We start from the raw sequence: 56,053 nt of genomic DNA, 5'->3' as shown, positions 1-56,053 counted from the left end.
CGGCTTGCCAGTGAAGAGGCTGTTGGGCCTGGCGCAGTCCTTGCGGATGCGTTCGCTGGCAATCCAGTTCCTACACAGGCCGGCTCTGCACCTGCATCGGGTTACAGCGGCGCTGGCTGGATGATCTCGACCCAGTAGCCATCGGGGTCCTTGATGAAGGCCAGGCTCTTCATGCGGCCATCATTCAGGCGCTTCTGAAAGTCGCAGCCCAGGGTCTCGAAACGTTCGCAGGCAGCGACAATATCCGGTACCGAGATGCAGATATGGCCGAAGCCACGCGGGTCGGTGTTGCCGTTGTGGTAGGCGAAATCCGGATCGTTCTCGGTGCCGTGGTTGTGGGTCAGCTCGAGAATCCCGGGGATCGACTTCATCCATTCGGTACGGGCCGCAGCGTCGGCCGGAATCTGCGACTTGTCCACCAGTGCGAGGAAGTACAGGCTGAATTCGGCTTCGGGGAAATCACGTTTTTCCACCAGGGAAAAGCCCAGGACCCGAGTGTAGAAGTCCAGGGAGCGAGTGATGTCCTTGACCCGCAGCATGGTGTGGTTGAAGACGAAACGAGCAGTGGCTGCGTCCGGTTGGGCGGTCACGCCAGGGAAAGTGTTGAGTTCGTTGAGGCTCATGGGCCCTCCAGAAGAAAGTGCGGCAAAGGCTGCCCGCGAGGGCGGGGAAGTCCTTGTCTGGCAATGGTTCGGACATCCTTGGAAGCGGGCAATGATACGCAACTGGACAGGATGGCGCCAAACCCAAAGCTCCTGATCTATTGCCCATTCCTGGCGCCGGGCTCAGACTTCAAGGCCCGTTTCTTTAGTGTGCCAATCCATGATCGAGTCGCTTAGAGCCCAGGCTGTGGCCGTTTTACTGTTGATGTTTGCGGGCGTTGTCCAGGCGCAACCGGAGGTTGCCTGGCCCGAGGGCTGGACTGTGGAGCCAGTGCCGGTCCAGGAGGCGGATCAGGCTGCGCAGGTTTCCCGGCAGCGGGCGGTGAAGAATGATGCCGCGGGCAATCCGCAACTGGTCATGGAGTTGACCATGACCCAGGTGGAACGCGGGCATGTAGTCAATCTTCAAGGGGTATTGCTGGAGATGCGCAAGTCAGTGCAGAAAGACTTTGCCCGCAGTGGATATCAGAGTGTCTGTAACAAGATTCATGCTGCACAGTTGAGTCGTCTGGACGCTCTGGAGACCACTTGTACCATTACCCAGAATGGGCGACATGTGTTGTCGCAAACACTGGTGGCGGCACTGGATGAGGATAAGGCTTATGTACTTTCATACGCCGGTCAGGCGGCGGCTTATGCCGATAGTCAGGATCAGATACTGGCTGTACGAAATAGCCTCAAACTTTAAGGAAAAATCTGAAACAGTCGGTTTGCTTTTCGCGTGTAGCGAGTTCGTTTTCGAGAAAGGCATTAAGCGACTAGTTGCTTTGGGGGCTGGCTTTATAGCAAAGCCTATCGCGAGATGGCTGATTGCCATCGGTTGGGCTGGATCTTCCCTTAGATTCAAGTCGTAATAAGAATACTCTTGTCAATGTAAAAGGCCCTGCATATGCAGGGCCTTTTTCAGGTGGCGGCTTTGTTCAAGCGCGCAGCCAGGAATCCACAGTGGCAGCACCGTACTGTTCTTTCCAGGCTTTCAGGCCGCGATGATTGCCGCCCTTGGTTTCAATCAGTTCACCGGTGTGCGGGTTCTGATAGACCTTCACCACACGTGCGCGGCGCTGTTTAGGGGCGTTGGCTTGTGGCAGGCCGCTTTTGCCCAGGTTGGGATCAAGGATTGCGATAATGTCACGCAAACTCTTGTCGTAGGATTTCATCAGGGCCTGAAGTTTCTCTTCGAACTCGATTTCCTTTTTGAGTCCGGCGTCGTTCTTCAGGGATTCAAGCTGCGCGAGCTGTTCTTGAAGTGCTTTTTCTGCAGCACGAAATTCAGCAAGTCTGGACAATATCTTCACTCCAATAGTCTATTTTGGCTGATACAAACCACAAACAAAGCTATAAGCCATAAGCCGGTTAAGGCTCGATTAAGTGGCCTACCTGTGAATCTTGTACAGGCGGGAAAAATTGTAGTAGTTAATGGCGCGAGAGTAAATCAGGTTGTTCTTGTTCAAGCCTGTATTTGCCAATTGAATCAAATTGGTGCGTATCCCGAGTTACCGTAGTCGAGCACTTAATGTTCTGGTATGGCTATTTAATGGCGCGCCAGGGCCGCAACAAATTCCGCACTGGGCATGGGGCGCCCAAATAAATAACCTTGCAGGAAATCCACGCCTTGAGCCGCCAGGTAATCCCGCTGCTCGGCAGTTTCAATACCTTCGGCGACGATGCCCAGATCGAGTTTGGTCGAGAGTTGAATAATGCTGTCGAGTATATGCAGCGACAGTGCGTCGGCACCGATCATGGCGACAAAGCTTTGATCGATCTTCAAGTAATCGACATTGAACTGACGCAGATAACCCAGGCTGGAATGCCCGGTGCCGAAGTCGTCGATGGCGATCATTACCCCGAGTTCGTGCAGAGCGGCAAACAGCTGCTGGGTGGTGGCTGTGGGCTCGATCAGTTCGCGTTCGGTCAACTCCAGCACCAGGATCACCTTGCCGGGAGGGAAGGCGGCGAGAAACTCCCGGCAGTCCTCCAGCAACTGCAAGTCATGGCAGTGACTGGCAGTGATGTTGATGCCGATATGAAAACCGTCGGTGAAGCCAGCGGCGTGGGGGGCCAGCACCTGCATCGTCTGCTGCATCAGCGAACGGGTCATGGGCACGATCAGCCCGGAATGTTCGGCGAAAGGGATGAACAGGTCCGGACGCACGAGTCCCTCTCGCGGATGTTGCCAGCGCATCAGCACTTCAATGCCGGCCCATTGCAGCGTGTCACCGCGCACCACCGGCTGAAAGTATGGGATGAACTCCCGGGCTTCCAGTGCCCGGCGCAATTCATGGCTGGGAGAGGCGGAGCGCTTCTGCAACCAGTGGGCCAGGACACCGGCGCCGGCACCGAGAAAGACCAGCAGGCTGAACAACGCCGGGTACTGGCTTTTCATGTATTTCCAGATGTCCCCCTCGGGAAATCCTGTACTGACGCTGTAGGGATAACGCGATGAACTCAGATGCAGGGGGGCCACTGCTGCCAGTGGCGGTGCGCCGTCGTGGACCCCGCCATCACTGGACAGCCAATGCTCGCCCACCTGCAGCCGCAAATGAGCGAAGCGGCTGATCAGGCGCAGGGCGTTGGTCAGGTGATAACCGTCGATGGTCGCCAGGGCCGAGCGCTCCCCCTCACTCAAGCGGTAGATCAGCAGCGCGGTGTTGGGGGTGACGGGATTGCCACTCATGAGCCAGAGCCGGCCGTCAACGTAATCCCGGGGATCGAGGGGCACCGGATAGCTGCCCAGCAATGAACTGCAATAGTTGTTGTTGCGCCACACCAGGTTGGTCGAGCGCACGAATGGTCGGCGAGTCACTTGGTTCCTCAGGGCCAGTTGCCGTACCTCGTCGCACTCCAGACCTGCCTGGGGCAGCAGCGCCCTGGCGGCAATATCGGTGTTGTCCAGCATCAGGTCGAACTGGCGGATGGCTTCCTCGGCGGTTTCCAGGCTGCTGCGCACCAGCGCTCGTTCGGCCTGGGCGTAGTAAATGACGGCCCCCAGTCCGATGGGAAGCACAATCGCCAACACTGTCCAGAGTCTGCGGGTAGAACGCTTGAGCGGACCTTTGGCGGTCAGGGGCATGGATCGAACCTGTGGCGGAGGAGGGGCGGGCCAGCGTCTGGCTGCCGCAGCGGTGGCGGCAGCCTCCTGACATTGTCTGGATCATCGCAGGATAGACGGCTTTGGATGACGATACAGACGTTGCGCATGCTGGATGAAGGCCAGTGTCGCCGGCGATGCCTGGCGCCGATCGAGCACGGCGATCCCCACTTGGCGCCGCACCGGCGGCGACAGGGGCTTGCTCCCATAGCGGGCGTCCGCAGTCGGGGGCAAGGACAGCTCGGCCAGAATGCTCAAGGCGTCACCCCGGGCCACGGTTTCCAGGGTGCTGAGCAGTTGCGAACTGCGGTAGCGGATGTTGGGGCTCAGGCCGGCGCCGATGAACAAGCGCGTAACCAGCTCGGCCGAGCCGGCTTCGGTCAGCACGAAGGGATCGTGACACAGCTGTTCGAGGCGGATCTCTTGCTCCCGGGCCAGGGCATGGCCTGCGGGAATCAGCGCCATCAACTGGTCCTCGATCAGGGCGAAGGTATCGAAACGCTCCTCGGGCAACACCACGAAGCCGACGTCGACCCGTCGCTCCTCCAGCCATTGCAGCACCTGGCGATCCGGCCCCTCGTCGATATGCACCTCGATCCCCGGATGCTCGCGCCGGTACTCCTCGAGGATGGATGGCAACAGGCGCATGGAGGAGGTGGGGCCAAAGGAGCCGATGCGCAAGGTGCCGCGCTTCATGCCCCGAGCATCGGCGGCCTCCTGTTCCAAGGTCGCCGCCAGCCCCAGCATGGCCCGGGCCCGCAGCAACAGTTGGCCACCAATATCGGTGAGCTCGACCTGGGCCTGATGGCGGCGGAACAGTTCGACCCCCAGTTCCTGTTCCAGGGACTTGATGGCGTGGGACACGGCCGACTGGGTGATGCCCAGGCGCGTGGCGGCGCTGGTAAAACCCGCCAGTTCGGCCACCCGGGAGAAGATCTCCAATTGGGTCAGGGTCATGAGTAAAAGCTCATTTTACGATGATGAGCCATTAGACAAAGAATGACCTCAGAGCACAAATCCACGACCACAGAGCAGCATGATCATGAGTGAAAGCAGTATTAGCGGCGCCCTGGCGGCCGATCACGCAGGCCTGTCGGTCTATTGCAAACTGGTGGCAGTGACCATGATCTGGGGCGGCACCTTCGTCGCCGGGCGTTACCTGGCCGGCGGGCTTTCCCCCTGGCTGGCTGCCAGTCTGCGCTTCTTGCTCGCCAGCCTGGCCCTGCTTGGCTTCATGGCGGTGGCGCGCATTGCCCTGGTCAGACCCAGCCTCAAGCAGCTCAGCCAACTGGCGCTCCTGGGGTTCTTCGGCATCTTCTTCTACAACCTGTGCTTCTTCCTCGGCCTGCAACAGGTCAACGCCTCGCGGGCGTCCCTGATCGTGGCGCTCAATCCTGCGGTGATTGCCCTGGCGTCCTGGGCACTGTTCAAGGAACGCCTGAGCCGGCGCAAGTTGTTGGGCATCCTGTCGTGCCTGAGTGGCGCGGCCCTGGTGATCTGCAGTCGCGATCCTTCGGCCCTGGCTGCCGGGGCAGGGGGCTGGTATGGCGACCTGCTGATACTCGGCTGCGTCCTGGGTTGGGGGGTGTACTCGCTGTGTTCCAAAGGTCTCAATCAGCACCTTGGCCCGTTGCAGACCGTTACCTATTCGATCCTGATGGGAACCCTGATGCTGTGGGCTGCAACCCTGGCCCGGGGTGAGTTTGACCTGCATGCCATTGTCCGCCTGGACCTGAGCCAGGGCTTGAGCCTGCTGTACCTGGGCGTCCTGGGTTCCGCGCTGGCCTATATCTGGTACTACGACGGCCTGCGACGCATCGGTGCCACCCGCTCCGGAGTATTCATTGCCCTCAACCCGCTGACGGCAGTCCTGCTGGGCGCACTGTTGCTGGGAGAGCAACTGAGCCTGGTGATGGGAATGGGCGGGGTGTTGATTCTCGGCGGCATCTACCAGTGCAACAAACCCCTTGCGGGCCAGGCGAAAAAGGCGATTTTATAGAGAATGCGGACAAAGGCTTTTACGCTGTGTAGAATCCGGTTACGCATACAATAATAAAGTCTTCTGGCAGCAGAAGCCTCGCCCCCCAGCCTGTAAGACAGGGTCGAAATGAAGATTCTCGGGTTTCAACTGATCTACGGTGACTTCCTCGCCCGCAGCGTGCGGGGCATCTCCTGCGCACCGCCTTCTTTCCTCAGCATTGATAGCAACTAACGATCCGTTAATTCTAAAAATATGATGAGGCGCCAACCATGGCAGATATCTTCGAAAACCCAATGGGCCTGATGGGCTTTGAATTCATCGAATTCGCATCGCCTACCCCCAATACCCTCGAACCGATCTTCGAGATCATGGGTTTCACCAAAGTCGCGACCCATCGTTCAAAAGACGTGCATCTGTACCGCCAGGGTGCGATCAACCTGATCCTCAACAACGAACCCCACAGTGTTGCCTCGTACTTCGCCGCTGAACACGGCCCGTCGGTATGCGGCATGGCGTTCCGGGTCAAGGATTCGCAAAAGGCCTACAAGCGTGCCCTGGAACTGGGCGCCCAGCCGATCCACATTGAAACCGGGCCGATGGAGTTGAACCTGCCGGCAATCAAGGGCATCGGCGGCGCGCCGTTGTACCTGATCGACCGTTTCGGTGAAGGCAGCTCGATCTATGACATCGACTTTGTGTTCCTCGAAGGCGTGGACCGCAACCCACCGGGTGCCGGCCTGAAGATCATCGACCACCTGACCCACAACGTGTATCGCGGGCGCATGGCCTATTGGGCCGGCTTCTACGAGAAGCTGTTCAACTTCCGCGAGATCCGTTACTTCGACATCAAGGGCGAATACACCGGCCTGACCTCCAAGGCCATGACCGCTCCGGATGGCATGATCCGTATCCCGTTGAACGAGGAATCGTCCAAGGGCGCCGGGCAGATCGAAGAGTTCCTGATGCAGTTCAATGGCGAGGGCATCCAGCACGTGGCCTTCCTCACCGACGATCTGGTGAAGACCTGGGACGCGCTGAAGAAGATCGGCATGCGCTTCATGACCGCGCCGCCGGCAACCTACTACGAGATGCTCGAAGGCCGCCTGCCGAACCACGGCGAGCCGGTCAATGAGTTGCAGTCCCGCGGCATCCTGCTGGACGGCTCCTCGGAAGCCGGTGACAAGCGCCTGCTGCTGCAGATCTTCTCGGAAACCCTGATGGGGCCGGTATTCTTCGAATTCATCCAGCGTAAAGGCGACGATGGTTTCGGCGAGGGCAACTTCAAGGCACTGTTCGAATCGATCGAACGCGACCAGGTGCGTCGCGGGGTACTGGCCACCGAGTAACCCTCGGCAGGCTTGAACACAGAGCCCGATCAGGCCATGCCTGATCGGGCTTTATATTGCCTGTCGGTTGGCGATAGTGAATGTGTTAATGTTTCCGCCTTTGTTTCCCAGCCCTTGACCGATGCCTCGATGAACACACCCAGACCGTCCCTGACCTTGACCCTGTTGCAGGCCCGTGAGGCCGCCATGGCCTTTTTCCGCCCCTCGCTGAACCAGCACGACCTGACCGAACAGCAGTGGCGGGTGATCCGCATCCTGCGCCAGAACGGCGAGCTGGAGAGCCACCAACTGGCAAAGATGGCCTGCATCCTGCCACCGAGCATGACCGGCGTGCTGACCCGCCTGGAGCGTGACGAGTACGTCAGCCGTCGCAAATCCCCAGAGGACCAGCGCCGCCTGTTCATCACCCTGACCGACAAGGGCCAGGCCTGTTTCGAATCCATGAGCGGCGACATGGAAATCAACTACCAGAAAATCCAGCAGCAATTTGGCGAGGACAAGATGCAGGCCTTGCTGGCCCTGCTCAATGAGCTCAAGCAGATCAAACCCTGATCCCCAACGGCGCCCGAACCTGGGCTGCCCAGGCCCATGCGGGCGCGTCGATCAGTTGCGGCGCTGGCGCAGCAGGTGCCTGACCCCTTCGAGCACCAGCACCAGCACCGCCAGCCAGACCGGGATGTAAGTCAGCCATTCCCCGGCCTTGATGCTTTCCCCCAGCAGCAGGGCGACAAACAGCAGCAACACTGGCTCCACATAGCTGAGCAGGCCGAACAGGCTGAAGGCCAGCAAGCGACTGGCGATGACGTAGCACGCCAGCGCCGAGGCGCTGATCACCCCCAGCAGAGGAATCAGCAGGTACAGGCCGGGATGGCTGTCCACCACGGCAAATCCCTGTTCGCCGCCTTGCACAAACCACAGTGCCACCGGGATCAACAGCGCCATGTCCAGCCACAGGCCACCCAGATGATCGGTGCCCAGGCGCCGCCGCAGGACGAAATACACCGGGTAGCCCACGGCCACCACCAGGGTCGCCCAGGAAAAACTGCCCACTTGATACAACTCGTTGAGCACCCCGAGGCAGGCCAGCAGCGTGGCCACTTTCTGCAGGCGCGACAGACGCTCGCCATACACGATGCGTCCGGTCAGGACCATGGTCAGCGGCAGCAGGAAGTACCCCAGTGACACATCCAGGCTGTAGCCGTTGAGCGGCGCCCACATGAACAGCCAGAGCTGCACCCCCACCAGGGCCGACGACAGCAGCAACACCAGGCTCAGCAGCGGTTTGCCTGCCACCTGGCGCAGCACTTGGCCGACCCGGTGCCACTCGCCGCTGAAGATCATGAACAGGGTCATGCAGGGCAGGGTCAGCAGCATCCGCCAGCCGAAAATCTCCACCCCGGTCAGGGGCGTCAGCAGGGAGGTGTAGAAATACATGACGGCAAACAGCACCGACGCCAGGACCGATAAGGCAATTCCTTTAGACACACTGTCCTCGTAATACCCGAACGCTCGGGACACATAGAAATAGGGGGGAGAAGCGAGGGGGAATATAGAGGGTCAGGCGCGAGTTTTTTGCTCTGATTGCGCCATCGTGGCGGGATTTTTTCTCGTTTATGGCCACAGTGCCGCCGAGCCTGCTGAGCCCAAGGCCGGTGGCGCGCGCCTTTGCGCCGCCACCGGCAGCGTTCAGCCCAGGTGCGGAAAACGACCGGAGACGAAATGACTCACATCGTTGAAGCCCGGCGTCGAGGCGTGCCCCGGGGTCACCAGGGCGTCGATGAAGGCTTCATCCTCTGGGCTGATCTTCACCTCAAGGGCCCGGGTGTAGGCGTCCCACTGGGCTTCGGTACGCGGACCGACAATCGCTGAACTCACCGCCTGGTTGTTCAGCACCCAGGCGATGGCGAACTCGACGATACCGACCCCGCGGTCCTGGGTGTATGCCTGGATCTGCTGGGCGATGCGCAGGGATTCCACCCGCCACTCGGTTTCCAGGATGCGCTTGTCCTGGCGTCCGGCGCGGCTGCTGCTGTCCGGGGCCGTGTCCGGCGCGTACTTGCCACTGAGCACGCCACGGGCCAGCGGGCTGTAAGGCACCACGCCCAGGCCATAGGCCTTGGCCGCGGTGATCTGCTCGGTCTCGGCCTGGCGGTTGACGATGTTGTACAGCGGCTGGCTGATGACCGGGCGGTCCACCCCCAACTGGTCGGCCACGCGAATGGCCTCGGCAATCCGCCAGCCTCGGTAGTTGGACAGGCCCCAGTAGCGGATCTTGCCCTGGCGCAGCAGGTCGCCGATGGCCGAGAGGCTCACCTCCAGCGGGGTGTTGTGGTCCTCGCGGTGCAGGTAGTAGATGTCCAGGTAGTCGGTGCCCAGGCGGGTCAGGCTGGCCTCGATGCAGTTGAAGATGTGCTTGCGGCTCAGGCCGCTGCGGTTGGGCACGCCATCCGCCGGGCCGAAGCCGACCTTGGACGCCAGCACCCACTCATGGCGGTGGCGGGCGATGGCTTCACCGACGATTTCCTCGGAGCGGCCCTGGGTGTAGACGTCCGCGGTGTCGATGAAGTTGATCCCCTGGTCCCAAGCCTTGTCGATGATGCGCAGCGAGTCTTCGGTGCTGGTCTGCTCGCCGAACATCATGGTGCCCAGGGTCAGGCTGGAAACCTTGAGACCGGAATGGCCGAGGGTGCGATAGCTCATGGGCGAAATCCTTGTGCTAGAAGGGTGGCCGGGGCATCTCCGGCCATGGGGGCGACCATCAAATACCACAACGCCGGGCTAGCGCAATGCCTGAATGGCGCCTCCTCGCCGGGGCCGGCCTTTCGGCAAAGAGGCCCGTGAGATCGCCTGCAAGGACATTGCGCAGGAGCCGGCTTGCCGGCCAGCCGCCCCCGGACCGGCGCTCAACACGGGCACAGCGCCCGACAGCGCTGCAACACAAAGCTGTGCAGCAGGCGCACCCGCTCGGAAACCTGCAGGCGATGGGGGCACAGCAGATTGAACGGCGCCCGTTCCCCTTGCCAGTCGTCGAGCAGCGGCACCAGGCGCCCGGCGCGGATATCCTCGGCCACATCCAGCCGGGCCTTGTAGACAATGCCGTGGCCGGCCAGGGCCCAGCGCCGGGCCACTTCGCCGTCGTCGCACAGGTAGTCGCCGCGCACGGGCACCTCGCGAGTCTCGGCGCCACGGCTGAAACGCCAGCTGTCATAGGGTTGGCCGTTACGCAGGTAGAGCAGGGCACTGTGGTGCGACAGGTCTTCGGGGGACTGCGGGGTGCCGCAACGGGCCAGGTAAGCCGGGCTGGCGCACACCAGGCGACGATGTTCGGGGAGGATCGGCAGGGCCACCAGGCTCGAGTCCGCCGGCACGCCAAAGCGCAGGGCCACATCCACGGTGTCGCGGAACAGGTCGGCGTGGCGGTCATTGAGCCGCAGTTGCAGGCGCAGTTGCGGGTGCTCGGCCTTGAATTCGTCAAGCCAGGGCAGCAGCGCGTTGCGTCCGAAATCCGAGGGCGCCGACAGTTGCAGCACACCGGCCAGGCCCTGGCTCTGCTGCTTGAGCGCCTGCTCACCGTCCTCCAGGGTGGCCAGGGCCAGACGCACGCTTTCCAGGTAGCGGCGCCCCTCTTCGGTCAGGCGCATGCTGCGGGTGGAGCGCGCCAGCAGGCGGCTGCCCAGGCGGGTTTCCAGGCGCTTGAGGGCGATGCTGGCCGCAGCGGCCGTCATGCCCAGGGAGCGGGCGGCGGCGGAAATGCTCCCGGAATCGGCCGTGCGCACGAAAATTTCCAGGTCGAGGATTGAGCTCATTAGTAAAAATCCTTTAAAGATCTTTGCGTTTTAGCGGGATTTTTCCTCGATTGGCAAGCTGTGAAGATGCAATCACCTTTACATGACCCAGGGGATCGCAATGACTCTTTCCAATCCAAGCTTGCAGCACAAGACCGTGGTGGTGATTGGCGCCGGCAGCGGCATCGGTGCTGCCGTGGCCCGTCAGGCGGCCGCACGCGGGGCCAAGGTGGTACTCGCCGGGCGCAGCCTCGAAGCCTTGCAACGGCAGCAGGCGCAGTTGCCGCCCTCGGCCCGCAGCCTCGCCGTGGACATCACCGACGCCGCCAGCCTCGGTGATCTGTTCAGCGCCGTGGGCGCCTTTGACCATCTGGTGATCAGTGCCGGTCCGGCGATCACCGCCAAGCCCCTGGCCGACACCGATCTGCTGGATGCCCAGCGGGCGTTCGAGGTGAAGTTCTGGGGCGTGTGGCACGCGGTCCAGGCGGCGCTGCCCCATCTGGCGGCTCAAGGCAGCATCAGCCTGACCTCAGGTTTGCTGTCACGCAAAATGGTTCCCGGACAAGTGCTCAAGACCACCCTCAATGCCGCTCTCGAAGCCCTGGGCAAGCACCTGGCCAAGGAACTGGCGCCACGCCGGGTGAATGTCATCAGCCCTGGGGTCACTGCCACCGAAGCCTATGCTGGTCTGACGGCGGAGGCCCGGGCAGCAATGTTTACCCGCACCGCCGCCAGCCTGCCGGTGGGTCGTGTCGGCCAGCCGGATGACATCGCCGCGGCCTTTATCCTGGCCATGGAGAACGGCTTTATCAGCGGCAGCCTGATCGACGTCGATGGCGGTGGCCTGTTATGAGCTGGCGCTTCGATCACCTGGCGTTCAACTGTGCCCAGGGCCAGGCGTTGCAGCAGGCATTCGCCGATCTGTTGGGCCTGCAAGCGGGACGGCGTCCCCCGTTTCCCTTTCCCGGGCGCTGGCTGTATCAGGACCGGCAGGCGCTGGTCCACGTCATCGAACAGGCCGATAGCCCCGAGCCGCAACTGAGCCACATCGCCTTCAGCACCCAGGAGGCGGCCGACGCCGTGTTACGGCGAGTGCAAGCCAGTGGCCTGGAGCATCAGGTGGCGCAGGTCCCGGAAGACGGCATCTGGCAGATCTTCGTCCGCTTGCCCGGCGGCCTGGTGCTGGAGCTGGATGCCCCGGCGGCGGGGGAATTGAGCATCAGCCACGACTACGCCCGGCACGGTGGCGCCCCGAGCTGAGGCCGGCCATGAAAAAGCCCGTTGGAGCAGAGGCTCGAACGGGCTTTTTTCGTTGTTGTGCGGTGTGTTGCCGGGGTTCAGCGGTTCAGGGTGCGGGTCATGCGCAGGGCCAGCAGGCTACCGCCGACAATCACCCCGGCCAGCAGGTACAGCGCGGCATCGGTGGAGCCGGTGCTGTCCTTGACCCAACCGACCAGGTAGGGGCTGAGGAAGCCGGCCATCTGGCCCATGGAGTTGATCAGCGCCAGGCCACCGGCCGCGGCTCCGGCACTGAGCAGGGCGGTGGGCACCGGCCAGAACATCGGCAGGCCGGTGAGGGCGCCCATGGTGGCGAGGGTCAGGCCGAGGATGGCCAGGGCCGGGGTGCTGGCGAAGTTCACCGCGATCAGCAGGCCCACGGCGCCCATCAGCATCGGCACCACAAGGTGCCAGCGGCGCTCCTTGCGCAGGTCCGCCGAACGGCCCACCAGCAGCATGAACACCGCCGCCAGCAGGTAGGGAATCGCACTCAGCCAGCCGATCACCAGATTGTCGGCAAAGCCCAGGTTCTTGATGATCGACGGCAGCCAGAAGTTGATCGCGTAGACCCCGCTCTGGATGCAGAAATAGATCAGGCCGAAGGCCCAGATCGCCGGGTTCTTGAACACGGCTGCCAGGGAATCGCTGGCGGTTTTCGGCTGGTTGGCGGCGTCCGCGGCCTGGTCGGCCTCCAGCACCGCGCGTTCAGCCGGCGTCAGCCACTTGGCGTGGGCGAAGCTGTCGCTGAGCAGGAAGAACGCCACGGCGCCGAGTACCACCGTGGGAATGCCCTGCAGCAGGAACATCCACTGCCAGCCGGCGAGGCCGCCTTGTCCGGCCGCGAAGTGATTGAGAATCCAGCCGGAAAACGGGCTGCCCAACAACCCTGAGACCGGGATCGCCGACATGAACAGGGCCATGATCCGGCCCCGGCGGAAGGTCGGGAACCACTGCGAAAGGTACAGCACCACCCCGGGGAAGAAGCCGGCTTCGGCGGCTCCGGTGAACAGGCGCAAGGTATAGAACTGGGTCGGCGTGGTGACGAACAGCAGGCAGGTGGACAGGGTGCCCCAGGTGATCATCATCAGCGCGATCCAGCGCCGTGGGCTGAACCGGTTCAGCGCCAGGTTGCTCGGTACGCCGCACAGCACGTAACCGATAAAGAAGATCCCGGCGCCCAGGCCGTAGACCGTTTCACTGAATTTCAGGGCATCGAGCATCTGCAACTTGGCGAAGCCAACGTTGACCCGGTCGAGGTAGTTGAACAGATAGCAAACGAAGATGAAGGGGATCAGGCGCAGGGTGATGCGCTTGTAGACGGCGTGCTTGTCGTCAGCCTGGGCCAGTGGGGCAGCGGCGCTCTGTGACATGGAGTGTCTCTCTTTATTATGATTTTTTGCGGTGCAAGGGTAACGTTGACCGCCCCGAGAGTCTCAGTCACACCGAGGTCGCTGTCTTTGTGCCGGCGCACAGCGATTGGCCGCCGACCCTGTGCCACTGAACAACGTCCAAGGACCTTCCCTCTATGTTCGAACTCGATCATGACCTGGCACAGGACATCGTCGACCGCACGATGGCCATCCTGCCCTACAACGTCAACGTCATGGACAGCCAGGGTCTGATCCTGGGCAGTGGCGAGCCGGAGCGCATCAACACCCGCCACGAAGGCGCGCAACTGGTGCTGGCCAACGGCCGGGTGGTGGAGATCGACGAGCCCACCGCGCGCCAGCTCAAGGGGGTGCAGCCGGGGATCAACCTGCCGTTGCTGCACGACCAGCGGCTAATCGGCGTGCTGGGCATCACCGGCGATCCGGCGTTGCTGCGCACCTACGCCGAACTGGTGCGCATGACCGCCGAGATGCTGGTGAGCCAGCGCCACCAACAGGCCGAACAGCAATGGCGGCGCCAGCGTTGTGACGATCTGCTGGCCCTGCTGTTGAGCGACAGCGGCGACTCGCCACGGCTGGTGGATGAAGCTCGGCAGATGGGCCTCAAACCGCAATTGGCGCGCACCCCTTACCTGTTCGAACTGGCACCGGAGCAGCCCGTGGGGCAGGGTGTCGAGACCCTCAGCACCTGGCTGATGAGCCGCTACCCGGACAGCTGGTGCGTCAGTTCGTCAAAGACCTCCCTGCTCTGGTGTCGCCCGGCGAACTTCAGCCTGGACAACCCGCGCCTGCTGGAAAAACTCGACGGCCAGGGCTGGAACATCCTGCGGGTTGCCGTGGGCGGGCAGGCCGATGGCCTGGCCGGATTGCGCCGTTGCTATCGTCGGGTCGGCGACCTGCTGGCCTACGGCCGCGACCTGCTGCCGGACTCGCGCCTGCTGACCCTCAACCGCTACCGTCTGCCGGTGATGCTCTGGCGCCACCGCAACGACGACGCCCTGGACGAGTTGCTGACCCCGTTGCGCAAGGTGCTGGCCAAGGACAGCAACGGCCAGTTGCTGGCGACCTTGCGCAGCTGGTGCGACCACGATGGCCAGAGCCAGGCCTGCGCCGACGCCCTGGGCATCCACCGCAACAGCCTGCGCTACCGCATGGAGCGGATTGCAGAACTCAGCGGCGTCGACCCCTTGCGCCTGGACGGCATGCTGGCCCTGTACCTGGGGGTGCAATTGCTGCCCCCCAACACGGCTCAACACAATCCCCTGTAGCCGCTGCCGAGCTCCAGCGAGGCTGCGCAAAGGCCCGCAGGGCCTTGCTTGGCAATCTCCCGTCAAACCTGCATCGCCTTCAAGCCCCTCGCGAGCGCTCCGCGCCCGTTCGCAGCCTGCGGCAGCGGCTACAGAGTCCAGGAGGATTTAACTGGTGTAGCCGCTGCCGAGCCATGGCGAGGCTGCGCAAAGGCCCGCAGGGCCTTGCCTGGCAATTTCCCGTCAAACCTGCATCGCCTTCAAGCCCCTCGCGAGCGCTACGCGCCCGTTCGCAGCCTGCGGCAGCGGTTTCAACGCTAGGCGAGGCTGCGCCGTTGTAGCAATGAACAATAAAGCGCCCCCGGACTTGTGCAGCGGACCGGGGCCAGCGCCTGCGCCAAGTGGCAGCATGGCGGCACAAGAACCGGAGAACACCCCATGAAGATCATCATCGCCCCCGACTCGTTCAAGGACAGCCTGAGTGCCGCAGGCGTGGCCCAGGCCATTGCCCAGGGGCTGGCCGAGGTCTGGCCCGACGCCGAGCTACGTCAATGCCCGATGGCCGACGGCGGCGAGGGCACGGTGGAGTCGATTCTCGCCGCTTGTGACGGGCAGCTGCGCAGCCATCGGGTCCAGGGACCGCTGGGGACGCTGGTCGAAGCCCGTTGGGGCTGGCTGCCCCAGAGCCACACGGCAATCATTGAAATGGCCGAGGCCAGCGGCCTGCAATTACTGGCGCTGGACCAGCGCGATGCCTGCAACAGCAGCACCTTCGGTACAGGGGAACTGATCCTGGCCGCGCTGGAGGCCGGGGCCCAGCGCATCATCCTGGCCATCGGCGGCAGCGCCACCAACGACGGTGGCGCCGGTGCCCTGCAAGCCCTGGGTCTCAAATTGCTGGATCGCCAGGGTCAGGTACTGCCCCGGGGTGGTCTGGCCCTGGCTGATCTGGCCGGTATCGAGCTCGATGGCATGGACCCGCGTCTGGCCCAGGTACGTTTTGAAATCGCCGCCGACGTCAACAACCCGCTGTGTGGCGAGCACGGTGCCTCGGCGATCTTCGGCCCGCAGAAAGGTGCCTCGCCGCAACAGGTGCAAGCGCTGGACCGGGCCCTGGGGCACTTCGCCGACCTGTGTGCCCAGGTGTTGCCCAAGGACCTGCGTGACGAACCCGGCAGCGGCGCGGCGGGCGGCCTGGGGTTTGCCGCCAAGGCGTTCCTCGGCGCGCAATTTCGCCCGGGGGTGGAAGTGGTGGCGGAGCTGGTGGGCCTGGAACAGGCCGTGCGCGGTGCCGATCTGGTGATTACCGGTGAGGGCCGCTTTGACGCCCAGACCTTGCGCGGCAAGACCCCCTTTGGCGTAGCGCGCATTGCCCGGGAGCAGGGCGTTCCGGTGATCGTGATTGCCGGCACCCTGGGCGAGGGTTACCAGCAGATGTATGCCCACGGCGTGGATGCAGCCTTCGCCCTGACCAGCGGCCCTATGAGCCTGGAACAGGCCTGCCGCGAGGCCCCGCGCCTGCTGCGTGAACGCGCCGCCGACATCGCCCGCGTCTGGCGCCTGGCCCGCAACGCCCGCTAGAGACTCGCTGGAGCTGGCTGGCCAGCGAAGTTCGTTAACCTGTGCGGGTGGTGGGCATATTCGTTGCTGCGGTAATGGCCGCTCAGGGTTTCGCTCTCACAGTGGCGGTTTGGGGTACATATCCATTTCCGCGGGTGCGGCGGCTGGCGGTTTCGCCCTTACGGCGAGTCACTTTGGGGCCCCAAAGTAACCAAAGGGCTTTGCCCCTCCACTCGGTGCCTCGCATAGCTCGGCATGCCCGAACTCCGGCATTGATCCGTGGGCCGCCGCCACCGGCCATCCATGGCCGGGTGGCGGCTAACCCGGCATCCTTGCCGGGTTACCCACGGCTCAATGCCTGCGTTCGGCCATCGTGGTTAACGGGGCGTTCAGATCAAGATCAAGATCAAGAGCCAGACGGCGGCCTTGCGGCCGGCCTGAAGCAGGGGGGCAGTGAGCTGGCTGGCCAGCGAAGAGGCTGCCAGCCAACGTTCGTCAGTAAACCCCGCCTTCGCTCGTGGGGGCGTCCAGGTTCTTGTACTGGCCGACCAGGTTCTGCAAGCCCTTCATCAACACCGTGGTATCCACCCCCACGGCCACGAAGTTGGCCCCCAGTTCGATGCAGCGCCGGGCCAGACGCTGATCGGCACTGAGAATCCCCGCGGCCTTGCCCGCCTGACGAATCCGCACGATGGCGTCTTCAATCGCGGCCACCACCTCGGGGTGCCCGGGGTTACCCCGCTGGCCCATGGCCGCCGACAGATCCGCCGGGCCGATAAACACGCCGTCGACTCCGTCCACCGCGAGAATCTCATCCAGGTTGCGCAGGCCTTCGAGGTTCTCGATCTGCACCAGCAGGCACATCTGCTCGTCCGCCTGATCCAGGTAGCCGGCGATGCTGTTCCAGCGCGATGCCCGGGCCAGGGCGCTGCCGACCCCGCGCACCCCCAGCGGCGGATAGTGCATGGCGCGCACCAGCTGACGCGCCTGTTCGGCGCTTTCCACCATGGGAATCAGCAGGGTCTGGGCGCCGATGTCCAGCAGTTGCTTGATCAGCGCGGTATCGCCAATGGGCGGGCGGATGATGCCCTGGGCTGCGTAGGGCGCGATGGCCTGCAGCTGCGCCAGCAGGCTGCGCAGATCGTTGGGCGCGTGTTCGCCGTCCAGCACCAGCCAGTCGAAACCGGCGTTGGCCGCCAGCTCGGCGCAGTAGCCGTCGGCCAACCCCAGCCACAGGCCGATCTGTGGTTCGCTGTGTTGCAGGCGTTGTTTGAACAGGTTCAGAGGCATGTCCATGGCTGTCTCCTCAGACAAAGCGGCAGGCAATGCTGCCCAACTGATCGTAGTCCACGTGGAAGACATCCCCGGGACGGGCGGCCACCGGGCGCGTGAAGGAGCCGCCGAGAATGATCTGCCCGGCCTCCAGGCCGACGTCGTAGGCCGCCAGCTTGTTGGCCAGCCAGGCCACGCCCTTGGCCGGGTGGTTGAGTACCGCGGCAGACACCCCGGACTCCTCGATCACGCCATTGCGGTAGAGCACCGCCGGCACCTTGCGCAGGTCCACATCCCCTGGGCGCACGGCGCGGCCGCCCATTACCACCCCGGCGTTGGCGGCGTTGTCGGAAATGGTGTCGAACACCTTGCGCGTGGCCTGGGTCTGCGGGTCCACTTGCTGGATGCGCGCGTCGATGATCTCCAGGGCCGGGATCACCCAGTCGGTGGCGTCCAGCACATCGAACAGCGTGCAGTGGGGGCCTTTCAGGGGTTTGCCGAGGATGAACGCCAGCTCCACCTCGACCCGCGGCACGATAAAGCGCTGGAAGGGAATGTCCGTGCCTTCATCGAACAGCATGTCGTCCAGCAAGGCGCCGAAATCCGGCTCGGTGATGTTCGACGATACCTGCATCGCCCGGGACGTCAGGCCGATCTTGTGGCCCACCAGCTTGCGGCCGTCGCGGATCTTCTGCTCCACCCAGCTGCGCTGGATGGCGTAGGCATCCTCGATGCTGATGTCGGGGTATTGCAGGGACAACTGGCCGATCTGTTCGCGGCTGCGTTCGGCGGCATTGAGGCGCGCGGCGGCTTCTTGGATATCCGAAGGGCTGAGCATGGTTATTTCTCCCGAGGGTTGACGATATGGGCTGGCACCCGCAGCACCAGCCAGGCGCCCAGGGCGATCAGCAGGGCCAGGGCATAGAGGGCGAGGCTGGCGCTTTGGGTGGCGTCGCGCACCACGCCGATCAGGTAGGGCGCGAGGAAGGCGGCCACACTGCCGAAGGAACTGATCAGGGCAATACCCGCGGCCTGGGTGCTGCTGGCGAGAAAGGCCGGCGGCAACTGCCAGAACATCGGCAGCGCGGCGCTGGCGCCCATGCCCGCCACCAACAGGCCGAACATCACCAGCCACGGGTCGCCCGGGGCCAGCCCGGTGAGAGTCAGGCCGAGGCTGGACATCAATAGCGGTATCGCCAAATGCCAGCGGCGCTCGCGCAGGCGGTCCGAAGAACGGCCAACGCCGAGCATGAACAGGCAACCGGCCAGATAGGGCAGGGCGCTGAGCAGGCCGACGTTGCTGTCCCGGGCGATGCCGGCGTGGTGGATCAGGGTCGGCATCCAGAAGGCGATGGTGTTCACCGCCAGCATCACCGCGAAGTAGATGCACACCAGCAGCCAGACATGGCGCTCCGTGAGGATGTCGCTGAAGCGGTTGATGGACTTGCGCTGTTCTTCCTGTTGCAGCGCCTGCAACAGCTGGGCTTTCTGCGCCGGGGTCAGCCAGTTCACCTGCTCGATGCTTTCCGGCAGGGCCTTGAGCACCACTAGACCCAGCAACACCACGGGCAAGCCTTCGATGAGGAACATCCATTGCCAGCCGCGTAGGCCGCCGAAGTCGTGGAAGCTTTCCAGAATCCACCCCGACAAGGGCCCGCCAATCACTCCGGCCATGGGCACGGCGATGGCGAACAGCGCGGTGACCTGACCGCGGCGACTGGCCGGGAACCAGCGGTTGAGCAGCACCAGGATGCCGGGGAAGAAACCCGCCTCGGCGACCCCCAGCAGAAAGCGCAGCACATAGAAGCCCCAGGCGCTCTCCACCAGCATCAGGGCACTGGACAGCAGGCCCCAGACCAGCATCAGCAAGGCGATCCAGCGCCGTGGTCCGACCCGCTCCAGGGCCAGGTTGCTGGGCACCCCGAACAGCGCATAGGCCACGAAGAACAGCCCGGCGCCGAGGCCGTAGACGCTGTCGCTGAAGCCCAGGTCCTGGGTCATCTGCAACTTGGCGAAGCCGATATTGATACGGTCCAGGTGGGCGAAGATGTAGCAGACGAACAACAGCGGCATCAGCCGCCAGGTGATCTTGCGATAGCAGTCGTTGACCTCGGCCACAGGAGCCTCGGCGATTGCGGGATGGGACATGGGGAGATCTCGTTATTGTTCTTGTGTGGGTCGGCTTGCCAGCGAAGTCTGCCTCGGGGCTGGCGCCTGGCTTGCGGGCCTGTTCGCTGGCAAGCCAGCTCCTACGGGTGGCATGGGCGTTGTGCAGGAGCCGGCTTGCCGGCGAAAGGGCCGGCACAATGCTCAGGCCTGTCCGCGCAGGAACTCATGCACGTTGTTGTGCTTGAAGTTCAGCTCGGCCTCCAGCTCGCTCATCTCGAACGACAGGGCCAGCAGGCGCTGCGCCTGCAGCTCGGCGAAGTGCGCCTTGATGATCTCGAACAGCCCCTCGGCCACTTGGCGCCGGGTGGCCAGGTCACGACCGGCACCCACTTGCAGGCGCATATGGACAAAGGCGTAGTCGTGCTTGCCATCGGCCATGCGCCAGGTGTCCAGGCGTACCCCGCGGCTGCGAATGCCCCCAAGGGGAAACACGCCCGTGGCGCCCAGGTAGTCATGAACCTTGGTGAACAGCCCTGGCAGATCGGCGGCCTGTTCGATGTTGTCGGTGTACTCAGCGATGAAATGCGGCACGGGAAGCCTCCTTGGGAGGCAGCGGCAAGCGTCAAGCTGCAAGCCACAAGAGCGGACTCCTGTGACTTGAGGCTGGTGGCTTGGCACTGCGTTCGATTGTGTCTTGCAGCGAGTGGCTGGAACTTGCCGCTGCTTCTAGAAGATGGCGTTGATCTGGCCGGTGCCGGAGCTGCCGAACAGCGGCGTGACGATCTCCGCCGGGCGGTTGTGTTCAGGCCCGCCCAACAGCCCCAGGAGCATTGCCGTGTCGTGCATGCCGCCTTCGCCATGGCAACTGGTGGCGTAGTCCGGGAGCATGGCGCAGAACTCGCGAAAGCGACCCTGCTGCCACAGCTCCACCACCCGCTGGTCCACCTGCTTGTCGAATTCCCGGGTCCAGTTGTGGATGTTGGCCTCGGCTTCGCGGTCGTTGGAAAAACGGTGGGACAGCGAGCCTGACGCCAGCACCAGGACCTTGCGCTCGCTCTTTTCAATCGCCCGGCGCACCGCGGCGCCGAAGGTGAAGCTGTCCTCCAGCTTGTGCCAGGCGCACCAGGCGGCGATGGACACCACCTTGAAATGCTCGGCGGCGGGCACGTCCATGTGCATGTAGCGCATGGGCACCAGGGTGCCGTACTCCAGCTCCAGGCTGGGGATGTTGTGGGCCAGGGTGCGCACGTCGGCGGCGTTGGCCTCGGCGGCGATCAGCTCCCCCAGCTCCGGGCAGCCCTGGTAGTCGTAGGTCATGTTCTTGATGAAGTGCGGCAGCTCGTTGCTGGTGTAGGTGCCGTTGAAGGCTTCACCACAGTTGATGTGGTAACCGCTGTTGACCAGCCAGTGCACATCGAACACCACCGCGGTGTCGGCCCCCAGCGCCCGGGCGCGGCGAGCAATTTCCTTGTGCCCGGCAATGGCCGCCTCACGGCAGCCGTGGTGCTTGCCCGGCAGTTCGGACAGGTACATCGATGGAACGTGGCAGACCTTGGCGGCCATGACGACTTCGCCCATGGTGCTTCTCCTGAAACATCTTCTTGTTGGCGTGATCCGGGACGGTTGTAAACCTTACACGCCCCAGCGCGGGATGTGATGGCTGCCCATGGAGAGGCAGACGTTCTTGATCTCGGCAAACACTTCGAAGCTGTATTCGCCGCCTTCGCGGCCGGTGCCCGAGCCCTTGACGCCACCGAAGGGCTGGCGCAGGTCGCGGACGTTCTGGCTGTTGATGAACACCATGCCGGCCTCGACGCCCCGGGCCAGGCGATGGGCCTTGCCGATGTCCTGGGTCCAGATGTAGGAGGCCAGGCCGTACTCGGTGTCGTTGGCCAGCTGCAGGGCCTGGGCTTCGTCCTTGAACGGGATCAGGCACACCACCGGGCCGAAGATCTCTTCCTGGGCGATGCGCATCCGGTTGTCCACGTCGGCGAACACCGTAGGCTGGATGAACTGCCCGCGAGCCAGGTGTGCCGGCAGGTTGGCCGGACGTTCCAGGCCGCCGGCCAGCAGGGTCGCGCCTTCTTCCAGGCCGATGCGGATGTAGCCGGTGACCTTGTCGTAGTGGGCCTGGGTGATCATCGAGCCGACCTGGGTCTTGGGATCCTGCGGGTCACCGACGATCAGGCGCTTGGCCCGGGCGGCGAACTCCTTGACGAACTGCGGGTAGACGCTTTCCTGGATGAAGATCCGGCTGCCGGCGGTGCAGCGTTCGCCGTTCAGGGAAAAGATGGTGAACAGCGCGGCGTCCAGGGCCCGCTCCAGGTCGGCGTCCTCGAAGATCAGCACCGGCGACTTGCCCCCCAGTTCCATGGAGTACTTCTTCAGGCCGGCGGTCTGCATGATCTTCCTGCCGGTGGCGGTGCCGCCGGTGAAGGAGATCGCCCGCACGTCCGGGTGGCGCACCAGGGCGTCGCCGGCGGTGGCGCCGTAGCCTTGGACGATGTTCAGCACCCCGGCGGGAATCCCGGCTTCCACCGCCAGCCGGCCCAGCTCGTTGGCAGTCAGCGGCGACAGTTCGCTCATCTTCAGCACTGCGGTGTTGCCCAGGGCCAGGCAGGGCGCGGTCTTCCAGGTGGCGGTCATGAACGGCACGTTCCATGGCGACACCAGGGCGCACACGCCCACCGGCTGGTACAGGGTGTAGTTGAGCATCTGGTCGTCCACCGGATAGCTGTGGCCATCCATGCGGGTGCAGACCTCGGCGAAGAAGTCGAAGTTGTGCGAGGCCCGGGGAATCAGCACGTTGCGGGTCTGGTGGATCGGCAGGCCGGTGTCCAGGGTTTCCAGCTCCGCCAGGTGCGGCACGTTCTCCTCGATCAGGGCGCCCAGGCGGCGCATCAGTCGCGCGCGCTCCTTGGCCGGGGTATTGGCCCATTTCGGAAAGGCATCCTTGGCCGCCGCTACCGCCTGGGCGATCTCCTCGGCGCCGCCGCTGGCCACCTCGCCAATGGCTTCGCCGGTGGCGGGGTTGTAGTTGGTGAAGACTTCACGGCTTTCGACTTCGCGGCCGTTGATCCAGTGCTTGATCATTTATGCGTGCTCCTTGGCCACGGCGGTGGGCTCTGGGTGGGCGTGATGGGCGAAGAATTCGCTTTCGCTGACGATACGGTTGACCAGCCGGCCAATGCCTTCGATCTCCACCACCACCTCATCGCCGGGCACCACGTCGGATAGGCCTTCGGGGGTGCCGGTGGCGATCATGTCCCCCGGTTGCAGGGTCATGAAGCTGGACAGGTATTCGATCAGGTAGGGGATGTCGAAGATCATGTCGGCGGTGCTGCCTTGCTGGCGCAGTTCGCCGTTGACCCAGGTGCGCAGGGTCAGCTGGTTGGGCTCGGGCACCTCGGCGGCGTCGATGATCCACGGACCCACCGGCGTGGTGGCGTCGCGGTTCTTCACCCGCAGGTTGGGCCGGTAGTAGTTCTCCAGGTAATCGCGGATCGCGTAGTCGTTGCACAGGGTGTAGCCGGCCAGGTAGTCCAGGGCGTCCTCGCGCTTGACGTTGCGCGCGGTCTTGCCGATCACCGCCACCAGCTCGCACTCGTAGTGCATGTAGGCGACGTTGTCCGGGCGCCAGGTCACCTGGTTGTGGCCGGTGTAGGTGCCCGGCGACTTGATGAACACCAGGGGCTCGGTGGGCGGCTTGAAGGCCAGCTCGGCGGCGTGGTCGGCGTAGTTCAGGCCCAGGGCGAACAGGGTGCCGGTGGCCGGTGGCAGCCACTGCACCTGGTCTTCGGCCAGGACCCGGCCGTCCTCCAGTTGCAGGGTGTTGGGGCCGGTGACCCGAGCGTCGTGGACCTGGCCCTGATAGCGGATGCGCGCGTGTTTCATGTCGGTTCCTTATTCGGCAACGATGCGATTGGCCAGACGGCCCAGGCCGCTGATCTGTACTTCGACCCGGTCGCCGGGCCGCACATCGACCCGGCCCTCGGGGGTGCCGGTGATCAGCACGTCTCCGGCATGCAGGGTCATGAATTCGCTGATCTCGGCAATCAGCTGGGGGATGTTGCGCACCAGGTTGGCGGTGCTGTTGTGCTGCACCCGCTCGCCGTTGACGAACAGCTCCAGGCTCAGGTCGTGGGGATCGCTGATCTGGGCGGCCGGCACCAGCTGCGGGCCGATGGCGCAGAAGCCGTCACGGCATTTGGCCTTGACTGCCGGGCGGTAGTAGCTGTCTTCCGGCAGGCTGAACTCGTTGACGATGGTGTAGCCGGCCACATGCTCCAGGGCGTTTTCCAGGCGCACCCGGCTGGCACGCTTGCCGATCACCACCCCCAGGGCCGGGCCCGGTTGCAGGCGTTCGACGTCCTTGGGAAACACCACCGGTGCTTCATGGCTGTTGCGGGTGTTGGGGGTCTTGATGAACAGCACCGGCTTCACCGGAGGCTTCTGGTAGGGCGGCTGGGTGAAGCTTTGCAGATGGCTCTGCAGCAAGCCCTGGTAGTTCAGCGCAACGCCGAACAGGGTGCCGCCGGCGTGATCGTTCAGTGCACGGCTCATCGAGCGTCTCCTGGTTCCTGGTGTGGGGCCCCGCAGTGGCGCTTGCCGCTGGCGGGGTGAATTCGTTAATGTATTAACGTTATATTTAATATGTTAATGATCGTCAAGCGCCAGCCTGAACGATTGCGTCTTGCCCTGGCGGGCCAGCCGCGAATCGCGCAGGATGCCAACGCTCTGCGTGCTGAAAAATAAAAAACAGAAGGGTGCCATGAACCCACGTCAACCCATTCCCAACATCAACATCGGCCAGGTCTACGATCAGCGCTACGCCGATGCCCAGGTGCATTACGACAAACTGAGCAACCTCGCCGGCTTCTTCGGGCGCAACATGCCGGTGCACCGCCACGACCGTTTTTTCCAGGTGCATTACGTGCAAAGCGGCGCGGTGCGGGTCTACCTCGACGACCAGCAATACCTGGAGTCGGGACCGATGTTCTTCCTCACTCCGCCGACCATTCCCCATGCCTTTGTCACCGAGGCCGACAGCGAGGGCCACGTGCTCACCGTGCGCCAGCAGTTGGTGTGGGAGCTGATCGGCGCCGATCCGACGCTGGCCCCCGCGCCGCTGGTGCCACCGGCCTGCGTGGCCCTGGCGCGGCTGGGGCCGCAGTTCGCCGGCGAGGTGCGGCGCCTGGAGTGCCTGTTCCATGAGTTGCAGCAGGAAATCGCCGGGCAGGACGCGGGGCGCGAGCTGGCCCTGGAGGCCCTGACCCGGCTGCTGATGATCAGCCTGCTCAGGCTGTCGGCCAACTCCCTCAAGGCCCGTCCGGCGCGCCACGAAGACCTGCAGATCTTTCACCGCTTCAACGAGCTGATCGAGGCCCGCTACCTGGAGCACTGGCCCCTGGCGCGCTACGCCAGCGCCCTGGGGGTCACCGAAGCGCGGCTCAACGATGTCTGCCGACGCATCGCCGACCTGCCGTCCAAGCGCCTGGTGTACGAACGCCTGATGCAGGAGTCCAAGCGCCTGCTGCTGTTCACCGGCAGCTCGATCAACGAGATCTGCTACCAGCTGGGCTTCAAGGACCCGGCCTATTTCAGCCGGTTTTTCCAGCGCTACGCCAAGACCGCGCCGGGGGAGTACCGGGCGCGCCAGGGGCAGACCAGCCCGCCTGCGGCCGAGACGCCGAAGCGCCCCTGAGCCCCGGCTCAAGTGCATGTTGCGCCTTGAGGCATGCTGCGCGGTTGCGCTGGTGCCGTACCCAGCAATAGGTCCGCGGCCTTTTCGCCGATCATGATCGCTGCCGCGTTGGTGTTGCCGGTGATCAGGCTCGGCATGATCGAGGCGTCCGCCACCCGCAGCCCCTGGAGGCCGTGGACCCGCAGTTGGTCGTCCACCACTGCCAACTCGTCGTGGCCCATCTTGCAGCTGCCCACCGGGTGGAACACAGTGCCCAGGTGCTGACGAATCCACTGCTCGATCTGCTCCTGGCTCTGTACCTGCGGGCCGGGCAGCAGTTCGCCCTTGAGGCGCCGGGAGAAGGCCCGGGTCGCAGCCAGCTGGCGCACCAGGCGCAAGCCGGCCACCAGTTTGCGCAAGTCCTCCGGGTGGCTGAGAAAGTTGGCCTCGATCAGCGGTTTGTCGTGGGGATCGGCGGAGTTCAGGCGCACCCGACCTCGGCTTTGCGGGTGCATCACCGCCACATGCAGGCTGATGCCATGGCCCACGGGAATCAGGCGCCGGGGCTGGTTCTTCAGGGCCGGGGCGACGATCAGCCCCAGCTCCGGCACCGGGTCTTCGGGCGTAAGGCGCAGAAAGGCCCCGGACTCCACGGTGTTCGACGTCAGCGGGCCCTGGCGCCGGGTCAGGTATTGCCAGGGCGAACGGGCCAGGGGCAACAGGCCCTTGGGCGAAAGGCCGTAGCCCAGCTCCGGGTCGCTGCGGTACATCAGCACGATGTCCTGGTGGTCCTGCAGGTTCAGGCCGACCCCGGGCAACGGGTGGCGCGGCAGGATGCCGTGGGATTTCAGTTCCTCCGCCGGGCCGATGCCGGAGAGCAGCAGCAACTGCGGCGAGTTGATCGCCCCGGCGCACAGGATCACTTCCCGGCGCGCCTGCAATTGCCGGACCTCGCCGTTCTGGCTGATCTCCACGCCGCTGGCGCGAGTGCCTTGCAGCAGCACCCGGTGGGTCAGGGTGTTGCTCAGGACGGTCAGGTTCGGCCGCTGCAGGATCGGGTGCAGGAAGGCCCGGGCCGCGCTGCAACGCTCGCCGTTGACCTGGGTGACATGGAAGGGCCCGAAGCCTTCCTGTTCCGGGCCGTTGAAATCCGGGTTGTAGCGCCAGCCCAGCTCCGTGGCCGCCTCATAGAACACCTGGTTGACCGGGCTCGGGCTGCGCTGCTCGGCCACGTTGAGCTCGCCATGCTGGCCGTGCCAGGGCGAGTCGCCCGGTTCGAAATGCTCCGAACGCTTGAAGTAGGGCAGCAGCTCTTCGTGGCTCCAGCCCTGGTTGCCGGCGGCGGCCCAGCGGTCGAAGTCCTGGCGATGACCACGGATGTAGATCATGCCGTTGATGGCGCTGGAGCCGCCCCAGACCCGGCCGCGGGGGCAGGGGATCGGCACGTCGCCGCTGGCGGCCTGGGGGATGAATTGATGCATCCAGTTCCAGCGCGGGTTGGCGATCAGGCGGATGATCCCCGCCGGTGTGCGCACATAGGCCGCCGGCAGCAGGCTGCGGTCGCTGGGGCCAGCCTCGATCAGGCACACCTGAAGCTTGGGATCGGCGGACAACCGGTTGGCCAGCACGCAACCGGCGGAGCCGGCGCCGACCACGATGTAGTCGAAGGTTTGCGTGGTGTGTTCAGTCATGGGGATACCTCCTTGGGCAGTCACAGAAATCCATCTCACAGCCCCAGCAGCGAGCCGACGTCGAGGGTCACTTGCAGGCCGACGACAAAGCCGTTGCCGCTCAGCTCGCGGGCTTCGGGGTTGTAGAAATTGTCCGGGTTGATCAGGTACTGAACGCTGGGTTCCACCGCCAGTTGCCGGGTCAGGGCGATGTGGGCGTTGGCTTCCAGGGCATAGACATTGCGTTCGCCCAGGCGCGGGTCGCCGCCGTTGGCGGTCCGTGCCTGTTGCTGGAAGCGCAGTTGGTGATCGTTGAGGCGCAGGTAGCTGGCCTTGAGGTTGAGCTTGTCCCGGGGCCGGTCGAAGGGCGCCAGATAGGTCAGCCCGGCTTCGGCGAACTGGCTGAAGGGCTGTTTGTCGTCGGCCGCCGCCGACAACGAACCGAACAGCAGCAGGGCCTGGGGCGCGGTGCCGGTGCCGGCGTCGGCGCGCCATAGTGCCTGCTGGAACTTGAAGAAGGCGCCGCCGCTGCCGAATGCGGTGGCCCCGGTCAGCGGGTCCACCTGTTTGGCGGTGTTGTAGTAGCCGTTGAGCTCGTAGTGGGCGCTGTAGGCCTCTTGGTTCTGACGGCCGATGCCCAGCAGCAGGCTGGTGCCGCTGGCGTCGTCGGTGCTGAAATCCAGGCCCTTGCGCTCCTTCAGGTAGTCCACCGGGTTGGATTCGAAGGCGCCGCCGTGCACGTACCACTGGGGCGTCAGCCGGTACTTCAGGTAGCCGCCCCAACTGCCGTAGGGCGGCGGCAGGATGCCGGTGGAAGAGTCGATGATCGGGTCGTTGCAGGTGACGGTGCTTTCGCAGTTGTAGATATAGAAGTAGCGCCGCGCGTTGGTCCGTCCCAGGCTCAGGTCGACCCGGCCGTCGAACCAGGTCTGCTGGTAGGTCAGCAGGCTCAGCTGGTGGCTGGTGAGGTCGTTGTGGATCGGCGCGCCGCCAAAGTAGCTGCCGGCGGCGCCTTGCCAGTTGCGCGAGGTGGGTACGCCGGTCTGCTGGTCGAGGATGAACAGGGTCTGTTCGACGTGCAGCGCCGCGCCGTCGAGGCCGGCCAAGGTCCCCAGGTCGATATCGGCGCCGACGAACAGGTCGCCGCTGTTGCCGAAGCTGTGGGGCCGCGGGCCGGTGTCGAGGTTCTTCATCGCCAGGCTGAGAAACTGCACGTGGGGCGTAATGCCCTGGTCGGCCAGGTAGTCGCCCAGCCCGGACAGTGGCCCGCTGCGGGGCGCAGCCGGGGCATCGGCGAAGCCATCAAGGGGCAGCAGCAAGGCTGCCAACAGCGGGCACAGCGCATAGGAAGCATTCATGTCGGGTACTCGTTTCTTGTTGTTTTTGTCTTGAGTGTTGAAAGCGATGGGTCAGGCCTCGGCCAGGGCCGGCGTCGGGTTGATCAGCACCTTGATCTGACTCTTGTCGTGCAACAGCGCCTCGAAGCCCTGTTCCACCGCCTGCTCCAGGGCCAGGCAGCGGGTCACCAGCCGCGACAGGTCCAGGCGTCCGCTGGCCAGCAGCTCGATCAGTTCGGGGTACACATGGCGGTAGCCGACGCTGCTGAGCAGGCGCAGTTCGTGGTTCACCAGGTGGAAGGCGTCGACCTGCACTTGGCCCATCAGGCCCACCAGCACGGCCTCACCGCCCTTGCGCAGGCAGTGCAGGGCATGGCTCAGGGTCTGCTGGGTGCCGGCGGCCTCAAAGGCTGAGTCGAGGCCGCCGTCGCTCAGTTGCCGCAGGCGCTCCTGCAACTGTGGGTCGGCGCCGTCCAGGGCGGCGCTGGCGCCGAATTCCAGGGCCAGGCGCCGGCGCTCGGGGTCCAGGTCCACGGCGTAGATGCGCTCCACGCCCCGCAACCGTGCCAGCAGGATCAGCAGCAGGCCTATGGGGCCCAGACCGAACACCACGCAACTGTCGCCGGCCAGCAGGCTGCTCTGGTTCAGGGCGTGGTAGGCCACCGCCGCCGGCTCCAGCACGGCGGCCTGCTTGAAGCTGACACGCTCTGGCAGCCGGTGCAGCATGTAGGCGGGCACCAGGGCCTGCTCGGCAAAACCGCCGTCGCCCATCAGGCCGATAAAGCCCATGGACTCACAGAGGTTGTACTGGCCCATGCGGCAGTATTGGCATTCGCCGCAGCGATACTCCGGCTCCACGGCCACCCGTTGCCCCAGCAGGCTCGGATCGACACCGGGACCGAGGGCCACCACCTGACCGCAGAACTCATGGCCCAGGGTCAGTGGTGCCCGGCAGCCGGACAGCGGGTGGGCCGCGTGCTGGGGAATCGAGTGCGGCCCATCGGCGTACTCATGCAGGTCACTGCCGCAGATACCGCAGTAGGCCACCTGCAGCAGGACTTCCCCGGGGCCGGGCTGGCGCAGTTGCACCTGGCTCAGGCGCAGGTCCCGGGCGGCGTGCCAACGCAGTGCGTTCATGGCTGGTTTCCTTGCAGGACAGAGGAGGTGTGCTGGCGCTGTTGACGGGCCAGCACCGCCGGAGCGGTTTCCTTGAGAAACAGCGCCAGTACCGCTGCCAGCAAGGCGCCGCCACAGGACATCCACATGACGATGGACAGGCCGAAGCGGTCGGCGGCGAACCCGGCGAGGGTCGGGGCGACGAAGCCGCCCACCAGTTCACCGATGCCCATGATCAGGCCCAGGGCCGTGGCCATGACTTCACGGGGCACGGTTTCCGCCGGAATGGTGGCCATGAACAGGGTGAAGCAGCCCAGGCCGGTGTAGGTCAGCAGCATCAGCCCGCCGAGCATCCAGGGCGAAGACGCATAGAGCAGGGCCATGGGGCAGCAGGCGGCGATCAGCGAGAACAGCACCAGGGTCGGTCGCCGGCCGATGCGATCGGAGATCGCCGGCACGCCGAAGCCCCAGAGCACCCAGGCGCCGCCCAGGCAGCTCATCACCGTGCCCATGCTGGCCGGGCTGTAGTCGCGGACCTTGACCAGAAAGGTCGGGGTGAAGGAAATCAGAATGATGAACCAGGTCAGGAACACGCAGCTGATCAGGGTGCAGAGCACGATGTTGCGGCTTTTCAGCAAGGCCAGCCGATGTCCGCTGCCCTTGCTCGGTGCGGCGTTGGTTCGGGATTCGCTCCGTGGCGGGTCCGGGTGCACGTAGCGCCAGATCAGCAGGGCGATCAGCAGGCCGGGAACCAGCGAGAGGATGAAAGCGTGGCGCCAGCCATAGGCTTCGGCCAGGGCGATCAGCAGCGGCGGGCCGATCACCGCCCCCAGCAGCCCGGCCGCCGAGCCTTGCAGCAGGCCCATGTTCAGGCCCCGGCGCTGGGGCGATGAAGCCTCCACCATCAAGGATTGCGACAAGGGCAGGATCGGCCCTTCGGCCAGCCCCATGATGGCGCGAAACAACAGCAGGCTGAGGAAACCGGTGACCAGCCCGGAGAGGGCCGAGCACAGGGAAAACAGGATCACCGCGACAATCAGCAGCGGCTTGCGCACGCCACGGCGGTCCGACCAGGCGCCCACCAGGGCGCCGGACACCGCCCAGGCCAGGGCCAGCACCGACGACAGCATGCCCAGGTGGCGGTTGCTCAATTGCAGTTCGTCGGCCATGAACGGGAACAGGAAGGACAGCGCCAGACGATCGAAAAAGACAAAGCCGAAGGTCAGGAACAGCACCCCGAGCAAGGTGTTCTGGTAACTGGCCTTGTTGTTTTTATAAGCCATGGTGGTTCTCCAAAGGAGGTGTGAGCGGCGCAGGTCAGCGAAACAGGGTGTCGATATGGGCCGCGCCCAGGCCGATCTTTTCGTAGTGTTCGCGGCACAGGGCGATGTAGGAGTGCACGTCGAAATAACCGTCGGGCTCACCCTGTTGGTCGAGCCAGATCAAAGGGCCCTTGACGATGAAGAACACCCGCATCGGTTGCTCGTGCTCGTAGGCCACCAGGGTGTGGCCTTCGCCCGGGGTTTCGTAGACGAAGTCGCCGGCGCTGGCCGTCCATTCGTGCTCCAGGTAGCCCCACTTGCCGGACAGGGTGTAGGCGAAGACTTCGTGAGGGTGGTAGTGGCGGTTGACCAGCCCGGCGCTGCGGGCCATGAGGATGTCGCACCAGCGGTTCTCGCTGGGGGAAATCCACAGCGGTCGCGACGACACGGTTTCGGTGAAGGGCACGTACAGGCTCAGGTCGTCGCTGGCGGCATTCGGCAGGTAGACCTCGGGCTTGGCGTCGGGCTTGAAACAGTGGGCGATGGGCTGCAGGTCTTTCCAGAACTCACGGGTGGCGGCTTCAGGCATGGTCGACCTCGATTGTTGTGATAGGGGGGGGCGTCATGGGGATGACTGAGGCGACTTTAGGCCCACGGCTGGACGCCGGTTTGATTGAATCGGACCGATTTGTTGTCTGTTTCGGACGGGGATTTTTCCTACCGAAAATAGCGAGGTGACGAGGCGGTTCCGGCGAACGGCTCTCACTGCGTTTCAAGTTGACAGGCTATATGGTTCAGATGTTAATGAATGGCCGCAGCCCGCAGATCATGCGGCCCCAGGTGCCCGGACACAGCCTTGCCGTCCGGGGAATATCCAGCCGCCCATGAGAAGAACAACAATGTCTCCATGCGCCTTGCTCGAAACCCGGCACGCCAGCACCCAGGCGGTCGACCCGGATCACCGCCTGAGCTTCTGGGAGGACTACAACGCCAGCACCCTGGTGGGGCTCAAGTGCAACTCCTACGCCGACGACGGTTTCACCGCCCGCCAGGACAACCTGCAGTTGGGGGCCATGCGCCTGGCGCGCATCGTGGGCAATGAACACGTGGTGGAACGCGATACGTCGATGATCCGCGGTGTACCCAAGGATTCGATCTTCGTGTCCCTGGTCACCGGCAGCGGTTCGTTCTTCTATCAGGACGGCGCCTGTCAGGTGCTGGAACCTGGGGAGCTGGTGGTCTACCGCACCGACAAGCCTTACCTGTTCGGCTTCTGCGGGGCGATGCGCCAGTTCATTTTCGACATTCCCCAGGAGCAGTTTGCCGAGCGCTGCCTGAAGCGTTTCGACCGGACGCTGAAGATCAGCGTGCACAGCGCAGTTCAGCGCTTGCTGTTGCGCACCCTTGGCGAGCGCACCCGGACGTTTTTCCAGCAGCCGCTGTGTGGCGAGGCCGAGACCTACCAGGAACAGGCCTTCGAACTGCTGGCCAGCATCATCGCCGGGCAGGTTGGAGAACGGCCCATCAATGCCCTGAGTGCTTCCTACCTGCTGGCGGCCAAACAGTGCATTCATGAACAGTTGGGGGACCCGGCCCTGAGCTGCGAACGGGTCGCGGCCCAGACCGGCATTTCTACCCGGCACCTGGCCCGGCTGTTCGCCATGGAGAACACCGTGCCCAGCCGCTTCATCCTGGAAAAACGCCTGCAGCAGGCCCGCCAGCTGCTTTGCAGCAGCCAGGGGGCAAGCCTGGACATCAGTGAAATCGCCTACCGTCATGGCTTTGTCAGCCAGGCGCATTTTGCCCGGGCGTTCAAGGCCCGTTATCAGCAGACACCCAGTGAGGCCCGGGCCCTGGAGCCGTTATAGCCAGGGCATTGCCCGCGGTGCTTCAGTCCGCCGGTTCCGTCGGCGGCGTGCTCCCGGCGGACCCGTGCCCGGGTGGCGCAGCCTGTTCGGAACCGCGACGCAGTGCGGCCAGGCCGCAGCTGTGCAACAGATCGTCCAGCGCTTCCTTGGCGGTATCGGCTACGGTGGTTTCCCTTGGGCCGGGGGGAGGTTCGTGAAGTTGTGCCGCTTGCTGCAACAGGCGGGCGCGGGCCCTCTGCCAGAAGTAGATCTCGTCGAGGTATTGCTTGGTCTTGCGGTCCATGGACATCTCCTTTGTCTCAGCGGATAGGCAAGCCCCCGATCAGTGGGAAATCCCGGCAACCGGGGATAGCGGGCAAGCAGACGGACAGGCCCCGGCGCACGACACACCCGATCCCGAAGGCAAAGGCGCGTTGCTACGGCACGCGAGAGTTCTTCCTGGGGTGAACGGCGAAAAAAACGGACCCGTGGGTCAGGTTATTGAGGAGAGAATAGAAAACCTTTGGCCATCGTCAGGGCGAATGTGCCGGAGGGCTGCGCGAGGCAGCAGGCAGAGGAGCGGGGGGACGGGGCTCGGGCCGCGGGCATTGGCGTGGCGCAATAACGCGTGCGAGAGCTGATAAGGCAGGCAGTGGCTGATGTCCGGCGTCAGGCCGCTGAACATCAGCCCTGGGAGGGCGCCGGGCGGGTCAGCGAGCGGCGGTCGCTATGGCCACGGCCTGACGGTCCAGCAACTGGCGCTGAAAGGCCGTGAAGTCCTGCTTGGGCTGCTGCTGGCGCACGAACTCCAGCATCGGGTCCTGGACCGCGGTACGGATGCCCGACAGTGCTTCCAGGGTCGCCAGCCCGCAAAAAGGCACATAGGCCTCGGAGTAGCCGCCTTCGTGCACCAGTACCAGGCGTCCCCGGCACAGGCGTTCGGCAGCGTCGCGCAGGCACTGGGTCATCTCGCGGAAGGAGTCGCTGTGCAGCAGCATCCGCGCCAATGGGTCCACGGCGTTGGCGTCATAGCCGCAGGCGACGATGATCAGCTCGGGCTCGAAGCGTTCCAGGGCCGGCACCACGATGCGCTGCATGGCGTACAGGTAGGCATCATGGCCACCACCGGGCAGCAGCGGGATGTTGATGTTGCAGCCCAGCCCAGCGCCGCGGCCACGGTCGTGCTCACCGCCGTAACCCGGTGGAAAGCAGCCGTCCTGGTGCAGGGACAGGGTCAACACGTCGGCCCGCTCTTCGTAGATCGACTGGGTGCCGTTGCCGTGGTGCACGTCCCAGTCGATGACCGCTACCTTGCCCAGGCCATGGCGGACCTTGGCGGCCTCGATGGCAATGGCGATGTTGGCCAGGAAGCAGAAGCCCATGGCCTGGTCGCGGGTGCAGTGGTGTCCCGGTGGACGGGACAGCGAGTAGGCGTTGTCGGCTTCACCGCTGAGCACGGCGTCCACGGCGGCCAGGGCCAGCCCGGCGGACAGCTTGGCGATTTCATAGCTGCCGGGTCCCACAGGCGCCTCGTCGCCCAGTTGACCACCGCCGGCATCGCTCAAGGCCTTGAAACGTTGCAGGTAGGCGGCACTGTGGACCCGTAGCAGATCGTCCTCGGTGGCCGCAGGGGCACTGCGCAGATGCAACTGACGGGTCAGGCCGCAGACATCCATCAGGCTTTTCAGCCGGCGCTTGGTTTCCGGTGATTCAGCATGCCCCGCGGCAGACGGCGGCTGGACCCAGCCGCCTACCGGGAGCGTCAGGACGTGGGGGCTGCCGCTGTGCCACAGGCAGCGTTCATCGAAGAAAAAAGCCGTTCTACAGGTCATGGTGATATCCATTTTTCAAGGAAAGTGTTGTTCAAGGACGCGGCGGCGCTGCCCGCTGGCCGTCATCGCCCCTGGGGTTGGGAAGGGGCCTGGAGGGCGGGCCGGCAACTGAGTACCAGCGCCAGGGACAGCAAAGTGATGACGGCCCCCCCCAGCAACAGGCCCTGGAAGCCGCCGCTGCTTTCGATCAGGCGCCCGGCCAGGGTCGGGCCTATGGCCAGGCCGGCGCTGATCACCAGATTGGAGGCGTTCATCAAGCGCCCGCTGCGATCCATCTCGGCCATACGCGCCAGGATCAGCGGCAGGATGAAGGTCCAGGTGAACTTGAACACCAGCGCCGCCAGCGCGAAGCGCGCCAGCTGCGGCTGGCCCAGAAGCGCCAGCACCGAGCCCGCCATCAGGCCGTAGCCCAGCAGGAGCAGGGCGCTGCGGGGCAGGCGGTCACCGAACAGGGTGGCGCACAACGCGCCGACGATGCCCATCAAGGTGGCGATGGCCAGGATGTCGCCGTTGGTCTGCGCCGAGAGGCCGGACTGGCTGCCGATGGCGCCGATGAAGGTCCAGACCCCGCTGAGGCTGATGTAGAAGGTGAGAATGCCGAGTATTCCCAGGCTCGCCTTGAGCCAGGAGATCGCTGGGGCTTGCGCGGCATCGGCGGCCGGGCGCGCAGCGCCTGCTGGAAAACAGCGGGCCAGGGGCAGGCACAGGGTCATCAGCAGCGCCAGGATCAGGTAGCAGGCGCCCAGGCCGAAGCGTTGGAAGAGCATGGGCAACAGGCTCAGGCCGACCGCGCCCAGCACCAGTTGGCCCATCACCCAGAAGCCGTAGGCCCGGCTGGGACTGGGGCTGGCGGCGGCGCTGGCCAGGCAGATGATCATCAGCGAGCCGCCGGCCAGGGCGCTGCCAAAGCGCGCCATCAGCAACAATGAATAGTCGTGGGCCAGCATCGACAGCAGGTTGGCAACGATGAACAGCACGGCGCTGCACAGTGCGGCGCGCCGCCAGTCGATGTGTTTCAGCCACCAGATGGCCGGCAACGTGGCCAGGCTCATGGCCCCCAGTTCTGCGGAGAACAGGTCGCCGATCTGTGTGGGGCTCAAGTGCCACTGGCTGGCCAGTTGGGCGGCGATGGCCGGGGCCATCAGCAGTACCGCGGGAGTGATGGCGGCGAACAGCACGATGGCGGCCAGCAGCCCCAGGGGGTGGCGAGCAGCTGGCGCGGTGGCGCTTAAAACGGCGTTCTGGGTGTTCATGGACAGGCTCCAAAGGCAAGGGGTTCAGAACACGTGGACCAGGCGCAGCAAGGCGTCGGTGCCGGCAAAACCGTTATCGGTGGCGACGTTCTGCGACAGGCTGAACATCAGCTGATTGCGCTTGTCCAGCCAGTGCCCGACTTCGAATCCAGCCTGGGTGTAGCGCTTGTGGGTGTCGTTGATCCGTCGGTCGTTGATCCGCAGTTCGCCGCCGTCGGCGTGGATCAGGCGCAGGGCGCCGTAGGTCGCAGGGGTGAAGTCGTAGGAGGCGAAGGCTTGCAGGCGATAGAGCGGGTCCTGTTTCAGGTCGCTGCCGAAATAGTCGTCGTTGGTGCCGTACAGCTGGGCTTCGAGGTTGGCCTCCAGCACCCATTTTTCCCCCAGGCCCTGGGTGTAGTTGTAGACAAAGGTCGCGCCCCAGCGATTGGCCCCCGGGGAGACGTCCGGGTTGCGGCTGTGGTACTCGCCCAGCGGCAGCGTGATCAGGGTCAACAGGCCGCTGTAGGTGCGGGTTTGCGGCTGGTTGATGAAAAACAGCGTGCCCCCCACCTGAGGATCACCGAAACCGCTCTCACCGGTATGGCGTTCGGCGCCGGGCAAGCGAGCGTTGATGTCGGCCAAGGGCACGATGAACTGTGGGGTGCACAGGGTGCCGCACAGGTCGCTGAAGAACACCTGGCGGTAGGCCATGGCATTGACTCGCAGTTCGGCCTTGCCGCTGCTGTCGGCCGGGCCGTGAAAGTCGCCGGCACGGGTGGCCGGGAGGTACAGCACCCCCAGGCGGGTGCCCACGGGGGCGGCGAAGAAGTCCCGGGCGTTGAGGTCCGCGGCGTTGAGCGACAGGCTGGCCAGGGTGCCAGCCAGGGCCAGGGTGGTGCGGGTAATGAGCCTTGTCATGGGCGGTGCGTCTCTTGTTGGAGTTGTTGTTCGGCGAAGGGCTCGCCGGCACACGGCAGTGGGGCAAAAAAAGGGCAAAGGCTGCCCGTGGCCGTCAAATACGACGGCGTAAATCAGCGCAGGTCAGGGGGTGGGGTCAGTCGGGCGGGGCGTGGAGCAACTGGGCGATGCGCGCCTTGTCCTTGACCCCGAGCTTGCTGTAGATGGCGCGGATGTGATGGCGCACGGTGTTGGGCGACATGCCCAGGTCCCGAGCCACTTCCTTGTAGGTCTTGCCATCACCGAAGCACTGGGCGACGGCGTTTTCCCGGGGGCTGAGCTTGGGCAGCAGGCTGCGGCTGCGGGCCGCCAGCAGGTACAGGTCGCCCACGGCCGAGCAGTCGATCTGCAGGCGCTTGCCCTCGAAACCGTTGCCATCGAGCTTCATGGGCAGTTGCGGACCGTTCCACTGCGGCCATTCATGCAGCAGCAGATCGACAAAACCGCGCTCGGCACACTGCAGCACACCGCGCTGGTCGCACACGGCCAGGGCCAGATTGCGCGGGCGGGTGAGTTTCTCGCGCATGGCCACCAGGGTGCGGATCTGATTGGCCGACACCGCTGCCACCAGGTGCAGCATCAGGTTGTTCAGCACATGGCAGTCGTCCCGGGTAAAGGCCGGGGCGCCAGGGGCACGGTACAGGGCCAGGTGGTTGCTCAGTTGGGTATGGGGATCGATGTGCACCACGCATAGCAGCTCGCCGATGTTGTACTGGCGCCCCAGCCAGTTGAGTCCGGGGCCGTTGTGCGGATCGGCCATGTCGACGATCACCGCCCGTCCCGGCACTTCGTGCACCCGGTTCACGGTGACGTCGATGTGGCGGATCGATTGCCAGTCCGCCAGGTAGCTCGGTGGCAGGCGGTACAGGTAGCAACTGTGTTCATCCGGCAAGCCGTCGACCAATGCGGCGCGGCCCCACCAGGCACTGTCGAAGGGCAAGAGTTTGCAGATGCGCGCCAGGGCATGCTGGTGAAGGTTTTCGATGTCCTTGTTCTGCGCCAGTTGCTGCAGTTCCAGGGTCAGCTCGCTGAAGGCCTGCAACAGGCTGGCCGGAGCGTGATCGAGTCGGTTCATGGGTCTGTACCTCTGTGCGACGTTGTTATTGTTTTCGTCACGGAAGGGGTTGAGGACCATTACGCCTGGGGGACGTGGGCAGGGCCTGGTGCGAGTATCGATGGCTTGGCCGGCCACCGCCATCCTACAGATGCAGGAGGTGGCCCATGGCCCAGCGGCGCGGGTCGCTTATGCTTCAGCTGGTCAACCATGATCACTATTGGGAGTGAGTTCGATGCCAATGCAGCCTTTCTCTGTTTCGCACTGCGTCACAGGGTTTGATGCCATCAGGCTGCGGCCCTGGGGCGGTCGCTTGTACGGCTTCAGCGAGACACTGCCGGGCACCGTGCGGCGGCTTGAGGTCGCGCAGCCACAGGTCAAGCTGGTCATCGGGCTGGCGTCCCCCTACGGGCTCGCCGCCAATGGGCGCGAGGAGCGGTGCCAGGCGTTCGTGGTGAGCCGCCCGGCAGCTCCGGTGATCGTCGAGCAGAGCGGTGTGCATTCATGCATCGAGGTGGAGCTTCCGCCCTGGGCCGCGTACCGCCTGTTTCAGGGTGATGGCCAAGTGCTTGCCAGCCCTTGGCTGGATCTGCGGGAACTGTGGGGCACGTCGGTGTGCTTGTTGGTCGAGGCACTGGAAGAAAACCCTTGCTGGACGAGTCGATTGCAGCGGGTCGAAACCTTTCTTGCCGAGCGTTTGCAGAACTCGCGCCGTGAGGTGCCCGAGATGCTGCGCCGGGCCTGGGAGGAACTGCAGCGAAGCGCTGGCGGTACCTCGATCGGTGATCTGAGTCAGCAGGCCGGCTGCAGCGGACGGCATTTCGCCAGTCGCTTCAAGGCCCATCTGGGACAAGGGCCCAAAGCCTGCGCCCGGCATATTCGTTTTGCTCGCGCCCAGCAGTTGCTGGAATCGCTACCGGCGCTGGAGCTGGTGCAGGTTGCGGTGCTGTGCGGCTACAGCGACCAGAGCCACTTCACCCGGGAGTTCCAGGCATTCGCCGGCTGCTCCCCGGGAGCCTATGCCCGAAGCGGCTGGGCCGATATTCCTGGCAAACCGGCATCGTTGCTCGAAGGCCGGGAGAATTGAGTGACCCGGTCAGTTTTATTCAAGACCCGCCGAGCCTTTGCAGCGGACAGTGACAGCTCTGTCTCTGTGAACGTGGAGGATGTATGCCAGGTAGTCTTTCTCATGTGGAAATCGGGGTTGCCGACGCTCCGCAGTCGCTGGTTTTTTTCCAGCGCCTGTTCGACTGGTCGCCGCAGCGGTTGGGTGCAACGGAGGATGCCTGGTTGCAGACGCCCTCGATCCGGGTCGGCGTCCATGGCGACGATCCGCAGTCGCGCATGGTCGTGTATTTCCGGGTCAGCGACATGGCCGACAGCGTGTCCCGGGTCCGGGCTCTGGGGGGGCAGGCCGGTGACATCAGTCCCCACGAGCCCGGTTTCGGTCGGTTCTGCCAGTGCCACGATCCCCAGGGCGTGTGCTTCGGCCTGCATCAGCCGGACCCCCTTGAATCCTAGCCAGGGCTGGGAGGCGTTCAGGCAGCCTGGCTAGGGCGCTGCAGGCGATGGAAGCAGCGGCTGAAATACACCAGCGAGTCGCCTTGCTCGCGCACGCTGATTTCATCCAGTTCCACCAGCATCACCGAGTGGGTGCCGATTTCCTGGACCTCGGTGATGCGTCCCTGGAGGCTGGCCAGGGCGCCCTCCAGCACCGGCAGGGCCTGCAGACCGTCGCGCCAGGGGTGCAGGCCGAAGCGCTGGTCCATGGCCACCTCGGTCATGCCGGCAAAATGCCGCGCCACGTCCTCGTGTTCGCCGCTGAGGACGTTGATGCACAAATGGCCGTTGCCCTTGAACACCGGGTTCAGGGCGCTGTTGCGGTTGACGCAGACCATCAGGGTCGGCGGGCTGTCGGTGACCGAGCAGACCGCGGTGGCGGTGATGCCGCAACGGCCGGCGGGGCCGTTGCTGGTGATGACGTTGACCGCAGCGGTCATGTGGGCCATGGCGTTGCGGAAGGCGAGTTGCTTGGGATCGAGTACAGACATGACGAATTCCTCATGGACGCAGGGCATTGCGCTGCAGGAGCCAGCTTGCCGACGAAGAGGAGCTTGTGGTGCTCTGGCGGGCGCTTTCGCTGGCAAGCCAGCTCCTACGACAACAGGTGGGCATTGGCCTTTTCCGTAGGAGCGGGCCTCGTGGCTACTGGCGGATGCGGTCCAGCATGTTGATGTCGTCGGGGTTGCTCAGGTGCGGCACGGTCCAGCCATCGAGGTCGTAGTCGCCCAGGCATTTGTCCACCAGGTCGGTCATGGCCTTCATCGAGCCGCTGGCCTGGGCGTGGCGCAGACACTGCATGCGGATCTCGTCCTGGCTGCCGGCATAGTTGATCTCGTACAGCTCGTGGCGGCCGCCGAACTCGGTGCCGATGGCGTCCCACAGCAGCTTGAGAATCTTGATCCGCTCTTCGTGGCCCATGCCCCCCGAACCGCGGCAGTAGGTACTGAGGTACTGGTTGAGCACCGGGTCCTTGAGATCGCGGGAGCCGGAGGGCAGGTAGATCAGGCCGCTGGCCACCACCTGCTCGATGATCTTCTTGATGTCGGTGTAGGCCTGGGGCGCCAACACCCGGTAGGCCTGCAGGGCCTGGGTGCTGGGCAGGTAGACGCCGTTCATCCATTCGCTGGCGTTGCCGTGCATGGCGTCGGTCAGCGACCAGAACAGGTTGCGCCAGGCCACCACTTCGCCGACCTGGGCCTGGACCCCGCGAAACTCCAGGGAGCCGGTGCATTGCAGGGCCTTGACCAGCAACCCGGTGATGAAGTCCAGCTTGACCGCCAGCCGGGTGCAGCCCTGCATGGGGAACAGCCGACCGAAACCGCCCTGGGGGAACCACTGGCGGCAGCGCTCGAAGTCGCGGTAGATCAGCACGTTCTCCCAGGGGATGAACACCTTGTCCATGATCAGGATCGCGTCGTTCTCGTCGAAGCGGCTGGACAGCGGGTAGTCGAAGGGCGAGCCCGTCATGCCCGCCTGCAGTTCGTAGGACGGGCGGCAGATCAGCTTCATGCCGCGGGTGTTCATCGGGGCGATGAACATCAGGGCGAAGTCGGTGTTGTCCCCCAGCAGCTGGGCCGAGCCCTGGCCGACGAAGTTGTAGTGGGTCAGGGCCGAGTTGGTGGCCACCACCTTGGCGCCGCTGACAATGATCCCGCCCTCGACTTCCTGGTCCACCGAGATGAACACGTCCTTGACCTGATCCACCGGCTTGTCGCGGTCGATGGGCGGGTTGACGATGGCGTGGTTGAGGTAGAGGCAGGCTTCCTGGATGCGCTTGTACCAGGTGCGGGCGTTGTCCGCGAAGCGCCCGTAGAACTCCGGGTTGGCCCCCAGGGCGCTGCCGAAGGCGGCCTTGTAGTCGGGGCTGCGGCCCATCCAGCCGTAGGTCAGGCGCGACCAGTCGGCGATGGCGTCGCGCTGCTGGCGCAGTTCATCGGGGCTTTTCGCCGAGCGGAAGAATTTGTGGGTGTAGCCGCCGTTGCCGGTGTCGGTGTCCCAGCACAGTTGTTCCTTGGTGGCCGGGTCGTGCAGGGCGTCGTACAGGCGGGCCATGGAGGCCGCCGAGTTGCGGAAGGCCGGGTGGGTGGTGACGTCCTTGACCCGGTCGCCATAAATGTAGATTTCACGATCATCGCGCAGGCTGGCCAGGTATTCGGCACCGGTCAGCGGGCGGTCGGTTGCGGCACGAAAGTCTTCAGGTTTCATATCCAGTCTCGGCGTTGTTTTTATTGACTGGGGCCATGATGGGCAGGGGCGGGCGCTGAAAAAATGGCTTTTACGGCGAATGAATTGCACTTTTCATAGGGCGCGTTGGCGCTCTCGGGCTGGGTACGGCGCACTGTTCTGGCGCGGCGAATCACGGCTTTATCGATTCACTTCGCGTTGTGTTGTCTCAGGCCTGACACAGGGGGCACATTTCGAAATATTTTTGCCAATCAGACAGATGAAAGCTCAAGTTCGGCCGATATCTCTGATAGGCCCATGGACGCTCTTTCCGTGGTGTCCCTCGTCGATGCAGTCCTGATGCGTCGGCCGATAAGGGCATGGATGCTCGCCGCCCCGTTCTCCTTCGAGACTCGTCCTATGTCCTTGCGTAACCTGAATATCGCCCCGCGTGCTTTCCTCGGTTTTGCCTTTATTGCCCTGCTGGTCATGGTGTTGGGCGTATTTGCGGTGAACCGCATGTCGATCATCCGCGACGCGTCCCTGGAAATGGAAAGCAATCAGCTGCCCAGCGTCGGTTATCTGGGCAACCTGACCGAGAACGTCCTGCGCCTGCGGATTCTGTCATTTCGCGTGCTGGTGAACCGCGAGCCGGCCGGCCTTGCCGAAGCCCAGACCCGCATCGGTGTGCTGGTGGACAAGGCCAGGCAGGCCCAGGCCAGCTACGCGGCGTTGCCGGCGGGCCCGGAGGAAGTGGCGCTGTACAAGACCTTCAGCGCGACCCTGGACAATTACCTGCTGGCGCAGAAGGAGATGCTCGAGCTGTCACGCCAGGACAAGCTGGAGGAACTGCGCACCTTGATCAACACCCGGATCAAGGACGGCACCGATCAGATGGGCGAACAGTTGAACAAGCTCATCGCGATCAATGCCGCGGGCGCCAAGAGTGCCTCCAAGGCGGCCGGCGAGCACTACGACAGTGCCATTGCCGGGATCGTCATCGTCGCGCTGCTGGCCGCATTGCTGACCATCGTGCTGGCGCTGTTGTTGACCCGCAGCATCGTCACCCCCCTGAACAAGGCCCTCAACGTCGCCGAGGTGATCGCCGGCGGCAACCTGCGCCAGGCCATCGAGGTCGACGGTCAGGACGAGCCGGCACGCCTGTTGCGCGCCCTGGCGCAGATGCAGGCCAGCCTGCGCCGCACCATCGAGCAGATCGCCGGCTCGGCGACCCAGCTGGCTTCGGCCTCGGAAGAACTCAGCGCAGTGACCGAGGAAGCCTCTCGCGGCGTGCAGCAGCAGAACACCGAGATCGAACAGGCCGCCACCGCAGTCAACGAAATGACCGCAGCAGTGGAAGAGGTGGCACGCAACGCAGTGTCCACTTCCGAGGCGTCCCAGCAGTCGACCCAGGCCGCCCGCGAAGGCCGCGACCGTGTGGTGCAGACCGTCGAGGCGATCCAGACCATGGCCCATGACGTGCAAAACACCTCGGTGATGATCGAAGGCCTGGCGACCCAGGGCCGGGACATCGGCAAGGTGCTGGACGTGATCCGCGCCATCGCCGAGCAGACCAACCTGCTGGCGCTTAACGCCGCCATCGAAGCGGCCCGTGCCGGCGAGGCCGGGCGTGGCTTTGCCGTGGTGGCCGACGAGGTGCGGGCCCTGGCCCATCGCACCGCCCAGTCGACCCAGGAAATCGAGAAGATGGTGGCCGGTATCCAGAACGGCACCGGCGAAGCGGTGGAGTCCATGCAGCAGAGCAACCGGCGGACCCAGAGCACCCTGGAGCTGGCCCGCGCCGCTGGCGAGTCCCTGGAGCAGATCGCCGAATCCATCAATCAGATCAACGAGCGCAACCTGGTGATCGCCAGTGCCTCGGAAGAACAGGCCCAGGTGTCCCGCGAGGTGGACCGCAACCTGGTGAACATCCGTGACCTGGCGATCCAGTCGGCGGCCGGGGCCAACCAGACCAGTTCAGCCAGTCATGAACTGTCGCGCCTGGCGGTGGATCTCAACGCCATGGTGGCGCGCTTCGTGGTCTAAGGGCGCGAACGGTGGGGCCGGGCGCTCGACGAGTGCCCCGCCAGCACCTAGGGTTTTGGCTGAAGCATCTTGCATGGAGAAAGCGATGCGCTACTCAGCCCTGACCCAACGGATTGTCGGAGAAGGTTCTGCTGCCTGGAACATCCACTACCGGGCCCTGGCCCTGCGCGAGCAGGGGCGGGATGTGTTGCTGCTGACCATTGGCGACCCGGATTTCGATACCCCCAGGCCCGTGGTCCAGGCCGCGATCGACAGCCTGCTGGCCGGCGATACCCACTATTCGGACGTGCGCGGCAACCTGGCGCTGCGCAGCTGCATTGCCCGGCGCCATCATCAGCGCTGCGGACAGATTGTCGACGCCGAGCATGTGGTGGTTTTGCCGGGCGCCCAATGCGCGGTGTTTTCCGTGGCCCAGTGCCTGCTCAATCCCGGGGACGAGGTGCTGGTGGCCGAGCCCATGTACGTTACCTACGAAGGCGTGTTCGGCGCCTGCGGGGCCCGCATCGTGCCGGTGCCGGTGCGGGCCGAGCAGGGCTTTCGCGTCGATCCGCGGGACATGGCGGCGCGGATCACCCCGCGCACCCGGGCCATGTTGCTCAACAGCCCGAACAACCCGTCGGGCGCGAGCCTGTCCCTCGACGACTGGCAAGCCCTGGCGCGGCTGTGCTTTGCCCACGACTTGTGGCTGATTTCCGATGAGGTCTATTGCGACCTGCTGTACCAGGGCCAGCACTTTAGCCCCGGCAGCCTGCCGCGCATGGGCGAGCGCACGGCCACCATCAACAGCCTGTCCAAGTCCCATGCCATGAGCGGCTGGCGGGTGGGCTGGGTGATTGCCCCGCCGACCCTGGCCGGGCACCTGAGCAACCTGGCCCTGTGCATGCTGTACGGCCTGCCGGATTTTGTGCAGAACGCCGCAGTGGTGGCCCTGGACAGCGACCTGCCGGAGCTGGTGCAGATGCGCGACGAGTACCGACGGCGCCGGGACCTGGTGTGCGCGCTGCTGGACCAGTGCCCGGGGCTGACCCCGATCTGCCCGGATGGCGGCATGTTCGTCATGGTGGATGTACGCCGCACCGGGCTGGACGCCCAGGGCTTTGCCGACCGCTTGCTGGACGACCATGGCGTTTCGGTACTGGCCGGTGAAGCCTTCGGCCCCAGCGCCGCGGGCCACATTCGCATCGGCCTGGTGCTGGACTGCGAGCGCCTGGCCGAGGCCTGCCGGCGCATTGCCCGCTGCACCGAGCAGATTCTCGAACAATGCCCCGCAACCCTCCACCTGTAGGCGCCGGCTTGCCTGTCATGCACCGCCCTGGCGAACGCGTTTGCCGGCAAGCCCGCGGTTGCAGAGGTGTTCGCCAGGGGCACGCGGCGGTTAGGCCTGACGCTGCGATGGAGCGGTCCAGGCGGCGCTGTTCACCAGATTGGCTGGGCGCTGCCCCGACAGGGCTGCCAGCAGGTTGTCCACCGCGCAGCGGGCCATGGCTTCACGGGTTTCGTGGGTGGCCGAACCGATGTGCGGCGTGGCCACCACATTGGGCAATTGCAGCAGCGGTGAGCGGTGGTCCAGCGGTTCGCGCTCGAACACGTCCAGCCCGGCGCCGCGTATCCGTCTTTCCTGTAAGGCTTCGATCAAGGCAGCTTCGTCCACCACCTTGCCTCGGGAAATATTGATGAAGATGCTTTGCGGACGCATCAGCGCCAGTTCACGACGGCCAATCAGCCCTTGGGTTTTCTCGGTCAAGGGCAAGGTCAGGCAGATGAAGTCGGCCTCTTGCAGCAGTTGCTCCAGGCTGCGGTAGCGGGCATTGAAACGTTGCTCCACCGCCGGCTTGGGGCTGTTGCTGTGGTAGATCAGCGGCATGCCGAAACCGAAATGTCCACGCTGGGCCAACGCCTCGCCAATGCGCCCCATGCCGATGATGCCCAGGGTCTTGCCGTGCACGTCGCTGCCGAAATGCAGCGGTCCGATGTTGCGGTTCCATTGCCCGGCGCGCACCAGATTGGCCAGTTCCACCACGCGCCGGGCGGTGGCCAGGATCAGGGCGAAACCGGTGTCGGCGGTGGTTTCGGTGAGCACGTCCGGGGTGTTGCTCAGCAGAATCCCGCGTCGGGTCAGGTAGTCGATGTCGTAGTTGTCGACCCCCACCGAGACACTGGCCACCGCTTGCAGGCGCGGCGCCAGGTCCAGCAGTTCGGCGTCCAGGCGCAGGCTGGCCCCCAGCAGGCCGTCGGCGCTGGGCAGGGCCTGGCGCAGGGCCTTGAGGCCGGTTGGGCCCAGGTCCTCGATCAGGGTGACCTCGGTCTGTTCCTGCAGGCGCGCCATCAGCGACGGCGAGAGTTTCTTGTACAGCACCAGGTGTTTTTTCATGACGGTTCTCTGTGGCAGTTCAGGAGTGGGCCAGGCGGCGCGGCAGGGGCAGGCCCTTGGCCCGAGGCGCTCCGGCGCCGGGTGTCAGCAGCAGGGTCAGTAGCACCGAGAGCAGCAGGGCGCCGCTCATCAGCAGGTAGGACATCCCCGGCGAGCCGGTGGCGCTGTTCAGGTAACCCACCAGATAGGAGCCGCCGAAGGAGCCCAGGGCGCCCATGCTGTTGATCAGGGCCATGGCGCCGCCGGCGACGTTGGCCGGTAGAATCTCCGGAACGATGGCGAAGAACGGCCCATAGGGCGCGTACATGCAGGCTCCGGCGATTACCAGCAGCCCGTAGGACCACCAGAAGTGTTCGGCGCCCAGCAGGTAGGAGGCGTAGAAGGCGATGGCGGCCACCAGCAGCGGCGGCCAGACGAAGCGCTTGCGTTTCTGGGTCCGGTCCGAGCCCCAGGACACCCCGAGCATGGCGATCACCGCCGCCAGGTAGGGCAGGGCCGAGAGCCAGCCGGCCTCCACCATGTCCATTTGCGCGCCGTGCTTGAGGATCGAAGGCAACCACAGGACGAAACCGTAGACCCCGATGCTCCAGCAGAAAAACTGCAGGGCGAGGATGATCACCTTGGGCGAGCGGAAGGCCTCGGCGTAGTTCTTCACCGCCTTGATGCCCTGCTGTTCGGCGGCCAGGGCGCTTTCCAGGTCCTGCTTCTCCTGGTCGCTGAGCCACTGGGCCTGGCTGGGCCGGTCATCGGCCAGGCGCCACCAGATAAAGGCCCAGAGCACCGCCGGCAAACCCTCGATGATGAACATCCAGCGCCAGCTGAAATGCTCCACCAGATAGCCTGAGACCACCGACATCCAAAGCATGGTCACCGGGTTGCCGAGGATCAGGAAGGTGTTGGCCCGGGAGCGTTCGGCCCGGGTGAACCAGTGGCACAGGTACACCAGCATCGCCGGCATCACCGCGGCCTCCACCACCCCGAGCATGAAGCGGATGGCGATCAGCGTGTAGGCGTTGGACACGATCCCGGTGAGGGTGGCCAGGCCGCCCCAGAGGATCAGGCTGACGAAGATCAGCTTCTTCACGCTGCGTTTTTGCGCGTAGATCGCCCCCGGCACCTGGAAGAAGAAGTAGCCGAGGAAGAACAGCGCCCCCAAAAGCGAGGACAGCCCCGGGGTGATCTGCAAGTCGTCGGCCATCCCGGAGGCGGCGGCAAAGCCGTAGTTGGCGCGGTCCAGGTAGGCCAGGCTGTAGGTGATGAAGACGATGGGCATGATGTACCACCAGCGGCGGGCGGCGAGTTTGAGCGTGTCCATGAAAGTTCTCCTGAGCTTGTTGTTTTTGTCGCAACAGGTGGTTCTGGGTGTTCGTTTCCCGGATGAGCCGGTACGCCAGCTGCTATGAGGCGCAGGCGGTTTTCAGGGGCGCTGCCTGGTCGGGCAGTTCGTGGCGCCTGGGCAGGCCTTCCATGTCGCCACGGCTTTGTACTGCGCGGCTGCCCAGCCAATTGGCCCGCTGCACCGCCTCGCTCACGCTGAGGCTTTCCAGCAGGGCGCTGATCAGGCCCACGGCGAAGGCATCGCCGGCGCCGACGGTGTCCACCACCTGGGGCACCGGCACGCCGTCGACGAAGCCGGCGTCCAGGTGGGTGCGGTAGTAGGCGCCATGGGCGCCGAGCTTGATCACCACGGCTTCGGCGCCCTGGTCCAGGTAGAAGGCGGCGATGTCCGCCGGGTCGTCACGCCCGGTGAGCAGGCGGCCCTCGCCGAGGCCCGGCAGCACCCAGTGGGCGAGGGCCGCCAGGCGGTTGATCTCGCGGATCATCAGCGCTTCGCTGGCCCACAGGCCGGGACGCAGATTGGGGTCGAACGACACGCTGCGGCCGCTGGCGCGCTGGGTCTGCATCAGGTGACCGGACAGCTCCCGGGCCGAATCCGAGAGGGCCGGGGGAATGCCGGTGGCGTGCAGGTGACGGGCCTGGAGCAGGGCCGGGGCCAGGTCGTCGAGGCTCAGGTGGCTGGCGGCCGAGCCGCGGCGGAAATACTCCACCCGTGGGTCGTCGCCGGTGTCTTCCCGGGACTTGAGCTGAAAGCCGGTAGGGTGCAGCGGGTCGCGGCGCACGAAGCGGCAGTCCAGGCCCTCGGCCTGCAAGGTGTCGAGCACGAAGCGTCCCAGGGAGTCGTTGCCGACCCGGCTCAGCCAGGCCACCTTGAAGCCCAGGCGCGACAGGCCGATGGCCACGTTGCTGTCGGCCCCGGCAATGCGCTTGTGAAAGTGCTCGACCCGGGCCAGGTCGCCGCTGTGTTCGGCGACGAACATGGCCATGGTTTCCCCGAAGGACAGGATATCGATCTCAGACATGGGCTGGCTCCAGTCGCGACTGGCCGAGGCGGGCCAGCAGGTCGACCTGCTCGGCGCTCACCTGCAGCAGGTCGTCGCCTAGCAGGGGGTATTCCACGGCCCGGGTTAGACCTTGATTCATGTGCCGCAGCAGGTGTTCCCACTGCTGCAACTCTGCGGTGCCGGGCGGCAGGGCCACCCGTTTGCCGTCGTCCCGCAGGCGGACCGCCTTGCAGTGCAGGTAATCCACATGCCGGCCCAGCAGGCGCGCGGCTTCCAGCGCCGACTGCTGCTGCCACGCCCAGTTACCGATGTCGAAGGTCATGCGCAGGGGCAGGTTCCACCCTTGCACGGCGTTGAAAAAAACCTGGAAGGGCTCGATGCGCCCGCCATGCACGGTCTGGTCGTTTTCCACCAGCAGGGTGAGGGGCTGGCCTGACAGCAGGCTGGCCAGGCTGCCCAGGTCGTGATGCTCGGTGAAGTGACCGAGGGACACTTTCAGACGCTTGGCGCCGAACGCCCGGGCCCGTTGCAAGGTGGCGGACAGCTCGGGGTTGGGTTCGTCGCCCTCGGCCAGCCACAGCTCCAGGGGCGAGGAAAATACGCTTTCCAGGCCATGTTCCCGGGCGCTGCGGGCCAGTTCCTCGGGCTTCTCGTGGGTCAGCAGTTCTTCGCGCCACTCGATGCACGAAGCGCCGGCGGCGGCCACCAGGGAAATGAAATGGCCCTGGCCGTGCTGGCGGACCAGATCCGCGCCGTAGCTGGACAGACTGATGGAGACGGGTGATTGATGCATGCTTCAGACCTCTGAAACCGGTTTCATTTTTATTCGAGAAAACCCGGGACACGCTGCGATGCAGGGGGCTCGGGATTACACAGGGGGTTTTCGGGTGGAGCCACGAACCATCAGTTGCGCCGTAAAGTCCAGTACTCGCGCCGGGCCGGCATCGCCTCGCAGGCGCTTGAGCAGGCATTGGAAAGCGGCGGTGCCTATGGCTTCGGTGGGCTGGGCCAGGGCCGTGATGCCGCTGCCCACCAGGGGGTACCAGTCCAGGTCGTCGAGGGCGATCAGGCCGATGCCTTCGAACAAGGGGCAATCCAGTTCACGCAGGACCCGGGTCGCCGCCAGGGCCGCCACGCCGTTGGCGCAGAACAGCGCCTTGGGGCCAGGACCGGGAGCCTCGAGAAAGTCTTTCAGGTGGCGGGCCAGGGCCGCGCCGGTCTCCAGTGACTGGCCACGCAAGGCCGGGCGCCGGGCGACTTCGTCCTGGAAGGCGGCACTGCGTTCGAGTCGTGAGCTGGTGCCGTCATGGGGTTCGCTGACCAGCAGCAGGTCACGGTAACCCTGTTGCTCCAGGTGTTCGATGGCGCTGTGCACTGCCGCCGGGTTGTCCAGGCCCACCAGATCGGCGTGCAGTGATTCAAGCTTGCGGTCCACCAGGACCATGGGCATTTCCTGCTGCAACTCCTGCAACTGCTCCAGGTGATGACCCAGGGTGTTCACGATCAGGCCTTCGATGTTGTAGGCCCGCAGGTTGGCCAGGTGCTGGGCTTCCTGCTGGTCGTCACGGTCGGTGTTGCACACCACCAGGCTATAGCCGTGCTGGCGGCAGGCGGTTTCCACGCCATGCATCACGGCAATCGAATAGGGGTTGCGGATATCGGCCACCAGCATGCCGATCAGGCGGGTGCGCCCGCGTTTCAGGCCGCGGGCCATCTGGTTCGGGCGGTAACCCAGCGCGCTGATGGCCTGCTCGATGCGCAAGGCAATGGCATCGGAGAGCAGGGCGCGGTCTTCGCCGATAAAGCGCGACACACTGGCCTTGGAGACCCCGGCGTGGCGGGCGACATCGAGCATGGTGACGCGGTTGCGCTGGGCGGCGGAAAACTGATTCACGGGCAACGACCTTATTCTTGGAATTATCGGTTTGCAGTGCTTCCGGGTACGGTGCTGAAACCGGTTTCAGGAAACCGCAAAACCCATTCTGCCGTCAAGGGCGCAACGTCGATAAATCGCTATCAGGGCTCAAGTTGGCTGACCAACGGTAGGGCTCGGGTTGGCTCAAGAAACTCGCGCAGGGCCCGCAGCAGGGCGTCGTACAGCCCATCGACTTCCGCCGCCAGCCCTCTGGCCCGCAGGCAGCCATGCACCAGGCCCAGGCCCGGGTACAGCTGGCTGGCGACGCCGGCCTGCAGCAGGCGCTGGTGATAGCACTGGCCGTCGTCGCGCAAGGGGTCGAACTGTGCCTGCGCGATAAAGGCCGGCGGCAGGTGACTGAAGTTCTCTGCCAGCAGTGGCCGGGCATAGGGCGAGGTGGGTTCGGGCTCCGGCAGGTACAGCGCCTGGAAACAGTCCAGGTCACTGCTGCTGAGCAGCGGGGCATCGGCGCACTGGCTGCGCGAGGGCAGGTTGGCGGCACCGCCGAGCCCGGGATAGACCAGCACCTGGGCGTTGGGCAAGGGTTCAGCGGCATCCCGCAGGGCCAGGCACAGGGCGGCGGCCAGATTGCCCCCGGCGCTGTCGCCCATCACCAGCCGACGGCGGTGATCCAGAGGCACAGGGCCCAGCCCCTGCTCCAGAGCCCGCCATACCGCCAGGCAATCGTCGAAGGCGGCCGGGAACGGGTGTTCCGGGGCCAGCCGGTAGTCCACCGCGATCACCAGCGCCTGCAACTCGTGGGCCAGATGGGCGGTGATGAAATCGTGGGAATCCAGGCTGCCCAGCACCCAGCCGCCACCGTGCAGGTACAGCAGCCAGGGCCAGCCACACTCCGGGGCGGCGCGGTCGGGGTGATAGAAACGCAGCGGCACCTGGGCCAGTTGCCCTTGATGCACGGCGAGGCCGGGCGGATGGGCCGGAGTGAAATCCCGGCACATGCGCTCATAGCTGTCGCGCAGGCCCTTGAGGCTGCTGTCGGCGCTGGTGTAGCTCAGGGTGCGCTGGACGAAGGCCGCCAGCTCGGCAGAAAGCGGGTAATGGCTCATGGACAGTCCTGGAGGGTAGGTGCCGGGTTGCCGGCGAACGAGCCCGGGAAATCTTCATCATTGCAGCGCCTGACCGAAAGAGCCGCCGCAGGGCGTTGCGTTTGTCGGCGAAGGGCCCTGAGACCGCCTTCGCCGGCAAGCCGACTCCTGCGCCGGGCGGTTACAGGTTCGCTTTGACCGCAGCCACACCCTCGCGGCCGTCGAAGGTGGTGACCCCCGTCAGCCAGCGCTGCAGGTCTTCTGGGTGCTCGCGCAGCCACTGGCGGGCCACTTCCTGGGGCGCCTTGCGTTGCATGATCGGTACCATCAGCTGGCTTTCCTGGGCGGCGCTGAAGCTCAGGTTCTGCAGCAGCCGATGCACGTTGGGGCAACGCTCGGCGTAGTCCGGCGCGGTGACCGTGGACACCGTGGCCGCCCCCTCGTTGGGGCCGTACACGTCTTCGCTGCCGGTGAGGTAGGTGATGGCCATGTTGATGTTCATCGGGTGCGGGGTCCAGCCGACGAACACCACGAACTCCTTGCGATTGATCGCCCGCTGCACCGCCGCCAGCATCCCGGCCTCGCCGGATTCGATCAGCTTGAAGCCCTTGAGGCCGAAGTGGTCGGTGTCGATCATGGTCTTGATCGTGGTGTTGGCGCCGCTGCCTGGCTCGATGCCGTAGATCTTGCCCCCCAGCTGCTCCTTGAAACGGGCGATGTCGGCGAAGGTTTTCAGGCCCGCCTGGGCCACGTAGTCCGGCACTGCCAGGGTTGCCTGGGCATCCACGAGGCTGGGCTGGGCCATGACCTTGACCTGCCCGGCCTCGAGGAAGGGCGCGATGTTCTGGTCCATGGCGGGCTTCCAGTAGCCGAGGAAGATGTCCAGGCGCTGGTCGCGGATGCCGGCGAAGATGATCTGCTGCACCGCGCTGGTCTGCTTGCTGTCGTAGCCCAGCCCGGTGAGCAGGACATCGGCCACGGCGCTGGTGGCGATCACATCGGTCCAGTTGACCACCCCCATGCGCACGGTCTTGCAGGACGCGGGCTCGGCGGCCCAGGTGGGGGAATTGAGCAGTGCAGTGGCGCAGAGGAGCAGGAAACAACGCTTGAACGGTGTTTTCATCAGAGGATCTCTTCCGGCAGGTGGCTTGTTGTTCAGAGCGGCGTCTTGTTGCGCCGTACTGGCCACCTTACGTGGCCCCGATGGCCCGGGAAACGCTCTGTAGCGACCGGCTTTTGCACTGTGACGACTGCCCGGGCGCACTTCACGCCTACAGGCTCGTCCAGGTAGCGATCAGCAACAGCCCTGGCGGTGCGCCAGGGCTGGGGTCTGGAAGTACGGTGCAGCCTCGACCGGGCTGATGTGGAATACCGCGAGACAGGGCAGGAGCCGTTATCAGAACTGATAGGTAAAGGCGGTTCGAATACCGGTCGTGTCATTGCCGCCCGGCTCCTGTGTCCAGAACACACCGGCATGCACGGCGCTGTTCGGGTTCAAGGCATAACTTGCCCCGGTGCCCGCGGCAAAACGGGTGTCGTGCTGTTTATCGGCCTGGTAGGTATAGCGGCCCAGGTAGTCCATGCGCGCTTGAAAGGCATCCTGGTCTTTGTCCAGGTCCTGGATCAGGCCCAGGCTGGCATTGAGCTCCAGCTGTTTTGTCAGGCGTTTGGCAGTCCGTACGCCGGCGTTCAGGCTGGTCACCGAGCGCTGCATTTTTGCGTAGCTGGCCGCCATGACGGCGCCGCTGCGCTCGCTATAGCCCTGGCGGCTGACTTGAGTCTGGCTGAGGCCGATGTAAGGCGTCACGGTCAGGCTATCGAGCCGCAGGCCATAGGCACCCTCGATGCTGAAGGCCCTGCCACGCAGGCTCGAACGCCCTTGACCGGCTTCGGTATAAGCCAGTTGCTCACGGCGGATATCGACCTTGGACGACAGGTAGGCCGCAGCCAGACGCCCCTGCCAACCCAGGCCCTGGCCCGATTCGTCCACGGCAACGAACATTGCCACTGCGGGTGCGTTGGACCCTGCCTTGGTGTAGTTGTCCGGCAACTGTTGATCGAGGTTCTGGTCCAGGGTGATGCCTACGCGCAGATGGTCGCTAGGACGGGCGCCCAGGGTCAGACTCGTGGAGGTCTGGCGAGTCTCGCGGTTTCTGCTGTAGCTGGGACCAACACCTATACAGAACGAGCCGCTGTCGATCTGGCACTCCTGGCTCATCAACCGATCCAGTTGCGCACTGCGCAGGTCCAGGACTCCCCATGCCTGATTGGCGCTTTTGGCCATCGCGGTCCGGGTGTTGTCCAGATCAAGCAGGTGAGTGCCGGTTTCCGTGATCTTCCACAGTGCGGCGTGTAGGTCACCACTCGCCGTGAGGCTCAGGCCGACGGCAATATTGCCGTCGGCGGACACGGCAGTCGCTGCCGAATGTTGGCCGCCTAACGTGCCCAGATCGATCATGCCGTCGGCATCGGTGTGTCTGAAGGCGTGGTTATCGCCCTCTGCGGTAGTGGCAAAACCGACGATAACGCGGCCGTCGGCGGATGCCGCGCTAGCGCTGGAGTCGCCCCCCCAGGAGCCGAGCTCGACCATGCCGTTGGCGTCAGTGTGTTTAAACGCTTGAGTACCGCCGGTGATAGTTTCCGAACTGCCCACGACCACCTGGCCGTCGGCGGATATTCCCAGAGCCTGGGAAGATGTTCCGCCGAGGGTGCCCAGGTCGGTCATGCCGTTGGCATCGGTGTACTTGAACGCGTGTTGTACGTTCGAATCCGTATCGATGTCCGACTGCCCCACGACGACGCTACCGTCGCCGGACACCGCAGTTGCAAGGGAGTCGCCACTATTGTCTGCCTTCAAGGTCCCCAGATCGATCATGCCGGTCGCCTCCGTGTGCTTGAAGGCACGAGCACTCCCCAGGAGATTCGAGGCGTATCCAACGACCACGGCGCCATCAGCGGATACGCCGTTGGCGCTGGATGATTCGCCGCCCAATGTGCCCAGATCGATCATGCCGGTCGCATCGGAGTACTTGAAGGCGTGAGTCGAGTCAGGGGTGTCCGATTTTCCCACGACCACACTGCCATCGGCGGATATGGCATGGGCATAGGCATGGTTTCCACCCAGGGTCCCCAGATCGACCATGCCAGTCGCATCGCTGTATTTGAATGCGCGATCTTGGCCTGTGGGTAATGTTTTGTTTACCGCGATTAGACGACCGTCGGCAGAGACGCCGAAGGCCATAGAGTACTCGTTACTCAAAGAGCCTAAATCAATGCTGTCGATTGCAGTGATCGCATGGGACTGTACTGAATAAACGACGCTGTATAGCAGGGTAATAGCTGTTATTACGGATGGGTATTTCAACGTTGTAACCTTTTGGCGAAGCAGAAAACACAACAGTCTGTGGAAGTTACAGGCTGCTTTGGGGGTGGCTGTTTGCTGTTGGGCCCATGGATTGGGTGCGCGGGCGCTCTATTGCAAGTGCTTTCGTCATTTGGACATGGCGAGGTCGGCAAACTTCAGGCTCGGAAAAAAAGGGGGGTTAGTTGAAGGCGAGGGACTAACGTTAAGAAGTTAGTTGGCTAAATCCAGGGCTGTAAAAGGCGGCTATTTTATTTTTAGTAAGAGGGTGGGTCTTTAAGATGATTCTTAAATTGATCTTGAAGTGTTGGGGCGATTTGTTCGGAAGGTCGATCAGCACAACTGAATTTAGTTGCTTGGTGTTGGCGCTCGTTCGAATTAGATCAACTAGGGTTACCCAGCCTGACACTTGCTATATGGCACCCCGGACTAAGCCGTCGCGATTCTCACTGACGATCCCGCGAAGCTGCCAGGACTGGGCTCAAGCCGTCTTGTACCGGTTCAGCTGAACAGCCCGGCGGCAATATTGATGGAAAAACCGAGGATCGCGGTGTTGAACACAAAGCCGATCAACGATTGGGCGAGGACGATCTTGCGCAGCTCGCGGGTGGCCACGCCGACGTCCGAAGTTTGCACCGCCACGCCGATGGTGAAGGAGAAGTAGAGGAAGTCCCAATAGTTCGGCGTGGTCAGTTCCTCGGCAAAGCGCAGGGCCGGTTCCTTGCCATTCCAGGTGTAGTAAAGGCGGGCGTAATGCACGCTGAAGATCACCCCCACCAGCAACCAGGAACCGATCACCGTGAGCCCGGTGAAGCCGTAATGCAGCAGACGCTGAGGGGGATCCAGGTCCTTGCTGCCCACCAGCTCCAGGGTAATGGTCACCAGACTGGCGATGGCGGCGACGCAGACGATCAACAGCACCAGCCCGGCGTTTTCGTCCTCGGTTTCGGCGATGCGTTTCACGTCCTCGGCCCGGGCCCGCACGGTCAGCCAGAACATCAGCGCCAGGTAGGTCCAGACCGCGGCGTTCCAGCCGATGAGGAGCTTGCTGGTCAGGGTTTGCGCGGGGGCGAGGATGCCGACGGCGCAGCCGATCAGCACGCCGAAGGTCAGGCGGGGGTGGGTTCGGATCACGAAAGACATGGGGGCTCGCAGCTTCAGGGCAGTGGGGGAACATTAGCATGTAGGGGGATTTGGATAGGGGGGGGGATAGCGGTTGCTGCGGGTGTGGCGGCTGGCGGGTTCGGCTTTAGGGGGCTGTGCCACTGGGTACATATCCGTTGCTGCGGTAACGGCTGCTTATGGTTTCGCCCTTACGGCGAGTCCCTTTTTTTCAAACGCCAAAAAAAGGAACCCAAAAACGCTTGCCCCTCCATGGGCCCCTCGCTGGGGCTCGGGGTTCCCTCGCTTCGGCATTGCTCCGGGGGCCCGCCGCCAACCGGCCATCCCTGGCCGGGTGGCGGCTAGCTCGGCATCCATGCCGAGCTGCCCCCTACGCAACGCCTGCGCTCGGCCGGCTGGGAAGGGGCCGGAAGATCAA

At 64.5% G+C, this 56,053-nt stretch carries 51 protein-coding genes; 14 read left to right on the top strand and 37 right to left on the bottom strand.

Translation table 11 applies throughout. The features are described from left to right. Positions 1-101: 101 nt before the first annotated feature. Positions 102-623 (bottom strand): lactoylglutathione lyase, encoded by a 522-nt coding sequence (gene gloA / locus Q8O96_RS29305; RefSeq protein WP_102863262.1) that lies wholly within the window; start codon positions 621-623, stop codon positions 102-104. 244 nt (positions 624-867) lie between these two features. Between gloA and Q8O96_RS29300 the strand changes: the two genes are divergently transcribed. After that, entirely contained in the window at positions 868-1,350 is a 483-nt protein-coding gene (locus Q8O96_RS29300; protein ID WP_240322092.1) for a DUF4946 domain-containing protein, read from the top strand. A 232-nt stretch (positions 1,351-1,582) separates the two neighbouring features. Here the strand turns inward: Q8O96_RS29300 and Q8O96_RS29295 are convergent, their stop codons facing one another. The 3 genes from Q8O96_RS29295 to Q8O96_RS29285 all read right to left on the bottom strand — a co-directional run bounded on the left by Q8O96_RS29295 (position 1,583) and on the right by Q8O96_RS29285 (position 4,707). After that, positions 1,583-1,948 carry a histone-like nucleoid-structuring protein, MvaT/MvaU family gene (locus Q8O96_RS29295; RefSeq protein WP_102863264.1) on the bottom strand — a complete coding sequence of 122 codons (366 nt, stop codon included), beginning with the start codon at positions 1,946-1,948 and terminating at the stop codon, positions 1,583-1,585. A gap of 245 nt (positions 1,949-2,193) precedes the next feature. Then, a complete protein-coding gene (locus Q8O96_RS29290; RefSeq protein ID WP_305949950.1) occupies positions 2,194-3,732 on the bottom strand; it encodes an EAL domain-containing protein in 1,539 nt (512 codons plus the stop codon). 81 nt (positions 3,733-3,813) lie between these two features. Further along, on the bottom strand, positions 3,814-4,707 hold the full coding sequence (locus tag Q8O96_RS29285) for a LysR family transcriptional regulator (RefSeq protein WP_102863266.1): 894 nt from the start codon (positions 4,705-4,707) through the stop codon (positions 3,814-3,816). Positions 4,708-4,792: 85 nt separating this feature from the next. Between Q8O96_RS29285 and Q8O96_RS29280 the strand changes: the two genes are divergently transcribed. The 3 genes from Q8O96_RS29280 to hpaR all read left to right on the top strand — a co-directional run bounded on the left by Q8O96_RS29280 (position 4,793) and on the right by hpaR (position 7,629). Then, positions 4,793-5,749 carry a DMT family transporter gene (locus Q8O96_RS29280; protein WP_305949949.1) on the top strand — a complete coding sequence of 319 codons (957 nt, stop codon included), beginning with the start codon at positions 4,793-4,795 and terminating at the stop codon, positions 5,747-5,749. Positions 5,750-6,000: 251 nt separating this feature from the next. Then, on the top strand, positions 6,001-7,077 hold the full coding sequence (hppD, locus tag Q8O96_RS29275; RefSeq protein WP_102863267.1) for a 4-hydroxyphenylpyruvate dioxygenase: 1,077 nt from the start codon (positions 6,001-6,003) through the stop codon (positions 7,075-7,077). A 129-nt stretch (positions 7,078-7,206) separates the two neighbouring features. Further along, on the top strand, positions 7,207-7,629 hold the full coding sequence (gene hpaR / locus Q8O96_RS29270) for a homoprotocatechuate degradation operon regulator HpaR (RefSeq protein WP_102863268.1): 423 nt from the start codon (positions 7,207-7,209) through the stop codon (positions 7,627-7,629). A 51-nt stretch (positions 7,630-7,680) separates the two neighbouring features. Here hpaR and rarD read toward each other — a convergent pair whose 3' ends face one another. The 3 genes from rarD to Q8O96_RS29255 form a co-directional block, all read right to left on the bottom strand. After that, positions 7,681-8,562, bottom strand: coding sequence for an EamA family transporter RarD (rarD, locus tag Q8O96_RS29265; RefSeq protein ID WP_102863269.1), 882 nt, complete (start codon positions 8,560-8,562; stop codon positions 7,681-7,683). Positions 8,563-8,763: 201 nt separating this feature from the next. Then, a complete protein-coding gene (locus Q8O96_RS29260) occupies positions 8,764-9,777 on the bottom strand; it encodes an aldo/keto reductase (protein ID WP_305949948.1) in 1,014 nt (337 codons plus the stop codon). 203 nt (positions 9,778-9,980) lie between these two features. Beyond that, complete coding sequence (locus Q8O96_RS29255; protein WP_102863271.1) at positions 9,981-10,883, bottom strand: LysR family transcriptional regulator; 903 nt, start codon at positions 10,881-10,883, stop codon at positions 9,981-9,983. Between the two features lie 100 nt (positions 10,884-10,983). Here Q8O96_RS29255 and Q8O96_RS29250 point away from each other — a divergent pair, with 100 nt between their 5' ends. Together Q8O96_RS29250 and Q8O96_RS29245 are read left to right on the top strand one after the other, a co-directional pair. Beyond that, entirely contained in the window at positions 10,984-11,715 is a 732-nt protein-coding gene (locus Q8O96_RS29250) for an SDR family oxidoreductase (RefSeq protein WP_305949947.1), read from the top strand. Continuing rightward, positions 11,712-12,122 carry a hypothetical protein gene (locus tag Q8O96_RS29245; RefSeq protein WP_102863273.1) on the top strand — a complete coding sequence of 137 codons (411 nt, stop codon included), beginning with the start codon at positions 11,712-11,714 and terminating at the stop codon, positions 12,120-12,122. Before Q8O96_RS29250 ends, Q8O96_RS29245 begins: the two co-directional genes overlap by 4 nt. A gap of 77 nt (positions 12,123-12,199) precedes the next feature. On the opposite strand, the gene Q8O96_RS29240 is transcribed toward Q8O96_RS29245, so the two are convergent. Beyond that, positions 12,200-13,510: an MFS transporter gene (locus Q8O96_RS29240; RefSeq protein WP_305949946.1), complete on the bottom strand. Its 1,311-nt coding sequence runs from the start codon at positions 13,508-13,510 to the stop codon at positions 12,200-12,202. Between the two features lie 155 nt (positions 13,511-13,665). Between Q8O96_RS29240 and Q8O96_RS29235 the strand changes: the two genes are divergently transcribed. Next, a complete protein-coding gene (locus Q8O96_RS29235) occupies positions 13,666-14,796 on the top strand; it encodes a sugar diacid recognition domain-containing protein (protein WP_115580239.1) in 1,131 nt (376 codons plus the stop codon). Positions 14,797-15,213: 417 nt separating this feature from the next. Next, positions 15,214-16,356, top strand: a complete 1,143-nt coding sequence (locus Q8O96_RS29230; RefSeq protein ID WP_305949945.1) for a glycerate kinase — start codon at positions 15,214-15,216, stop codon at positions 16,354-16,356. Between the two features lie 474 nt (positions 16,357-16,830). Here Q8O96_RS29230 and hpaI read toward each other — a convergent pair whose 3' ends face one another. From hpaI to Q8O96_RS29190, 8 genes are all read right to left on the bottom strand, one after another. Further along, the gene (hpaI, locus tag Q8O96_RS29225; RefSeq protein ID WP_305949944.1) at positions 16,831-17,631 is read right to left on the bottom strand and encodes a 4-hydroxy-2-oxoheptanedioate aldolase; all 801 of its coding nucleotides are present in this window, start codon (positions 17,629-17,631) and stop codon (positions 16,831-16,833) included. Between the two features lie 10 nt (positions 17,632-17,641). Beyond that, complete coding sequence (hpaH, locus tag Q8O96_RS29220; protein ID WP_102863279.1) at positions 17,642-18,445, bottom strand: 2-oxo-hept-4-ene-1,7-dioate hydratase; 804 nt, start codon at positions 18,443-18,445, stop codon at positions 17,642-17,644. 2 nt (positions 18,446-18,447) lie between these two features. Further along, entirely contained in the window at positions 18,448-19,755 is a 1,308-nt protein-coding gene (locus tag Q8O96_RS29215; RefSeq protein ID WP_305949943.1) for an MFS transporter, read from the bottom strand. A gap of 162 nt (positions 19,756-19,917) precedes the next feature. Further along, a complete protein-coding gene (locus Q8O96_RS29210) occupies positions 19,918-20,307 on the bottom strand; it encodes a 5-carboxymethyl-2-hydroxymuconate Delta-isomerase (RefSeq protein ID WP_060839584.1) in 390 nt (129 codons plus the stop codon). Between the two features lie 135 nt (positions 20,308-20,442). Next, the gene (gene hpaD, locus Q8O96_RS29205) at positions 20,443-21,294 is read right to left on the bottom strand and encodes a 3,4-dihydroxyphenylacetate 2,3-dioxygenase (RefSeq protein WP_305949942.1); all 852 of its coding nucleotides are present in this window, start codon (positions 21,292-21,294) and stop codon (positions 20,443-20,445) included. 54 nt (positions 21,295-21,348) lie between these two features. Next, complete coding sequence (gene hpaE / locus Q8O96_RS29200; RefSeq protein ID WP_305949941.1) at positions 21,349-22,809, bottom strand: 5-carboxymethyl-2-hydroxymuconate semialdehyde dehydrogenase; 1,461 nt, start codon at positions 22,807-22,809, stop codon at positions 21,349-21,351. After that, positions 22,810-23,610 carry a fumarylacetoacetate hydrolase family protein gene (locus tag Q8O96_RS29195; protein ID WP_207165985.1) on the bottom strand — a complete coding sequence of 267 codons (801 nt, stop codon included), beginning with the start codon at positions 23,608-23,610 and terminating at the stop codon, positions 22,810-22,812. 9 nt (positions 23,611-23,619) lie between these two features. After that, entirely contained in the window at positions 23,620-24,279 is a 660-nt protein-coding gene (locus Q8O96_RS29190) for a fumarylacetoacetate hydrolase family protein (protein WP_305949940.1), read from the bottom strand. A gap of 208 nt (positions 24,280-24,487) precedes the next feature. Between Q8O96_RS29190 and hpaA the strand changes: the two genes are divergently transcribed. Next, positions 24,488-25,420, top strand: a complete 933-nt coding sequence (gene hpaA / locus Q8O96_RS29185; RefSeq protein WP_305949939.1) for a 4-hydroxyphenylacetate catabolism regulatory protein HpaA — start codon at positions 24,488-24,490, stop codon at positions 25,418-25,420. Between the two features lie 8 nt (positions 25,421-25,428). On the opposite strand, the gene Q8O96_RS29180 is transcribed toward hpaA, so the two are convergent. Genes Q8O96_RS29180 through Q8O96_RS29160 form a run of 5 tightly spaced genes read right to left on the bottom strand, consistent with a single transcriptional unit; the run spans position 25,429 to position 31,373 of the window. Then, on the bottom strand, positions 25,429-27,090 hold the full coding sequence (locus Q8O96_RS29180; protein ID WP_305949938.1) for a GMC family oxidoreductase: 1,662 nt from the start codon (positions 27,088-27,090) through the stop codon (positions 25,429-25,431). 35 nt (positions 27,091-27,125) lie between these two features. Continuing rightward, entirely contained in the window at positions 27,126-28,427 is a 1,302-nt protein-coding gene (locus Q8O96_RS29175; RefSeq protein WP_305949937.1) for a carbohydrate porin, read from the bottom strand. 51 nt (positions 28,428-28,478) lie between these two features. Beyond that, complete coding sequence (locus Q8O96_RS29170) at positions 28,479-29,543, bottom strand: 2,3-butanediol dehydrogenase (protein WP_305949936.1); 1,065 nt, start codon at positions 29,541-29,543, stop codon at positions 28,479-28,481. Beyond that, the gene (locus Q8O96_RS29165) at positions 29,540-30,805 is read right to left on the bottom strand and encodes an MFS transporter (RefSeq protein ID WP_305949935.1); all 1,266 of its coding nucleotides are present in this window, start codon (positions 30,803-30,805) and stop codon (positions 29,540-29,542) included. The genes Q8O96_RS29170 and Q8O96_RS29165 overlap by 4 nt, the downstream gene beginning before the upstream one ends. 34 nt (positions 30,806-30,839) lie before the next feature. Continuing rightward, entirely contained in the window at positions 30,840-31,373 is a 534-nt protein-coding gene (locus tag Q8O96_RS29160; RefSeq protein WP_060839573.1) for a 2,4'-dihydroxyacetophenone dioxygenase family protein, read from the bottom strand. A gap of 310 nt (positions 31,374-31,683) precedes the next feature. Here Q8O96_RS29160 and Q8O96_RS29155 point away from each other — a divergent pair, with 310 nt between their 5' ends. After that, positions 31,684-32,652 (top strand): helix-turn-helix domain-containing protein, encoded by a 969-nt coding sequence (locus tag Q8O96_RS29155; protein WP_102863292.1) that lies wholly within the window; start codon positions 31,684-31,686, stop codon positions 32,650-32,652. A 22-nt stretch (positions 32,653-32,674) separates the two neighbouring features. Here Q8O96_RS29155 and Q8O96_RS29150 read toward each other — a convergent pair whose 3' ends face one another. The 5 genes from Q8O96_RS29150 to Q8O96_RS29130 form a co-directional block, all read right to left on the bottom strand. Then, entirely contained in the window at positions 32,675-32,935 is a 261-nt protein-coding gene (locus Q8O96_RS29150) for a hypothetical protein (RefSeq protein WP_115580226.1), read from the bottom strand. A 406-nt stretch (positions 32,936-33,341) separates the two neighbouring features. Then, positions 33,342-34,463, bottom strand: a complete 1,122-nt coding sequence (locus tag Q8O96_RS29145; protein WP_305949934.1) for a class II histone deacetylase — start codon at positions 34,461-34,463, stop codon at positions 33,342-33,344. A gap of 62 nt (positions 34,464-34,525) precedes the next feature. After that, the gene (locus Q8O96_RS29140) at positions 34,526-35,716 is read right to left on the bottom strand and encodes an MFS transporter (RefSeq protein WP_102863295.1); all 1,191 of its coding nucleotides are present in this window, start codon (positions 35,714-35,716) and stop codon (positions 34,526-34,528) included. Between the two features lie 24 nt (positions 35,717-35,740). Then, positions 35,741-36,613: a transporter gene (locus Q8O96_RS29135; RefSeq protein WP_305949933.1), complete on the bottom strand. Its 873-nt coding sequence runs from the start codon at positions 36,611-36,613 to the stop codon at positions 35,741-35,743. Between the two features lie 136 nt (positions 36,614-36,749). Then, positions 36,750-37,727, bottom strand: coding sequence for a helix-turn-helix transcriptional regulator (locus Q8O96_RS29130; protein WP_102863297.1), 978 nt, complete (start codon positions 37,725-37,727; stop codon positions 36,750-36,752). A gap of 214 nt (positions 37,728-37,941) precedes the next feature. Between Q8O96_RS29130 and Q8O96_RS29125 the strand changes: the two genes are divergently transcribed. Both Q8O96_RS29125 and Q8O96_RS29120 read left to right on the top strand, forming a co-directional pair. Further along, the gene (locus Q8O96_RS29125) at positions 37,942-38,793 is read left to right on the top strand and encodes an AraC family transcriptional regulator (protein ID WP_305949932.1); all 852 of its coding nucleotides are present in this window, start codon (positions 37,942-37,944) and stop codon (positions 38,791-38,793) included. An 83-nt stretch (positions 38,794-38,876) separates the two neighbouring features. Then, positions 38,877-39,227 carry a VOC family protein gene (locus Q8O96_RS29120; protein WP_102863299.1) on the top strand — a complete coding sequence of 117 codons (351 nt, stop codon included), beginning with the start codon at positions 38,877-38,879 and terminating at the stop codon, positions 39,225-39,227. Positions 39,228-39,244: 17 nt separating this feature from the next. Here Q8O96_RS29120 and hpaC read toward each other — a convergent pair whose 3' ends face one another. Together hpaC and hpaB are read right to left on the bottom strand one after the other, a co-directional pair. Then, positions 39,245-39,757, bottom strand: a complete 513-nt coding sequence (hpaC, locus tag Q8O96_RS29115) for a 4-hydroxyphenylacetate 3-monooxygenase, reductase component (RefSeq protein ID WP_305949931.1) — start codon at positions 39,755-39,757, stop codon at positions 39,245-39,247. Positions 39,758-39,911: 154 nt separating this feature from the next. Then, positions 39,912-41,474 (bottom strand): 4-hydroxyphenylacetate 3-monooxygenase, oxygenase component, encoded by a 1,563-nt coding sequence (hpaB, locus tag Q8O96_RS29110; RefSeq protein ID WP_305949930.1) that lies wholly within the window; start codon positions 41,472-41,474, stop codon positions 39,912-39,914. 378 nt (positions 41,475-41,852) lie between these two features. Between hpaB and Q8O96_RS29105 the strand changes: the two genes are divergently transcribed. Together Q8O96_RS29105 and Q8O96_RS29100 are read left to right on the top strand one after the other, a co-directional pair. Then, positions 41,853-43,478, top strand: coding sequence for a methyl-accepting chemotaxis protein (locus Q8O96_RS29105; RefSeq protein ID WP_102863302.1), 1,626 nt, complete (start codon positions 41,853-41,855; stop codon positions 43,476-43,478). Between the two features lie 85 nt (positions 43,479-43,563). After that, a complete protein-coding gene (locus tag Q8O96_RS29100) occupies positions 43,564-44,763 on the top strand; it encodes a pyridoxal phosphate-dependent aminotransferase (protein WP_305949929.1) in 1,200 nt (399 codons plus the stop codon). A 90-nt stretch (positions 44,764-44,853) separates the two neighbouring features. Here Q8O96_RS29100 and Q8O96_RS29095 read toward each other — a convergent pair whose 3' ends face one another. The 9 genes from Q8O96_RS29095 to Q8O96_RS29055 form a co-directional block, all read right to left on the bottom strand. After that, positions 44,854-45,849 carry a D-glycerate dehydrogenase gene (locus Q8O96_RS29095; RefSeq protein WP_102863304.1) on the bottom strand — a complete coding sequence of 332 codons (996 nt, stop codon included), beginning with the start codon at positions 45,847-45,849 and terminating at the stop codon, positions 44,854-44,856. A gap of 19 nt (positions 45,850-45,868) precedes the next feature. Further along, entirely contained in the window at positions 45,869-47,164 is a 1,296-nt protein-coding gene (locus tag Q8O96_RS29090) for an MFS transporter (protein ID WP_102863305.1), read from the bottom strand. An 82-nt stretch (positions 47,165-47,246) separates the two neighbouring features. Further along, positions 47,247-48,209, bottom strand: a complete 963-nt coding sequence (locus Q8O96_RS29085) for a sugar kinase (protein WP_305949928.1) — start codon at positions 48,207-48,209, stop codon at positions 47,247-47,249. Next, on the bottom strand, positions 48,202-48,984 hold the full coding sequence (locus Q8O96_RS29080; RefSeq protein WP_305949927.1) for a sugar phosphate isomerase/epimerase: 783 nt from the start codon (positions 48,982-48,984) through the stop codon (positions 48,202-48,204). Before Q8O96_RS29080 ends, Q8O96_RS29085 begins: the two co-directional genes overlap by 8 nt. A gap of 75 nt (positions 48,985-49,059) precedes the next feature. Further along, entirely contained in the window at positions 49,060-50,085 is a 1,026-nt protein-coding gene (locus tag Q8O96_RS29075; protein WP_102863577.1) for a LacI family DNA-binding transcriptional regulator, read from the bottom strand. 122 nt (positions 50,086-50,207) lie between these two features. Then, the gene (locus tag Q8O96_RS29070; RefSeq protein ID WP_305949926.1) at positions 50,208-51,173 is read right to left on the bottom strand and encodes an alpha/beta hydrolase; all 966 of its coding nucleotides are present in this window, start codon (positions 51,171-51,173) and stop codon (positions 50,208-50,210) included. 160 nt (positions 51,174-51,333) lie between these two features. Then, entirely contained in the window at positions 51,334-52,275 is a 942-nt protein-coding gene (locus Q8O96_RS29065) for a choline ABC transporter substrate-binding protein (RefSeq protein ID WP_102863309.1), read from the bottom strand. A 273-nt stretch (positions 52,276-52,548) separates the two neighbouring features. Then, a complete protein-coding gene (locus tag Q8O96_RS29060; protein ID WP_305949925.1) occupies positions 52,549-54,393 on the bottom strand; it encodes an autotransporter outer membrane beta-barrel domain-containing protein in 1,845 nt (614 codons plus the stop codon). A 621-nt stretch (positions 54,394-55,014) separates the two neighbouring features. After that, positions 55,015-55,656 carry a DUF1345 domain-containing protein gene (locus tag Q8O96_RS29055; RefSeq protein WP_305949924.1) on the bottom strand — a complete coding sequence of 214 codons (642 nt, stop codon included), beginning with the start codon at positions 55,654-55,656 and terminating at the stop codon, positions 55,015-55,017. Positions 55,657-56,053: the final 397 nt, after the last annotated feature.

The organism is Pseudomonas sp. LPH60 (assembly GCF_030718165.1).
Taxonomy (GTDB): Bacteria; Pseudomonadota; Gammaproteobacteria; order Pseudomonadales; family Pseudomonadaceae; genus Aquipseudomonas; species Aquipseudomonas danubii.
This window is presented reverse-complemented; position numbering and strand designations above follow the sequence as displayed.

Bases quoted from the DNA above. Each gene is read 5' to 3' on its own strand.
- gloA (WP_102863262.1), bottom strand. From the start codon at position 623: ATGAGCCTCAACGAACTCAACACTTTCCCTGGCGTGACCGCCCAACCG.
- Q8O96_RS29300 (WP_240322092.1), top strand. From the start codon at position 868: ATGTTTGCGGGCGTTGTCCAGGCGCAACCGGAGGTTGCCTGGCCCGAG.
- Q8O96_RS29290 (WP_305949950.1), bottom strand. From the start codon at position 3,732: ATGCCCCTGACCGCCAAAGGTCCGCTCAAGCGTTCTACCCGCAGACTC.
- Q8O96_RS29285 (WP_102863266.1), bottom strand. From the start codon at position 4,707: ATGACCCTGACCCAATTGGAGATCTTCTCCCGGGTGGCCGAACTGGCG.
- Q8O96_RS29280 (WP_305949949.1), top strand. From the start codon at position 4,793: ATGAGTGAAAGCAGTATTAGCGGCGCCCTGGCGGCCGATCACGCAGGC.
- hppD (WP_102863267.1), top strand. From the start codon at position 6,001: ATGGCAGATATCTTCGAAAACCCAATGGGCCTGATGGGCTTTGAATTC.
- hpaR (WP_102863268.1), top strand. From the start codon at position 7,207: ATGAACACACCCAGACCGTCCCTGACCTTGACCCTGTTGCAGGCCCGT.
- Q8O96_RS29260 (WP_305949948.1), bottom strand. From the start codon at position 9,777: ATGAGCTATCGCACCCTCGGCCATTCCGGTCTCAAGGTTTCCAGCCTG.
- Q8O96_RS29255 (WP_102863271.1), bottom strand. From the start codon at position 10,883: ATGAGCTCAATCCTCGACCTGGAAATTTTCGTGCGCACGGCCGATTCC.
- Q8O96_RS29250 (WP_305949947.1), top strand. From the start codon at position 10,984: ATGACTCTTTCCAATCCAAGCTTGCAGCACAAGACCGTGGTGGTGATT.
- Q8O96_RS29245 (WP_102863273.1), top strand. From the start codon at position 11,712: ATGAGCTGGCGCTTCGATCACCTGGCGTTCAACTGTGCCCAGGGCCAG.
- Q8O96_RS29240 (WP_305949946.1), bottom strand. From the start codon at position 13,510: ATGTCACAGAGCGCCGCTGCCCCACTGGCCCAGGCTGACGACAAGCAC.
- Q8O96_RS29235 (WP_115580239.1), top strand. From the start codon at position 13,666: ATGTTCGAACTCGATCATGACCTGGCACAGGACATCGTCGACCGCACG.
- Q8O96_RS29230 (WP_305949945.1), top strand. From the start codon at position 15,214: ATGAAGATCATCATCGCCCCCGACTCGTTCAAGGACAGCCTGAGTGCC.
- hpaI (WP_305949944.1), bottom strand. From the start codon at position 17,631: ATGGACATGCCTCTGAACCTGTTCAAACAACGCCTGCAACACAGCGAA.
- hpaH (WP_102863279.1), bottom strand. From the start codon at position 18,445: ATGCTCAGCCCTTCGGATATCCAAGAAGCCGCCGCGCGCCTCAATGCC.
- Q8O96_RS29215 (WP_305949943.1), bottom strand. From the start codon at position 19,755: ATGTCCCATCCCGCAATCGCCGAGGCTCCTGTGGCCGAGGTCAACGAC.
- hpaD (WP_305949942.1), bottom strand. From the start codon at position 21,294: ATGGGCGAAGTCGTCATGGCCGCCAAGGTCTGCCACGTTCCATCGATG.
- hpaE (WP_305949941.1), bottom strand. From the start codon at position 22,809: ATGATCAAGCACTGGATCAACGGCCGCGAAGTCGAAAGCCGTGAAGTC.
- Q8O96_RS29195 (WP_207165985.1), bottom strand. From the start codon at position 23,610: ATGAAACACGCGCGCATCCGCTATCAGGGCCAGGTCCACGACGCTCGG.
- Q8O96_RS29190 (WP_305949940.1), bottom strand. From the start codon at position 24,279: ATGAGCCGTGCACTGAACGATCACGCCGGCGGCACCCTGTTCGGCGTT.
- hpaA (WP_305949939.1), top strand. From the start codon at position 24,488: ATGAACCCACGTCAACCCATTCCCAACATCAACATCGGCCAGGTCTAC.
- Q8O96_RS29180 (WP_305949938.1), bottom strand. From the start codon at position 27,090: ATGACTGAACACACCACGCAAACCTTCGACTACATCGTGGTCGGCGCC.
- Q8O96_RS29175 (WP_305949937.1), bottom strand. From the start codon at position 28,427: ATGAATGCTTCCTATGCGCTGTGCCCGCTGTTGGCAGCCTTGCTGCTG.
- Q8O96_RS29170 (WP_305949936.1), bottom strand. From the start codon at position 29,543: ATGAACGCACTGCGTTGGCACGCCGCCCGGGACCTGCGCCTGAGCCAG.
- Q8O96_RS29165 (WP_305949935.1), bottom strand. From the start codon at position 30,805: ATGGCTTATAAAAACAACAAGGCCAGTTACCAGAACACCTTGCTCGGG.
- Q8O96_RS29160 (WP_060839573.1), bottom strand. From the start codon at position 31,373: ATGCCTGAAGCCGCCACCCGTGAGTTCTGGAAAGACCTGCAGCCCATC.
- Q8O96_RS29155 (WP_102863292.1), top strand. From the start codon at position 31,684: ATGTCTCCATGCGCCTTGCTCGAAACCCGGCACGCCAGCACCCAGGCG.
- Q8O96_RS29150 (WP_115580226.1), bottom strand. From the start codon at position 32,935: ATGGACCGCAAGACCAAGCAATACCTCGACGAGATCTACTTCTGGCAG.
- Q8O96_RS29145 (WP_305949934.1), bottom strand. From the start codon at position 34,463: ATGACCTGTAGAACGGCTTTTTTCTTCGATGAACGCTGCCTGTGGCAC.
- Q8O96_RS29140 (WP_102863295.1), bottom strand. From the start codon at position 35,716: ATGAACACCCAGAACGCCGTTTTAAGCGCCACCGCGCCAGCTGCTCGC.
- Q8O96_RS29135 (WP_305949933.1), bottom strand. From the start codon at position 36,613: ATGACAAGGCTCATTACCCGCACCACCCTGGCCCTGGCTGGCACCCTG.
- Q8O96_RS29130 (WP_102863297.1), bottom strand. From the start codon at position 37,727: ATGAACCGACTCGATCACGCTCCGGCCAGCCTGTTGCAGGCCTTCAGC.
- Q8O96_RS29125 (WP_305949932.1), top strand. From the start codon at position 37,942: ATGCCAATGCAGCCTTTCTCTGTTTCGCACTGCGTCACAGGGTTTGAT.
- Q8O96_RS29120 (WP_102863299.1), top strand. From the start codon at position 38,877: ATGCCAGGTAGTCTTTCTCATGTGGAAATCGGGGTTGCCGACGCTCCG.
- hpaC (WP_305949931.1), bottom strand. From the start codon at position 39,757: ATGTCTGTACTCGATCCCAAGCAACTCGCCTTCCGCAACGCCATGGCC.
- hpaB (WP_305949930.1), bottom strand. From the start codon at position 41,474: ATGAAACCTGAAGACTTTCGTGCCGCAACCGACCGCCCGCTGACCGGT.
- Q8O96_RS29105 (WP_102863302.1), top strand. From the start codon at position 41,853: ATGTCCTTGCGTAACCTGAATATCGCCCCGCGTGCTTTCCTCGGTTTT.
- Q8O96_RS29100 (WP_305949929.1), top strand. From the start codon at position 43,564: ATGCGCTACTCAGCCCTGACCCAACGGATTGTCGGAGAAGGTTCTGCT.
- Q8O96_RS29095 (WP_102863304.1), bottom strand. From the start codon at position 45,849: ATGAAAAAACACCTGGTGCTGTACAAGAAACTCTCGCCGTCGCTGATG.
- Q8O96_RS29090 (WP_102863305.1), bottom strand. From the start codon at position 47,164: ATGGACACGCTCAAACTCGCCGCCCGCCGCTGGTGGTACATCATGCCC.
- Q8O96_RS29085 (WP_305949928.1), bottom strand. From the start codon at position 48,209: ATGTCTGAGATCGATATCCTGTCCTTCGGGGAAACCATGGCCATGTTC.
- Q8O96_RS29080 (WP_305949927.1), bottom strand. From the start codon at position 48,984: ATGCATCAATCACCCGTCTCCATCAGTCTGTCCAGCTACGGCGCGGAT.
- Q8O96_RS29070 (WP_305949926.1), bottom strand. From the start codon at position 51,173: ATGAGCCATTACCCGCTTTCTGCCGAGCTGGCGGCCTTCGTCCAGCGC.
- Q8O96_RS29065 (WP_102863309.1), bottom strand. From the start codon at position 52,275: ATGAAAACACCGTTCAAGCGTTGTTTCCTGCTCCTCTGCGCCACTGCA.
- Q8O96_RS29060 (WP_305949925.1), bottom strand. From the start codon at position 54,393: ATGGCCTTCGGCGTCTCTGCCGACGGTCGTCTAATCGCGGTAAACAAA.
- Q8O96_RS29055 (WP_305949924.1), bottom strand. From the start codon at position 55,656: ATGTCTTTCGTGATCCGAACCCACCCCCGCCTGACCTTCGGCGTGCTG.